The sequence below is a fragment of the Thalassoglobus sp. genome (genome assembly GCF_048270125.1).
In the GTDB taxonomy this organism is placed as follows: Bacteria; Planctomycetota; Planctomycetia; order Planctomycetales; family Planctomycetaceae; genus Thalassoglobus.
Genome location: NZ_JBLWTN010000001.1, coordinates 576,715 through 634,385, shown reverse-complemented (window position 1 = coordinate 634,385; position 57,671 = coordinate 576,715). Strand labels below are relative to the sequence as shown.

Annotated in this window: 33 protein-coding genes and 4 pseudogenes (2 of these 37 only partly in view); 20 read left to right on the top strand and 17 right to left on the bottom strand. The window is 50.2% G+C overall.

Annotation, left to right across the window (positions count from 1 at the left end; genetic code table 11):
* The 3 genes and pseudogenes from ACN0YR_RS02285 to ACN0YR_RS02275 form a co-directional block, all read right to left on the bottom strand.
* Window positions 1–644: the 5' portion of a zinc-binding metallopeptidase family protein gene (locus ACN0YR_RS02285; protein WP_417847584.1), read on the bottom strand. 523 nt of this gene lie to the left of the window's left edge; 644 of the gene's 1,167 nt are visible here — the first part of the coding sequence; the start codon lies at window positions 642–644; its stop codon lies beyond the left edge, outside the window.
* Between the two features lie 267 nt (window positions 645–911).
* Window positions 912–1,623: pseudogene (locus tag ACN0YR_RS02280) on the bottom strand (polyphosphate kinase 2).
* Between the two features lie 56 nt (window positions 1,624–1,679).
* Window positions 1,680–1,979, bottom strand: a pseudogene (locus tag ACN0YR_RS02275) (glycogen/starch/alpha-glucan phosphorylase); the annotation flags it as partial.
* 368 nt (window positions 1,980–2,347) lie between these two features.
* Here ACN0YR_RS02275 and ACN0YR_RS02270 point away from each other — a divergent pair.
* From ACN0YR_RS02270 to ACN0YR_RS02225, 10 genes are all read left to right on the top strand, one after another.
* Window positions 2,348–3,355 carry an AAA family ATPase gene (locus ACN0YR_RS02270; RefSeq protein ID WP_417847583.1) on the top strand — a complete coding sequence of 336 codons (1,008 nt, stop codon included), beginning with the start codon at window positions 2,348–2,350 and terminating at the stop codon, window positions 3,353–3,355.
* 101 nt (window positions 3,356–3,456) lie between these two features.
* Window positions 3,457–4,332, top strand: coding sequence for a DUF58 domain-containing protein (locus tag ACN0YR_RS02265; protein WP_417847582.1), 876 nt, complete (start codon window positions 3,457–3,459; stop codon window positions 4,330–4,332).
* On the top strand, window positions 4,329–5,285 hold the full coding sequence (locus ACN0YR_RS02260) for a BatD family protein (RefSeq protein WP_417847581.1): 957 nt from the start codon (window positions 4,329–4,331) through the stop codon (window positions 5,283–5,285). Before ACN0YR_RS02265 ends, ACN0YR_RS02260 begins: the two co-directional genes overlap by 4 nt.
* 20 nt (window positions 5,286–5,305) lie before the next feature.
* On the top strand, window positions 5,306–6,379 hold the full coding sequence (locus ACN0YR_RS02255; RefSeq protein WP_417847580.1) for a vWA domain-containing protein: 1,074 nt from the start codon (window positions 5,306–5,308) through the stop codon (window positions 6,377–6,379).
* 47 nt (window positions 6,380–6,426) lie between these two features.
* Window positions 6,427–7,521: a vWA domain-containing protein gene (locus tag ACN0YR_RS02250; protein WP_417847579.1), complete on the top strand. Its 1,095-nt coding sequence runs from the start codon at window positions 6,427–6,429 to the stop codon at window positions 7,519–7,521.
* 67 nt (window positions 7,522–7,588) lie between these two features.
* On the top strand, window positions 7,589–8,791 hold the full coding sequence (locus tag ACN0YR_RS02245) for a hypothetical protein (protein ID WP_417847578.1): 1,203 nt from the start codon (window positions 7,589–7,591) through the stop codon (window positions 8,789–8,791).
* Between the two features lie 49 nt (window positions 8,792–8,840).
* Window positions 8,841–11,609 (top strand): BatD family protein, encoded by a 2,769-nt coding sequence (locus ACN0YR_RS02240; protein ID WP_417847577.1) that lies wholly within the window; start codon window positions 8,841–8,843, stop codon window positions 11,607–11,609.
* A gap of 450 nt (window positions 11,610–12,059) precedes the next feature.
* Window positions 12,060–14,438 carry a glycoside hydrolase family 15 protein gene (locus ACN0YR_RS02235; RefSeq protein WP_417847576.1) on the top strand — a complete coding sequence of 793 codons (2,379 nt, stop codon included), beginning with the start codon at window positions 12,060–12,062 and terminating at the stop codon, window positions 14,436–14,438.
* 677 nt (window positions 14,439–15,115) lie between these two features.
* Window positions 15,116–16,480: a sensor histidine kinase gene (locus ACN0YR_RS02230; protein WP_417847575.1), complete on the top strand. Its 1,365-nt coding sequence runs from the start codon at window positions 15,116–15,118 to the stop codon at window positions 16,478–16,480.
* Complete coding sequence (locus tag ACN0YR_RS02225; RefSeq protein ID WP_417847574.1) at window positions 16,477–17,853, top strand: sigma-54-dependent transcriptional regulator; 1,377 nt, start codon at window positions 16,477–16,479, stop codon at window positions 17,851–17,853. Before ACN0YR_RS02230 ends, ACN0YR_RS02225 begins: the two co-directional genes overlap by 4 nt.
* Window positions 17,854–18,094: 241 nt before the next feature.
* On the opposite strand, the gene ACN0YR_RS02220 is transcribed toward ACN0YR_RS02225, so the two are convergent.
* Together ACN0YR_RS02220 and ACN0YR_RS02215 are read right to left on the bottom strand one after the other, a co-directional pair.
* Complete coding sequence (locus ACN0YR_RS02220) at window positions 18,095–18,310, bottom strand: 2TM domain-containing protein (RefSeq protein ID WP_417847573.1); 216 nt, start codon at window positions 18,308–18,310, stop codon at window positions 18,095–18,097.
* A gap of 787 nt (window positions 18,311–19,097) precedes the next feature.
* On the bottom strand, window positions 19,098–19,562 hold the full coding sequence (locus ACN0YR_RS02215) for a cupin domain-containing protein (RefSeq protein ID WP_417847572.1): 465 nt from the start codon (window positions 19,560–19,562) through the stop codon (window positions 19,098–19,100).
* Window positions 19,563–19,789: 227 nt separating this feature from the next.
* On the opposite strand from ACN0YR_RS02215, the gene ACN0YR_RS02210 reads away from it, so the two are divergent.
* From ACN0YR_RS02210 to ACN0YR_RS02190, 5 genes and pseudogenes are all read left to right on the top strand, one after another.
* A complete protein-coding gene (locus tag ACN0YR_RS02210; RefSeq protein WP_417847571.1) occupies window positions 19,790–20,170 on the top strand; it encodes a winged helix-turn-helix transcriptional regulator in 381 nt (126 codons plus the stop codon).
* Window positions 20,167–20,866: pseudogene (locus tag ACN0YR_RS02205) on the top strand (pirin family protein). The gene ACN0YR_RS02210 and the pseudogene ACN0YR_RS02205 overlap by 4 nt, the downstream one beginning before the upstream one ends.
* A gap of 83 nt (window positions 20,867–20,949) precedes the next feature.
* Window positions 20,950–21,690 carry a DsbA family protein gene (locus ACN0YR_RS02200; RefSeq protein WP_417847570.1) on the top strand — a complete coding sequence of 247 codons (741 nt, stop codon included), beginning with the start codon at window positions 20,950–20,952 and terminating at the stop codon, window positions 21,688–21,690.
* A gap of 125 nt (window positions 21,691–21,815) precedes the next feature.
* Complete coding sequence (locus tag ACN0YR_RS02195; protein ID WP_417847569.1) at window positions 21,816–23,357, top strand: glutamate synthase-related protein; 1,542 nt, start codon at window positions 21,816–21,818, stop codon at window positions 23,355–23,357.
* A 32-nt stretch (window positions 23,358–23,389) separates the two neighbouring features.
* Window positions 23,390–24,715 (top strand): MFS transporter permease, encoded by a 1,326-nt coding sequence (locus ACN0YR_RS02190; RefSeq protein ID WP_417847568.1) that lies wholly within the window; start codon window positions 23,390–23,392, stop codon window positions 24,713–24,715.
* A gap of 15 nt (window positions 24,716–24,730) precedes the next feature.
* On the opposite strand, the gene ACN0YR_RS02185 is transcribed toward ACN0YR_RS02190, so the two are convergent.
* The 4 genes from ACN0YR_RS02185 to acnA all read right to left on the bottom strand — a co-directional run bounded on the left by ACN0YR_RS02185 (window position 24,731) and on the right by acnA (window position 30,348).
* The gene (locus ACN0YR_RS02185; protein WP_417847567.1) at window positions 24,731–25,729 is read right to left on the bottom strand and encodes an LLM class flavin-dependent oxidoreductase; all 999 of its coding nucleotides are present in this window, start codon (window positions 25,727–25,729) and stop codon (window positions 24,731–24,733) included.
* Between the two features lie 192 nt (window positions 25,730–25,921).
* The gene (locus tag ACN0YR_RS02180; protein ID WP_417847566.1) at window positions 25,922–27,001 is read right to left on the bottom strand and encodes an NADH:flavin oxidoreductase/NADH oxidase; all 1,080 of its coding nucleotides are present in this window, start codon (window positions 26,999–27,001) and stop codon (window positions 25,922–25,924) included.
* A 64-nt stretch (window positions 27,002–27,065) separates the two neighbouring features.
* Window positions 27,066–27,443, bottom strand: a complete 378-nt coding sequence (locus ACN0YR_RS02175) for an iron chaperone (RefSeq protein WP_417847565.1) — start codon at window positions 27,441–27,443, stop codon at window positions 27,066–27,068.
* Between the two features lie 184 nt (window positions 27,444–27,627).
* Complete coding sequence (gene acnA / locus ACN0YR_RS02170; RefSeq protein ID WP_417847564.1) at window positions 27,628–30,348, bottom strand: aconitate hydratase AcnA; 2,721 nt, start codon at window positions 30,346–30,348, stop codon at window positions 27,628–27,630.
* Window positions 30,349–31,779: 1,431 nt separating this feature from the next.
* On the opposite strand from acnA, the gene ACN0YR_RS02165 reads away from it, so the two are divergent.
* Window positions 31,780–33,534, top strand: coding sequence for an arylsulfatase (locus ACN0YR_RS02165; protein WP_417847596.1), 1,755 nt, complete (start codon window positions 31,780–31,782; stop codon window positions 33,532–33,534).
* A gap of 69 nt (window positions 33,535–33,603) precedes the next feature.
* Here ACN0YR_RS02165 and ACN0YR_RS02160 read toward each other — a convergent pair whose 3' ends face one another.
* From ACN0YR_RS02160 to ACN0YR_RS02140, 5 genes are all read right to left on the bottom strand, one after another.
* Window positions 33,604–34,092, bottom strand: a complete 489-nt coding sequence (locus tag ACN0YR_RS02160; RefSeq protein WP_417847563.1) for a hypothetical protein — start codon at window positions 34,090–34,092, stop codon at window positions 33,604–33,606.
* Between the two features lie 334 nt (window positions 34,093–34,426).
* Window positions 34,427–37,699 (bottom strand): carbamoyl-phosphate synthase large subunit, encoded by a 3,273-nt coding sequence (gene carB, locus ACN0YR_RS02155; RefSeq protein ID WP_417847562.1) that lies wholly within the window; start codon window positions 37,697–37,699, stop codon window positions 34,427–34,429.
* A 581-nt stretch (window positions 37,700–38,280) separates the two neighbouring features.
* Window positions 38,281–39,054: an undecaprenyl-diphosphate phosphatase gene (locus tag ACN0YR_RS02150; protein ID WP_417847561.1), complete on the bottom strand. Its 774-nt coding sequence runs from the start codon at window positions 39,052–39,054 to the stop codon at window positions 38,281–38,283.
* Between the two features lie 322 nt (window positions 39,055–39,376).
* A complete protein-coding gene (locus ACN0YR_RS02145; protein WP_417847560.1) occupies window positions 39,377–40,804 on the bottom strand; it encodes a sigma 54-interacting transcriptional regulator in 1,428 nt (475 codons plus the stop codon).
* Between the two features lie 396 nt (window positions 40,805–41,200).
* Window positions 41,201–42,889, bottom strand: coding sequence for a GGDEF domain-containing protein (locus ACN0YR_RS02140; RefSeq protein ID WP_417847559.1), 1,689 nt, complete (start codon window positions 42,887–42,889; stop codon window positions 41,201–41,203).
* 353 nt (window positions 42,890–43,242) lie between these two features.
* Between ACN0YR_RS02140 and ACN0YR_RS02135 the strand changes: the two genes are divergently transcribed.
* Window positions 43,243–46,482, top strand: coding sequence for a response regulator (locus tag ACN0YR_RS02135; RefSeq protein ID WP_417847558.1), 3,240 nt, complete (start codon window positions 43,243–43,245; stop codon window positions 46,480–46,482).
* 253 nt (window positions 46,483–46,735) lie between these two features.
* A pseudogene (locus ACN0YR_RS02130) lies at window positions 46,736–48,943 on the top strand (arylsulfatase).
* A 172-nt stretch (window positions 48,944–49,115) separates the two neighbouring features.
* On the opposite strand, the gene ACN0YR_RS02125 reads toward ACN0YR_RS02130, so the two are convergent.
* On the bottom strand, window positions 49,116–50,612 hold the full coding sequence (locus ACN0YR_RS02125) for a pyridoxal phosphate-dependent decarboxylase family protein (RefSeq protein ID WP_417847557.1): 1,497 nt from the start codon (window positions 50,610–50,612) through the stop codon (window positions 49,116–49,118).
* Between the two features lie 238 nt (window positions 50,613–50,850).
* Window positions 50,851–52,392 carry a glucose-6-phosphate dehydrogenase gene (gene zwf / locus ACN0YR_RS02120; protein WP_417847556.1) on the bottom strand — a complete coding sequence of 514 codons (1,542 nt, stop codon included), beginning with the start codon at window positions 52,390–52,392 and terminating at the stop codon, window positions 50,851–50,853.
* Between the two features lie 100 nt (window positions 52,393–52,492).
* On the opposite strand from zwf, the gene ACN0YR_RS02115 reads away from it, so the two are divergent.
* Together ACN0YR_RS02115 and ACN0YR_RS02110 are read left to right on the top strand one after the other, a co-directional pair.
* Window positions 52,493–53,392, top strand: coding sequence for a hypothetical protein (locus tag ACN0YR_RS02115; protein WP_417847555.1), 900 nt, complete (start codon window positions 52,493–52,495; stop codon window positions 53,390–53,392).
* Between the two features lie 114 nt (window positions 53,393–53,506).
* Window positions 53,507–54,955 (top strand): sulfatase, encoded by a 1,449-nt coding sequence (locus ACN0YR_RS02110; RefSeq protein ID WP_417847554.1) that lies wholly within the window; start codon window positions 53,507–53,509, stop codon window positions 54,953–54,955.
* 164 nt (window positions 54,956–55,119) lie between these two features.
* On the opposite strand, the gene ACN0YR_RS02105 is transcribed toward ACN0YR_RS02110, so the two are convergent.
* Window positions 55,120–57,671, bottom strand: partial view of a UvrD-helicase domain-containing protein gene (locus ACN0YR_RS02105; protein WP_417847553.1) — the 3' portion only. 736 nt of this gene lie beyond the right edge of the window; 2,552 of the gene's 3,288 nt are visible here — the last part of the coding sequence; its start codon lies off the right edge, out of view; its stop codon occupies window positions 55,120–55,122.

Genomic DNA, 57,671 nt, shown 5'->3' with positions numbered 1-57,671 from the left:
AGGTGCCCCAGGAGCGTACGGTACGGTTCATGCATTTGATGCCTGGTTTTTTCCCGAATCGAGTCGTCCGCTTCTTCGATGTTCAGGGTAATCAAGCCATCGGCATGCCCGGTAAGAACGTGGGAGCCGACCTCTGAGGAACGTAAAAAATCGAACATCACGCCATGTTCAGGATCTTCGCACTCCTTTGAGACGACCGGAAGTCCGAGGTTTAGCAATTGCGCGACAAGACGCCGCTTGGCGTTCTCGATTTTACGCCACCACGTGCAGTTGTCGGGATCGCTGAGGTCTGGGATCGTTTGGTTTAACCGGCACGATCGGCAGAGCGATTGGTCTTCTTCGACTTCTATCAGCCAGTTGCATCCTGCTGCGGATTGGAAATTTCCGCAACGCTTCCAGATTTTTGCTGCATCAGGTTCCTCATCGATAATCCACGTCTCCGGTTGCGGTGCTGGAGTCAATGAACAGAGCAACTGCAGGTCCGGGATGTAGCCCAAAGGTGCCTGGCATCCAAGGCACAAACTATTTTGAAAATAGATGGGCCTTTCACAGCGACAGCGAAACGCGGATCTGCCTTTTGATGGTTCTTCCGAATTCCACGCTTCAAGTAAGCGTTTCGTAATCGTCTCGAAAATACTCATCATGTTTGCCTTTTCACCACGATTTGCGAGTCGTGCGTAATGCCGTTTGTTTAGAGCTCATTCTGAAACTTGAATTCTCTCTCACTAGAGCAGTTTGCTCTACCGTTTGCCCGTGAAGAACGCATTTCTCCAGTAAAAATGCTGTTCGCCACGAGGCAGAACCTGCAAACCATTTCGAAAGATGCTCTAACATGGAGAAGAGTAACGATTTCAGAGGATTTCGGACTGCTTCTAATATTTTTCTGTTACGAATCATCTTCCTGCAAGCGATTATGAATCGTCATATTCTCCCTTCTTGGATCGTCTGGAGAGTCGAATTTCGTCAAGAGGAACTTCCTGATACGGAATCAAACTGAGCAGATGATCGATGCAATTCAGTCTTGTACGACGTTTGTCGTTGGATGGCACAATATAACATGGTGCGTGATCGGTGTCGGTCGCTGCAAGCATTTTGTCTCGGGCCTTCGAGTACTCATACCATTTGGTCCGTGATAGTAAATCCATCGAGTTGAGTTTCCACAGGCGTAAAGGATCTTCAATGCGGGCCTCGAAGCGCCGCTTCTGCTCGTCATTGCTAACCTCGAGCCAATATCTAATGAGCAGGATGCCCGCATCAACGGAATACTGCTCGATCAAAGGGCAAAGCTCGGGAAACCGATCGCGTTGTTTGGACGTGCAAAAGCCCATGACATATTCAACACCCGCACGGTTGTACCAACTGCGATCAAAAATTGTAATTTCACCTCCCGCAGGGAAGTGCAACGACGCGAAATACTCGAGGGCCGACACGTTCTGTGATCGCGCGGATCGTGCCTCCATTTCAAGCGGCATCGCGACCTTCGAAAACGATGATTACCCGCAGTCCTTTATGCTTGACCCACTCTTGCAGTTTGAATAATTCCGATTGAAGATTTCGTACCTCCTTCTCATTCGCTTTACGCTTCATTTTTGTTTGTGGTTCATCACATTGCGATTTCGACATCGGCTTCTTTTGATGTTTTCACTGTTTCTTGATCACTGCAGTTCGATACATCAGGTTTAATCGCCGACTGGGCGTGGAACTGCGTTCCAGATGTCTGTTGCATATTCGGAAATTGTACGGTCGATGGAAAACTTTCCAGAGCAAACAACACTCATGATCGCTTTGCGTGTCCATGCGTCTGAGTCAGCGTATAGGTCGCCCAGTTGTTGTTGGGACTCGGCATAGGAAGTCAGATCGACAAGATGCATGAAGTAGTCACCACCCTCCAAGAGCGTCTCACGAATCGGTGCAGAGATTCCTGCTTCGTTGCTGCTGAAGTGATCGGTGAATATTAAATCAAGTGCTGCGCGCGTCTCCGGTTCGTTCTCGCAATGTCAGAGGGGGATAATTCCTTGGTGTAACTTCACAGCAGGCAAGTCTCTTTGGGCTCCTGAATGTTGGGAGCCTGCATCTTTACATCGCCGCAGGATGCTGTGAGATTCCGCATGTTTAAGCTGGAAAATGAACTGGGGCAAATTTCCCCAGTCTGGTATTTTGCCCCGCTCGATAAGTCCTGATTTTGCAGAGACCCAGTGAATTCCCTTGTCGATCAGGTGGAATGCAGCATTGGCATGAGTCGTGCATATTGAGGACTTTCAATTAAGACCGACGCTCTTCTGGAGCTTCAGTCTCTTTTGTAACTTCACTCTGTGTCATTCAATCACTCGATCAATAAGGCGCTGCCATGCTCAAGCAAGACAATACTCGTGAACGAATCAAGGAACTGACTCGTGAAATCAAGGAAAGAAGCGTTCCCTTTCAGAACATTGTGGAACAAGTCAATCATGTACTTGTGGGACAAGAGAAGCTTGTACAGCGAATGTTGATCGGGTTACTCGCTAACGGTCACTTGCTCATTGAAGGTGTTCCCGGATTGGCGAAGACAACGGCGGTCGCCAGCCTTGCTAAAGCGATCGATACCGGCTTTCAGCGTTTGCAATTCACACCGGATTTATTACCTGCTGACTTGATCGGAACACAAGTCTATCGTCCGCAGGATCAAACCTTTGTCGTTCAGAAAGGACCGATTTTCTCAAACCTGATTCTGGCGGACGAGATTAATCGTGCCCCTGCAAAAGTGCAAAGCGCGTTGCTGGAAGCGATGCAGGAACGGCAAGTCACTATCGGCGGCGAAACCTTTCCTCTCGACAATCCATTTCTCGTCATGGCAACGCAAAACCCGGTGGAGCAAGAAGGAACTTACCAGCTTCCCGAAGCTCAAACGGATCGCTTCATGTTGAAAGTGATCGTCGAGTATCCCAACAGAGATGAAGAACTTCGCATCCTCCAAAGGATGAGCAAGACCTCTGCCAAATTCGATATTCAACCTGTCACATCCCCTGCTGAGATTTTGGCTGCTCGTGAATTGATCGATGAAATCTATGTCGATTCGAAAGTGCAAAACTATATCGTCGATCTGGTGATGGCGACGCGTAATCCGGAAGCCTACGGGTTGCAACTAAAAGACTTGATTCAGTTCGGTGGCTCCCCACGTGCAACGATCAATTTGACCTTAGCTGCCAAGGCTCATGCGTTTCTGGAAGGTCGCGGATACGTCACACCGGCAGACGTGAAAGAGATCGCTCTGGATGTCCTTCGTCATCGCGTCATGGTGACTTATGAAGCGGAAGCCGAGGAACGGACCAGCGAGTCCATCGTGACAGAGATCCTCAATCATGTCGCCACTCCATGAGGTTCGAACGGTTTTGCCAGGCACTCAAGGTGTCTGGCAAAACAGACACTTTAAAATGTGTAAGTCACATGACACTACGCGCCGAATAGAGAGCTAGAATTATGATTCCACGAGAAATTCTTAAGAAAATCCGCCATATTCAAATTCGCACTTCTCATAAAGTCGACGAACTGCTGGCGGGGAACTGGCATTCGGCGTTCAAGGGGCGAGGGATCGAATTTGAAGAAGTTCGACCGTATCAAATCGGTGACGATGTTCGGGCGATTGATTGGAACGTCACCGCGCGGAGCAATCAGCCGTTCGTCAAACTGTTCCGGGAAGAACGTGAACTGGCAGTGCATCTGCTGGTCGACTTGAGTGGTTCTCAAAATCTGGGAACCACAACACAGACCAAACGTGAATTGATCGCTGAACTCGGTGCGCTACTTGCGATGTCTGCGATAAAGAATAATGACAAGGTTGGCTTGACGTTGTTCACTGATGGGATTGAAAAGAGTATTCCCGCTCGCAAAGGTTCGCGACACGTCCTGCGATTGATTCGCGAACTGTTGTACTGCGAACCGATCAGCACGGGCACCAATGTGAAACAAGCGTTGGAACATCTGAATCGGGTTTCCAAACGAAGGACCGTAGTCTTCTTGATTAGTGACTTTCAAGACAGCTCGTTCGAGCAGGTTCTCAAAGTGGCAAGTCGTAAGCACGACATCATTCCCGTCGTCGTCGCAGACCCGCGCGAATATGAAATGCCGAACGTCGGTCTTGTCAGATTACAAGACGAAGAGACCGGAGCGGTCATCACCCTGGATACGTCGAGTAAGAAGAATCGAGAGCAATTTGCGAATCTGTACAAACAGCAAGCTGAATCGCGGGACCACATGTTTCGACGACTACGCCTGCAGCCGATTCATCTCGAAACCGGAAGCGACATCGTCGATCCACTGCGGAAATATTTTCATCAACGCGAGAACCGATCATGAACCGGCAAATACATAACAGAATCGTTCAAGCTGTTGTCATGGCAGGCATCGTGACTGTCGTCTGTTGTCAGCAAACTTTGGCAGCCGATTCCACTGTGACCGAGAATGTCTCCAATAGATCCGTGCAGGTGGCAGAACCGTTCACAATCGAATGGAGTGTTACAACGGCGGAGGGTGCGAAGGTGACGTTCCCGGCAACTGGCAAGAAGCTTGGCGAATTCGATGTGCTCGCAATCACCGATCTGTTTGACATCCCCAGCGACAACGGGACCGAAACGCGAAGCTGGACTCGGCGGATGACATTGGAAACCATCCACACTGGCGAATTAAACATTCCTGAGTTGGAAATTCAAGTCAGTGACAGTAACGGTTCACACGTCGTGCAATCCAAACCAATCACGATCAATGTCGCCAGTGTCCTGGAAGATCGTTCTGATCCGACTCAATTTCGCGACATTCAATCGGTTGTCGATGTAGCTCTCCCGGTGACACATTCCAGTTCGTGGGTGTTCTGGACCATGGGGGGGATTAGTGGTTTGGCTCTGTTGGCAATCGCTGGGCTCCTTCTCACTCGTCGGGTGACGTATCTCACTCCAGAACTCTGGGCGATGGAACAACTCGATGAGTTGGAAAAATTGATTCAGGCGGGAACCACCACTAGCGAACTTGCTGCTCTGGAAGTGTCGCGCATCGCTCAAAAATTCTTGCAGTTCCAATTGGGACTCCCCGAATCAGAAGAAACGACTCAAGAACTTTTACACGAAGTGAAACTCAGCGAATGTGTGAGCGATGAAGTCATTGAGCGTCTCAACACTCTGTTCATGCTAACGGAGCAAGCGAAGTTCGCCGGTTTGAAACTCAATCCAGCAGACTATCAAAGTGTTGTTCGGGATACGCGAAAACTGATCCAGCGAATTTCGGTCGAAACCAAAACCGTCGCCACGATAGCGTAATAAAGAAAGCGGAGACCCCCATGTTTTATTCACCTTGGTACTTCCTGCTGCTGCTCGTCGTTCCTTTAATTGCGTGGCGATTATTTGCTCCGCGTCGGCGAAGTGCTGTACGTTTCAGCAGTTTGAAAATTGCTCAACAGATGAAGCCGACGTTGCGTCAGCGCTTGACCTGGTTACCGGGTGCACTCACGCTTGCAGCCATCATTGTGCTGATTATCGCGATTGCTCGTCCGCGTGAAGGTCGTGAACAAACAATCGCGGAGAGTGAAGGGATCGCGATTGAAATGGTTGTGGATCGCAGTGGCAGTATGCAGGCGATGGATTTTCAAATCGCTGGCGAACATGTCGATCGATTAACCGCAATCAAGAAAGTCGCGGGAGATTTCGTTACCGGAGATGATAGCAAAAATCTCGACGGTCGCTTCAGCGACCTTGTCGGGCTGATCACATTCGCAGGCTATGCAGATGGCGAAACGCCTCCAACTCTCGATCATGCGTTTCTGGTTTCACAACTCAATAATGCCCGGATTGTGACTCATCGAAGCGAAGATGGAACCGCTATTGGAGATGCTATTTCGCTCGCAGTTGAGAAACTTAACGCTCTCGATGCAAGGCAAAAACAGAAGGTGCAGAGCAAGGTCATCATCCTGCTCACGGATGGAGAAAATAATGCGGGAGAATTGGACCCGATTCAAGCTGCCGAACTTGCAGCGACGTTGGGCATCAAAATTTACACGATTGGCGTCGGCACAAAAGGCGAAGCCCCCGTCCCGGTGACGGATGCGTTTGGTCGTCAACACGTCCAGTGGATGCCGGTGAATATCGACGAAGAGACACTGACAAAAGTCGCTGAGATCACGCATGGCAAATACTTTCGAGCAACAGACACCGATTCGCTGGCGAAAATTTATGGCGAGATTGACTTACTCGAAAAGACAAAAGTCGAGGCCAAACACTTCGTCGATTATCGCGAACTTGCGGTGCAGTCCTATGTCGGGGCAGTCTCGTTTCCGCCGCTCCTCATGATTGCGTTCATCTTGCTGGCAGCTCGCTTCATCTTTCAACAAACCTGGTTAAGAGAACTGACCAATTGACCCGTAGCAGAGACTGATTCAACGCACACACTTCAAAGAGAAATCTCATGGACATGCAATTCGGAAACCCTGACAACTTCTATCTGCTCGGAGTCGTCGTGCTCTGTCTCTGTCTCACAGCGTGGGCGATCGCAGCTCGACGTCGCGCGGCAATGCGGTTCGCAACGCCGACACTAAGTCAGCGTATCCTGCCAGCTGGAAGCACCGTCAAGCATTGGGTTTCAGCGATTTTAGTCTGCTCCAGTCTCGCTTTGATGGCGATTGCATTGACGGACATTCGCTGGGGAAAGACCTGGCGTGATGTTCCGCAAAAAGGAATTGAGGTGATGTTTGTCCTCGACGTGTCAAGAAGCATGTTAGCGGAAGATGCCTCCCCCAACCGACTCGCACGTGCCAAGCAGCAGATCAAGGATATGGTCGATGAAATGGCCGGCGATCGGGTTGGACTCGTCGCCTTCGCTGGCGAATCACGTCAATCGGTCCCGCTCACGAGTCATTATGAAGACTTCAAACAGACCCTGGACTCCGTCGGTCCTCACACTGTTCGCAGTGGAGGTTCACGTCTAGGAGACGCGATTACGGCCGCTGCGAATGGGTTTCTCAGCAAGACGAACGAACACAAAGCAATGATCATTTTCACCGATGGAGAGGATCAGGAGAGTCAACCGGTTGAGGTCGCTGAGGATATCTATGCGGACAAAGGGATTCGCATCTTCACCGTCGGTTTAGGCGATATGGACCAGGGGGCACGAGTCCCCGACACGGACGGCGGTCGCGGTGGTTACGTGCAATACAACGGTCAACAAGTCTGGTCGAAGATGAATGGACAGGTCCTGCAGCAGATCGCGGAGAAAACAGATGGAGCATATATCCCCGCTGGGACAAGACGGGTCAATATGGCAGATGTCTATCACAATTACATAGCAAACGTCGAACAAGGTGAATTTGAGACCGCGAAGGTCAATTCCTACGTGGCGAGGTATCAATGGTTCGCAGTTCCTGCTTTGGTCCTGTTATTGCTAGAGGTTATGTGGTCAACGAGAGCCACCAAAGTGAACTCAGACCGAGATCACACCACGATGAAGCGAAAAGCTCAACGAACGAATCGAGAGAAACAACATGTGGTCAGAACCGCAGGTTAGGATTCCTGCCCTGTTGTCCAAGACACGACAGGTCGAAAGCCTCTCCCACGGATTAAGGAATCGAACCATGAAATGTAGAAATATTTATAGAGTTGTGTTTGCGTTGCTCATCGGTGCAATTGCATCACCTGTCATCGCAGAAACTTCAGTTGAAGTGACGGCCTCGAAACGCATTAACTTTGCAAATGAGTTAGTGCGGGAAGGGAAATATGATGAAGCAATCGCAAGCTATCAGGAAATTCAGCCGACAGCTGAGATTCAGGATGAGCTGAATTATAACGTCGCGGTCGCTCAGTATCGCAAGGGTGATCTTGAAGCCGCAAAAGCTTTGTTTACAGCGGCATCTGCGTCCCCGCAAAGTTCTCTTGCGTCCGCAGCCCGCTACAACCTTGGGAATTGTTTCTATGCACAGGCAGTTGCGAGTGCAGAGCAGGACAAGCCAGCCGCGATTGAAGCATTGCTGCAAGCCATCGAAAACTACCGTGGTGCTCTCACTGGAAATTCAAACCTGACTGAAGCCCGAGCGAATATTGAACTCGCTGTAGAACTTCTCAAGAAATTGGAACAGGAACAAGAGGAAGAAAAACAGCAACAGCAAGAGCAGCAGCAGAACCAAGATCAGCAACAAGAAAATCAAGAACAGCAAAATCAAGAACAACAAGAGAATCAAAAAAACCAGAAGAAGGAACAAAATTCAGATTCAGAACAGGAGCAACAGGATCAGGACGCTGGCCAGGAAAAGAAAGATCAAGAGCAACCAGGCAAAGAATCAAAAGACGAGCAGTCACAAAAAGATCAAGATTCTCAACAGCAAGAGGAGCAAGCTGATTCTGAACAGAAATCTAAGCAGGAATCCAAAGAGAAATCTGACCAGAACAAAGAGGGGCAACCAGACGAGTCTCAAAACGAAACTGGCAAACAAGAGAACCAACGACAGTCGGATCAGCAACCATCCACGAATCAGCAGCAGAAGCCGCAACAACAATCTGCAGAAGAACAAGCCATGGATGAACAAGCTGCAGAGGAGCCAGGAAATGAGGAAGAGCAAGCGGTTCCGACTGGTGAATTGAAAGCAGCTGGTGAACAAGATTCCAAAGAGAAGCCGAACGGGCAAAATGGGATTGCTGATCCGAATATGAAAGAGGGGCTGATGTCGAAAGAAGAAGCGCTCAAGATGCTGCAAGCGGTCCGTGATCGTGACATGCTGCGACGTCTTCGTAAGGAGCAAGTGGAACGACGTCAACGTATCCCGACCGCACGCGATTGGTAATTCACCCGCAAGTTAAAATGAATTCGAAACGTATAGTTAGGTCAGTCTGATGAAAACTTTAATATCCGCAATTGCATTGTCTGCACTTTTGACAACCGTCGCGTCGGCGGCGAGTGTCGATGCGCGGCTCTCATCACGCGAAGCATACGTCGGCAGTCCAGTCGTTCTGCAGCTTTCGATCTCGAACGCTGCAGATTACGAACAGCCGAAGATCCCGCAGATCGACGGTTGTGATATCCGTTCGGCTGGCTCTCCGTCACAGAGTTCACAGATCACGATCATCAATGGTCGTCGCAGCGAGAGTCGTAGCGTGACTATGCAGTACCTGATCACGCCACGGCGAGAAGGGAGTTTCACTGTTCCCGCGTTAACGGTGAAAGTCGATGGAAAGCAAGTCTCGACCGAGCCGCTACGTTTCGTAGCAACGAAAAGCGAAACAGTTGACTTACTGTTTGCGGAAATCGAAGGGGGCAAGCAAAAAGTGTTTGTTGGGGAACCGCTTGACATGAAATTGAAGGTCTGGATCAAACCGTATCGGGATGCAGAGTCCGGCTTGACGTTGAGCGAAGGAGATATGTGGAACATGATTTCGGACTCCACTGCTTGGGGCGGGTTTTCTGATCGAGTTCAGGAACTGGCTGAGAACAATCAACGTCCCGGTGGGCAAGAAGTGTTGCGAGATGACGGAACCGGAAATGAACGCAGCTACTACTTGTACGAAATTAACGCCACCGTGTATCCCAAACGAGCGGGAAAGATTGACGCGGATGATGTGCAGATTGTCGTGAATTATCCGACCGCCCTGGGCAGGTCGCGTTCACCGTTTGATGATTTCTTCAACGACAGTCCATTCGGCGGACGTTCACCGATTTCGCGGATGATGAATGATGATCTCTTTGGTTCTCCGTTCGGAAATCGTCTCTCGGTGACTCAATCACGTCCGATTGTCGGCGAGGTCAGCGTCGATTCCACAAACGTGTTGCCCGTTCCAACAGAGGGACGTCCCGACGATTACCGAGGTGCGGTGGGAAGTTATCAGATCGTCACACGGGCGACACCGATAACTGTTGATGCCGGTGATCCGATCACGCTGGACATTGGGATCAAAGGAACCGGACCAATGGAACTCGTGCAGGCCCCACCGCTGTTTGAACTTCCTGAATTAACAAAGGACTTCAAAGTGGCTGATGAATCGCTCGCTGGTTTTGTTCAGGACGATACAAAATTATTCTCGACAACGATCCGTCCTCGTCGCGAAGGGATCACTGAAATCCCTGGCATTCGGTTCAGCTTCTTTAATCCTGAAACCGAAAAATATCAAACAGTGACCAGCGAACCAATCACGATTACGGTCAATAAATCGGAAACATTGGCTCTCGATGCGATCGTCGGTCATACCCGTAAAACCGACAGGAATCTCAGTGAGGCCCCCATCGCGGAGAGCTTGCCGGACCTCAAAAATCACAACGATGCAAGTCTCCTTTTCTCGCAACCTCGACAAGATCAAGCATACTGGTGGTGGGCGTTTCTCGTAGCGCCACCGCTGGTCTGGATCGGAGCGATTTTGGCCACGTACCGCATGGCGATTTACAATCGATTACCAAGTTTTAAATCTGCGAAAACCAGATGTCTGCAAGGGATCGACAATGCCACAGATCGCAATGAGATCAGCAAGTCGCTCACCACTTTCATCTTTCGGCGTTGCCGCAGACGACCGAGTCAGGATATGGATTTCGCTGACGACCAAGGTCTTTCGTCAAATGCGACCGAAGCGGTCGGTGTCTTGCGAATCGCGGGGTTGTATCAAGTTGCAGGAGAAGTTGAGTCATTCCTGTCGAAGAGTCATGCGAATGATCATGAATCACATGAAACATCCGTGGCGAGAGCGAAAGTGCTTATCGAAGAGATCGACACTGCCCTTCAAGACAATCAGAAAACGCGGGTCAAACCGAGTAAGCCACGTTCAAAGAAACCTGCCCTTCAACGGTCGCTTGGAGCGATGTTGGTGATAGCGTTATTGACGTTTTCGGGGAGTGTCTCAGCCGCAGAAACAGTGGATTTGTCAGCGATGCAACAGCAGACGCTTCTAGCCGAAGCAGACGAAGCATACTCGCAAGGGTTGCTTAAGTCGGAAACCGATTCCGCTGATGCAAAGGAGTTGTTCACCACCGCAACTCAGAAATATCAATTGCTGGTAGAGAGTGGGATTCAGAATGCCGACTTGTATGTAAATCTTGGCAACGCCTACCTGCAAACCGGTCAACTGGGATACGCGATTGCCAATTATGAAAAAGCAATACAGCTTGATGCAGGAAATGCTCAAGCCATTCAGAACCTGAAATTCGCGTACTCAAAAGTTGAACAGCCACAAGCTAAGTCCTCAGTCAGTGTGGGATACCTCCGAGCGGCGAACGATGCGATGATCGATTTCATTGGTGGGCGAACTCTCTTTTTGGTGCTTGCAGTTTCGTCAGTCCTCTTTTGGGGAGTCCTCACCCTTCGCCTCTTGCTCCCCACGTTATCGACTTGGAAGTGGGCAACCGCACCGCTGTTGATCCTGCTACTATCAATGACTTCATTCGCACTCACACAGTCCAACCCGCAGCCGACCTGGAATGCTGTGATTGTCGCAGACACCGCCAGCCTGCACGCTGCGGATGGTGATCAGTTTGATGAAGTTGTCAGAGTCGCCGATGCCCAAGGCCATCGAGTCGAGTTAATCACCAGTCGTGGCGAATGGAGTCAAATTAAAACTGCTGACGATCACATCGGATGGGTTCGTTCAGATGCGATTGAATTCGTTAAAACGTCATCCTGAGCTAATAGAATCTGCGTCTTTAAGAAATCAGCATTAGACGCTTAGAAAAACTCGCCGATTGTCACTGTGCTGCACATTTGGGATTCATGAAGGTGGCTGTGAGCTTCATCACAGCCGCCTTCAGTTACATCGTTAGAACAGTTTGCCCTACCGTATGCCCGTGAAGAACGCATCTCTCTATTAAAAATGCTGTTCGCCACGAGACAGATTCTGCAAACCAATTCGAAAGATGCTCTGGTGAGATCCATGCGCTGAAGGTTAATAAACAACTGGCATGTGGTTCCTGTCTTCTTTTACGCTGTTCTCACTTTGCTGAATTTCTTCTCTCAATTACACATTTCAATCCTTGGAAGCTTACTATTGATCCTGAAGTCGAATGTGATATTCAACAGCATGAACAGGCGAAACATGACTTAAGTAATTCAGGTAAGTGTCTTAGGAGTTTTCGTTATGACGCCAGAACAAGCTCCAGGCGCACCGGGGATCGCTCCTCGCTGGACTTCGAGTGCAAAGGATGGAATTGGGACAGCTTACCACACGAGTTCACGCGTTTGGTTTACGTTGAGTCACGGGATCTTGAATGAGATTTACTATCCACATGTCGATTCACCGAACACGCGAGACTTGCAGTTCTTGCTAACAGACGGAGAAACATTCTTTCACGAAGAGAAGCGAGACTTGTTGCATCATTGTGAAAGACCTGATCCGGATGCCATGTTCTATCGGTTAACGAACAGTGATCCTGATGGAAGGTATCGTGTTATCAAGGAGATCATTTGCGAGCCTCATTCCTCGGTCGTGCTGCAATCGGTCAAGGTTGAAATTGTAGACGAATCCCTAAAAGACAAGTTGCAACTCTTTGTCTTACTTGCCCCGCACATTAAGAACACCGGGGGAAACAATACCGCCTTGTTGTGTGAATTTGCGGGCCAGCATTTCCTCCGCGCAGAACGCGAAGATGTCCATCTTGTCCTTGGTTGCGACACCGACTTTATTCGTCGCAGTGTCGGCTTCGTTGGTGTTAGCGATGGCTGGCGAGATATCAAAGACAATCTCCAGATGAACTGGCAGTTCACAGAGGCCAGTAATGGTAACGTGGCGATGACTGCACAAGTCGATTTGTCTCGTAGATTAGAATTTGTGATTGGCGTCAGTCTGGGAGATTCTCATCAAAGTGCTGCGACCGCTCTGCTGCAAGCATTTGCTGGTTCGTTTGCAGATCAGCGCGCAAAGTTCATTGCACAATGGAAGCGGACGCAACAGAGAAAACTGTCTGAAGATACTGAAACGAATTCGTTGGTCCGTCTGAGTCAACATGTCCTGATGGCACATGAGGACAAACAGTTTTCTGGAGCGACTGTCGCATCGATGAGCATCCCCTGGGGAGAAACGAAAGATGACAGCGATGCCGGCGGATATCATCTCGTTTGGGCGCGAGACATGGTGCAAACTACCACTGCGTTGCTGGCGTGTGGGGAGAAAGAATCTCCGTTGCGAGCACTCGTTTGGCTAGCAAGTATCCAAGGAAAAGATGGAGGCATGCCACAAAACAGTTCCATTGACGGAACGTCCTATTGGCACGGTGTACAGCTTGACGAAGTCGCTGCTCCGGTGATTCTTGCCTGGCGATTGAAGGCGGCTGATGCCTTGTGTGAATTTGATCCGACGACGCTGATTCGTCGAGCAGTGCACTACTTGATTCTCAACGGACCTGTCACGGGTCAGGAACGTTGGGAGGAGAACTCTGGATATTCGCCGTCAACACTGGCAACGATCATCTCTGCAATTGTGTGTGCTGCGGATTTCGCGAATGCAGCAGGTGAGACGAAAGAAGCGAGGTTTCTACTTGAACATGCCGATTGGATGGTCGCCTCTCTTGAAAAGTGGACCGTGACCAATTGTGGAGAATTGCTAGACGGAAAACCGCGCCACTTTATTCGCCTGACGCCACAAGCCTCGCATCCCGGTCCAGCCCATCTCAACCCAGACAGCGCCATGATTCAAATTGGGAATGGTGGTGGGGAACATCCCGCTCGAAACATTGTGGATGCAGGCTTCTTGCAACTCGTGCGTATGGGGATTATCGCCTGGGATCATCCTTTGGTGATTGACTCCCTCGCTGTGGTTGATGCAGTGCTCAAACGTGAACTCCCGCAGGGGCCATGTTGGCGACGCTACAATTTTGATGGTTATGGACAGCATCCCGATGGCAGCGCGTTCGACGGAACGGGGGAAGGTCGTGTCTGGCCTTTGTTAACTGGAGAACGTGGACATTACGAGGTTGCAGCGGGGCGCGATGTAACGCCCTACATCAAAGCCATGGAGGGTTTTGCCAGTGACGGAGGGCTACTTGCGGAGCAATTGTGGGATGCCGACGACATTCCAGGAAAATGCATGTTTTTCGGAAAACCTGCCGGTTCAGCCATGCCGCTCTGCTGGGCGCATGCGGAATACATTTCTCTGGTTCGAAGTCAGAAAGATGGTATTTGTTTTGATCGCGTCGAAACTGTCTATCAACGTTATGCCAACGGTGATCCATCAAGCCACATTGAAGTCTGGACATTCGCACATCAGCTCACCAAAATTCCTTCTGGCAAGCTGTTAAGGATTGTTTGCGATCTGGCAGCCGTGATTCGCTGGAGCTCCGATAACTGGAGCACTGAGGAGTTTTCTCCACTTCAAGCGAATGGACTGGGACTGTTTTACGTCGACTTACCTACGGATTCGCTAAGCGCGCATAGTGAAGTGAGTTTCACGTTTCACAGGCAATCAGAGGAACGCTGGGAAGAGACCACTTACACTGTCGAGATCACAGAAGCGTTGCCCTGATCAACCCATTGCTAAAATGCTTTGCGAGTTCTGCTAAAGCAAATCCATATCTGCCGACCGCTCAACTTGCTTTACGTGAAGGCTAGAGCAAAGGGAGCTAGATCGAAAAAACGCAGCATTTCATTTGTCTAACAGCAATTGTCCAGCCAGATCAAAATGTCGTCGCAACCACTCCTCGCGATAATTTCAGAGTGGTCACTTAACGGCCAAAGTCTGGGCCTCGTATGATTTGTTGGTAAAGCTTTGCCAGTTTTGCTTGAGCCTCCGCTCGACGCTGCTGATGTTCTTTTTCATCTCTGTTTGTAGGGGTGAGGTGTTGCATCGCAGCGATCTGCCTGGGCATCGAATGATAACATTTTGGGACGGGAGCGATCGTCACGTACTCCTGATTTTTAATCCTGAAAATTCAGCGCGACCTGACATTTGATGCACTATGCATGCCAACTCATTTTTCCCACGGATTTAATCTACCATTGATGGAGTTACACTGAAATCAGGTTGGGGCTTTCTGCCCCGCTGAGGGATTTTGCCCCTGACCTGACAGCACGGATCTCTCACTTTCCGCATGATTGACTCACTGCGGTCAACTCGATTCCTTATGGCATGACCTATGCAGTAAACTCAATCCAATGGTCCAACCACTTAAAGATCTGTTCCGCGCCAAGATATTTTAAATCATGAAACTAGCTGCCAAACTGATTTTGATCTTTCTGCTGGGAGTGTTCGCGATTGTGTCACTGTTCGCTTGGCAGACGATTCGTCGACAGCATGCCTGGGAAGCACAACGGCGAAGTGCTCATGCGGGAGACATTGCTGCAACATTAGCCCCGACCATTCAGCAGGCTTATGAAACGGGTGGTACGATTACAATTCAGCAAGCGGTCGAAGTCTCAACGCGACAACTGAACGGTCCGGAAGTTCACTGGATGAATGATCAGGAGAATATTCCACATCAAACAGAAACGACTTCACGGCAATCCGCCAGCATCTCGATCACGGACGCTAAAGGGAATCGAAAAGCATACTCATATGTCCCGATCAACTTGGACGATGAGACTTCTGGAACGGTCGTCGTCTCGGAAGCACTGAATGAGCAAGACGACTTCATGCGAGGCTCGGTATTGACCTCCATGTTTTCATTGCTGGTCGTTGCAGTCTTCTCGGGAGTTGTGATCTTCTTCGGAGGGGTTCAACTGGTAGGAAAACCACTGAATCGTTTGATCGCACAAGTCAATCAGATTGGCGATGGGCAACTTGATCAACCGCCGGTACTGGAAAGTCGCGACGAATTTGGTCGACTCGCGAGTGCAATCAGTGAGATGAGCCATCGAATTAGTCAACAGCGAGATACGATTAGACATACTGATCGGCTCGGTACGATTGGAACACTTGCTGCAGGAATGGCACATGAACTCGGGACGCCGCTGAACGTGGTTTCAGGTCGGGCAGGTTTGATTAAGAGCGGAAAGTTGTCCGCTGAGGAAGTTGTTGCAAGTGCGGAAACGATTCAGTCGGAAGCGGAACGGATGACGAAAATTATCCGACAACTCCTCGATTTCGCCAGACAGAAACCATCAACTCACGCTTTGATCGGTCTCAATGATGTCGTCGAGCGAACCTGTGAATTGATGCGCCCCCTCGCTGCGAAGTCAAACGTTGATATCATCGCAGATTTGCCGAACGAAACGATTCAAATTGCCGGAGATGCTTCCCAAATTCAGCAAGTGCTTACGAATTTGATCACCAACGCCATCGCAGCCATCTCCGATTCTGGAAGTGTCACTGTCTCATTGGCGGACTTGCCTGATCAGCGGTGTCAAATCGAAGTTTCAGACACAGGAACTGGAATCGATACCGCTGACATTAATCATGTCTTTGAGCCTTTCTATACGACGAAAGATGTCGGTGAAGGAACCGGCCTCGGATTGTCCATCGCCTACGGTATCGTGCGCGAACACGGAGGCAATCTGCGAGTCCAAAGCAGTCCCAGTGATGGCACGACTTTCACGATAAGTTTCCCAAGCCAAACATGTCAGTCATGAATAACACTTCACCAAATCCTCAAGTGATGATCGTCGATGATGAACGCAATATGTGCGAACTTATCGAAACCGATCTGCGATTGCGCGGGATCAGCAGTTGCTGGTATACCTCGGTGCCAGAGGCGCTCGAAGCGATTCATCAATACAACTTCGACGCCATACTCACAGACGTGCGGATGCCCGGCACGACCGGTTTGCAATTCTGTCAACAGCTCTCGCAAACTCGACCCGATATCCCGGTCGTTGTGATGACTGCCTTCGGAACATTGGAAACTGCCGTCAGTGCGATGCGATCAGGAGCTTATGATTTCATCACGAAGCCGATCGAGATGGATCTGCTTTCGATAACACTTCAGCGAGCAATACAACATCGCCAATTGACGGAACAGGTTCAACTCCTGGAATCTCATCACACAAGTGCCTCCGCGTTTGGTGAGATACTCGGCCAAAGTCCACCCATGCGTAAGCTGTACGATCAACTGACACAAGTCGCAGCTTCAGACGCCGCGGTCTTAATCACCGGTGAAAGCGGAACAGGCAAGGAGCTTGTCGCCCGATCGATCCACTCAAAAAGTCGTCGTGCAGAGCAACCATTTATCGCAATCAACTGTGCGGCATTGAATGAGACGCTCTTAGAAAGCGAGCTGTTTGGTCATGTCAAAGGGGCATTTACCGATGCGAAAGGTGAACGCAAAGGTCTGTTCGTAGAAGCGAATGGCGGCACATTGCTGCTGGATGAAATGGGCGAAATGCCGGTTTCTATGCAAGTCAAACTGCTTAGAGCCTTGGAAGAACGAAAAGTTCGCCCCGTTGGCAGCGACAAAGAAACAGCATTCGACGTTCGAGTTTTGACTGCCACAAATCGTGATTTAGAGACAGCTGTTTCGGAAGGACGTTTTCGTGAAGACTTGTACTATCGCATCAATGTGATCGGAATCGAACTTCCAGCATTGCGATCCCGAGGAACCGACGTACTTTACCTGGCAGATCATTTTCTGAAACAATTTGCCGCCAACGAAAGCAAGCCGATTTCAGGCATGGCGGATGGAGTCGCTGAGAAGTTGCTGAGTTATTCATGGCCAGGGAATGTGCGTGAACTGCGAAACGTCATGGAGAGGGCTGTCGCACTGACACGCTATGACAAAATTACCGTTGAAGATCTCCCTGAAAAGATTCGTAACTTCAAAAGTGGTACCATTTTCATCGGCGGTCTCGACCCGACCGAACTCGTGTCGATGGAAGAGATTGAACGCCGCTACATCTCTCACGTTTTAGAAGCGGTCAACAACAACCAAACTCAAGCAGCCCGCATCCTCGGCCTCGACCGAAAAACGATCTATCGCAAATTGAAGCTCGCAGAGGCTTCATCCTGAGATCCTGTTAAGTTGACACTGGTTCAGAGTTTGTTTCCTGCTTTAAGATATCAATCAACTCACCAGGGAAATTCTTTAACATGGTTTCCGACTGGTACGCAGGGCGTGAATCAGATCGTAAGCGATCTTTGCAGGGTTAACTAGCGCGTCTTTCGGATTGGTGTCAGATTCTGCCTCGTGGCGAACAGCTTTTTTACTAGAGAAATGCGTTCTTCACGGGCACACGGTAGAGCAAACTGCTCTAAGCAATTCTCTCGTGGTCTTTTCGATTGTTCTTCCAGACCAGTCCAGCATGTAGTAACAGACCGGCACCCCAGCCAGCGAGTGGCCAGTAGAACCAGAGATGATCAGGGTTACGGATCAGATTCAGTGCGGTGAGACCTGAATTGACTGCAATGTAAACGATGCAATGCGTACGCAGTTTCTGAATCCGTACTTGTGGGGTGCGGTTATTCATTGAATCAAACTCAATAAATCGTGCGATGGAAGAGGTTGCCTGACTGGAATTAAAATTGAACGCGCCGGTGAAACAAAATAACGACCGACGTACTCAACGATACTGACCAGCACCTCAAGGACGTGATCCCTTCGTGTGGATCAGTCTCGATGTCTTGAATTGTGCAGATGACGTGCCAAAGAAACATGAAGAAGTCTTGGAAACCCAATAGCTCATGTCATTTTCATTCTGTTTTATTCTTTCACACTTTCAGCGATTAATTCCACCATTGCCGCTGGTCGACAACTGGTCGATAACAATCCAGTGCGTCTTCAAAACTTCCGCTATGCAATGCCTCTTCTGAAGAGCAAGATTCAAATTAGAACCAGTCCGAAAACCTCTGAAATAGGTGCTTTCCTCAACGTTTGAGAGAGCAATTTCACGTTTCAGGACCAGTTCTAAGTAATGCCTTATGCATGTGGGCATCGGTCAGACTGAGGTGATACCGCGTTGGCGAGCAAGTGCCAGTTGAGCGGCTTCCTTGTTCTTCTTCCCACGACTCCGCTTGCCATCTTGATGGTGCGGATGCACCCGTAGGCGGGTTGGTTGAGGTGTTCAGTCCCCAGGAGTATTTGAATTACGTTCACTCCTGCAGATACACTGAAGCCCAAACCTGAAGATGCTCTAAATCGCTCACGTCCACTTGACCGGTTTCTTATTTCAAGCCAGCGTTCCACTTTTCAACTGTCGAGTGCCACGTTTTCTGACCGATGTCTACAACTCGATCTTCAACAGTTTCAACTTGTCGTTATGCCTCCTGCGGGGCTCTAATGTCGATGCCGTACTTCGGTGAAATGTCAATCAGACGCTGTTTGTCTTCTGGTGTGACAATTGCAGCATCAAGCGATGTGTCGGTGGCGACCCGGCCTGCTTCGAGAAAAAAATCGTCAAGCCCGGCGGGTGTGGCCAGGATTAACATTCGACCAACACCCTCTCCAATGTTTCTAAAGGAGTGCAACGACTCTTTGGCGAGAGTCACCCAGTCACCGGGTTTTGCGGTTAGAACATTGTCATCGACGTGCACTTCGAACTCTCCTTCGATGACGTAAAAAGCTTCATCTTCACGATGATGCACATGAGGTGGCGGACCCGAACCGGGTGGAACCGAAACCTCGATCAGAGTGAAGGCGCCTCCTGTCCCCGCGCCACTTGCCTTAATTGTGTACAAATCGCCGACGACCCAAACTGATGGTCCTTCGCCGGAACGTTTCATTGCACTTTCCATGATTACATCTCCGGTAACTTGTAAGAGGTTCATGATGTTGTTGAGTCGCCTGATTTCACGTCGGGTTGCTCGTCGACGCTTCGGTCATTCCTTAAACGGTGGAAGAGCGGAATGAACTGAGTCTTATACGTGACAAACTGAACCAGCTTGCTTAGGATACGGAGTGTACATTCGTAATTGCAAGTAGGAGCAAAATTGTTCCTATAGGGAGAAAGATGGTAAAACGCACGAAATATTCAGGACCCTGTGCGCTAGAAGCGACGTTAGCTGTCTTTGGCAGCAAGTGGAAACCTGCGTTGCTGTTTCATTTATATGAGAATGGAGCGTGCCGTCACGGTGAGCTTCGGCGGTTGATTCCGGAAGTGTCTCAGCGAATTATGACGCAGCAACTTCGCGAACTTGAACGCGACGGTCTGGTGTTACGAAAGGATTTTCGCGAGGTGCCTCCGCGAGTGGAGTATTCGGCAACTGAATTAGCTCAAACGCTCAAACCACTTTTTGTTTCCATCGAGAAATGGGGCAAAGAGCAAATCAAAAATGTCGAAGCGGCTCGAAAACGTTATGATAAAATGAACAATAAGGAGCAGAGCGAATGATTGAAATACGCAAAGCAAACGATCGAGGTCACGGCGACCACGGATGGCTCAACAGTTATCACACGTTTTCGTTCGCTTCCTATCACGATCCGAAGCAGATGGGGTTTCGTTCGCTGCGAGTGATGAACGAAGACCGCGTCGCGGCGGGGCGAGGGTTTTGGGGAACACGCCCACGACAACATGGAGATCGTCTCGTACGTTCTTGATGGTGCTCTTGAACACAAGGATTCGCTCGGCAATGGCGAAGTACTAAAACCGGGAGAGTTCCAGCGAATCAGTGCCGGGACGGGAATCACGCATAGCGAATTCAATCCTTCCGAGAGCGAGCCAACCCACTTCTACCAAATCTGGTTGTATCCAAAGTCTCAGAACATCGAGCCAAGCTACGAACAAAAAAAGTTCGCTGACACTGATCTGAACAATGTTCTTCGCGCGGTCGCCACACCAGATGGACGCGACGGCTCACTCACCATCCATCAAGACGCCAGCATTTATTTGTCCAAACTCCAAAACGGAAACTCAATCAGCCACAACATTCCATTAGGTCGTTACGCATGGCTGCAAGTGCTTCGTGGCTCCGTCACATTGAATGGCGAGGCATTAAAAACAAGTGACGGAGCAGCGATCAGCGACGAAACAGAGTTGAACATTACGGCCAACGCCGATGCCGAAATCATGTTGTTCGATTTGGCGTAGCTTCATAGTGATCACTGTGATCCGCAACGGACGTGAATCGAAACGAATCAGTTCTCAAAAACTCTCCGAAGGAGTCCCCGAGCATGACGAAGTGCGATCCCGTCACAGGCGCCTGCCTGGTCCCCGACCTGAACAATCCTCTCGCTCCCGCTGCATCGAGCAAGCCCCTTGAACGGTCGTCCCGTAGTTGGGGCGTCCGTTATATCGGCGATCCGATGTGCTCCTGGTGTTGGGGTATCTCGCCCACCGTCGGAGAAGTTGAGGCTTTCTGTGAAGCAGAAGGCATCGAGTTCTCGATCACGATGGGTGGTTTGCGGGCGGGCGGTGGCGACAAGTGGAACGAAGAGTTTAAGGACTTTCTACGCAACGAATGGCGTAACATCGCTCGGGTGACCGGGCAGCCCTTCGGTTTCACCCTGCTGGAGTCGCCGCATTTCGACTACGACACGGAACCCGCCTGCCGCGCCGTGGCGACCGTTAAGCTGCTCCAGACCCGGAACCATCTTCCAAGCTCGATTGCGTTGATCTTCTTCTCCGCAGTTCAACATAAATTTTATGTGGAGGGGCAAGACCCCAAGGTGGCTGATTTCTATGCCAGCATCTGCGCCACGCTGGCATTGGATTTTGAAGAATTCCGCACCCTGTTCGATTCACCAGAAGCCCTGCAGGCTGTTCAGCAGGAATTCGCTCGCTGTCGGCAGTGGGGCGTCCGCTCCTTTCCTACACTGCTGTTGGAGCATGATGGCAAAATACAACCGCTTGCCGAGGGCTATGCCACAACTGAACAAGTACTCTCTCGACTGCGACAAGAGATTGCCGCTTGAGTCTGCGGGTAGGACTGATCAATCGTCATGAACACCGAAACAGACTTGCGACAAACCTTTCAAGGTGACCAAGCCGTTACATTTATAAATCGCACCACCTGCACAAATCGATAAGGAGACCCGCTATGTCAGAGCCTACCATCGCCGCCAAAGAGCCAGTCAAAGTCGAACTCGAAAAAGGCAAGGAGTACTACTGGTGTACCTGCGGGAAGTCCGCGAGCCAGCCGTTTTGTGATGGCTCTCATCGGGGCACTTCATTCACGCCCAAGGCATTTGTGGCTGAGGAAGAGGGTGAGGCGTATCTATGTCAGTGCAAACACACAAACAATGCTCCGTTTTGCGATGGAACGCACTCGAAACTTGACGCCCCAGCAAGTTCAGATGATACGTCCGAAGACAATGATGACAGCGACGGCATGCCTGATCCGTCACCGACCCCGGAAGAACCGAAGGTTGTTGAAATCCACAACCTGGCAAAATACGGTCTGAGTAAGACTGGTCATCACGGGCCTCTGGATGCCATGGGAGTACCTCGGGACCAACTTCCACATTGGGACGATATCCAAATCCTGACCGCTCAGTTTGCTAAACGACCTCAGGCTGATGACGCCGATGTGGAGACCGAGTTGGTCATCGGTCCAAATGCCAAAAAACCGCTGAAGTTAAAGATCCCGCTTATTGTTTCCGACATGAGCTTCGGAGCACTTTCCGAGGAAGCCAAGACAGCCATGGCTCGAGGAGCCGAATTGGCAGGCACGGGGATCTGCTCGGGAGAAGGAGGCATGCTGCCTGAAGAGCAGCAAGAAAATACTCGTTACTTCTACGAACTTGCATCAGCCAAATTCGGCTTCGAAGAATCGCTGTTAACTCGAGTTCAAGCCTTTCACTTCAAAGGGGGACAAGGTGCCAAGACCGGGACCGGTGGGCACCTTCCCGGCAACAAGGTCGTGGGTAAGATTGCAAAAGTCCGTAATTTGGAAGAGGGGACTCCGGCCGTTTCTCCTTCGCGCTTTGAAGATCTCGTGACCGTTGGGGACTTTCGGGCATTTGCCGAAAACGTTCGGTCCATGACTGGTGGAATTCCGATCGGCATGAAATTGTCGGCCAATCATATTGAGAAGGACATCGGGTTCGCTCTGGATGTCGGAGTTGACTATATCATTCTGGATGGCCGTGGAGGCGGAACCGGAGCTGCTCCGTTGCTTTTCCGGAACCACATCTCGGTGCCCACGCTCCCCGCTCTTGCCAGAGCCCGCCACTTTCTGGATCGTCAGGGAGCCAATCATGTCACTCTCATCATCACTGGTGGATTGCGAGTTGCCCCAGATTTCGTGAAGGCACTCTGTTTGGGGGCCGATGGCATCGCTTTGGCAAACTCAGCGATGCAGTCGATCGGTTGCGTTGGCGCCCGCATGTGTCACACAAATAACTGTCCTGCTGGAGTGGCGACTCAGAAACCGGAACTGAGGGCCCGCCTCAAGGTTCAGGAAGGTGCTGAACGTCTTCAACGTTACTTTGATTCGTCAGTCGAACTGATGAAGGTGCATGCTCGAGGGTGTGGTTACAATCAGCTGAGCCAGTTCAATAAAGACGACATCACAAGCTGGAAGAAGGAGATTGCTGAATTGGCTGGAATCCAGTATGCCGGCTTCGACTCCAACCGCTGAGCGTCTCAAAACATCCAAAAATGAATCACACCATGGAAAAGACGAACGGATTCACCCGCCTTCACGCTCTACTCGTCGATGATGACGAACTTGCGCAGGTGTGCCGCGATTTGCCAGAATCTGCGTGCCGTGCACAGCCGCACAACTATGGTGTACACATTGTGTCGCTGAGTCTCACGAAAATTGGAGAAGGACTGGCCGATCCCAAGCTCGTGCTCGCCTGGTTGCTCGACGCGATCGGTACACCAACCTGGGCACTTGGGCTGCTGGTGCCGGTGCGTGAATCTCTGGCGATGCTGCCGCAGCTGGCGATCTCGGCACGCATTCGGAGCCTCCCCATTCGCAAGACCGTCTACGTGTCTGGTTGTGTTGTCCAGGGCGCCGCGATTATCAGCTTCGGTCTGATGGGATGGTTTGCGCAGATGTTTTCCGGCGATTTTTCCGGCATCATCGCCGTCGTACTGATCGCGATCTTCGCACTTGGCCGCAGCCTCTGCTCGATCAGCCACAAGGACTTGCTCGGGAAAACCGTGGACATGGGCCGGCGAGGCTCGGTCAGTGGAACGACGGGCACCATCGCCGCTGTGGCAACGCTGCTGTTGGCAGTCAGCTATTCCATCGGCTGGATTCCGCTCACAGTGCCAGTCGTCGCCGGCATGGTCGCACTCGGCGGTGCCTGTTGGCTACTGGCTGCGTTTGTTTTCAGTTTGCTTCGAGAAGAACCCGGCGCGACCGAAGGTGGCATTGATGGTTTGGCAGCGGTCATCGCGCAGCTCGGCCTGCTGCGCAGCGACGCACAACTTCGCCGACTCATCATCACACGTACATTATTATTGTCGACGGCATTGGCGCCGCCGTTCTATATTGCACTCAGCGGTGATCGTGCAGTCAGCGGTCTCGGTACGCTGGGCTCCTTCATGATCGCGTCGGCGGCAGCGAGTCTATCCAGCGCCTACATCTGGGGGCGGGTCTCCGACAGGTCCAGCCGCCTCGTGCTGATGCTTGCGGCGACGCTCGCTGTGCTGGCAAACGGATCTGCCGCGTTCGTTGCTCTGGCAATGCCGACCGTACTGCAAGAGGCGTCATTGCTGCCTGGGCTGTTATTCGTACTCATGATCGCGCATCAGGGTGTGCGGCTCGGACGTTCTGTACACGTCGTCGATATGGCGGACCGCGACAACCGTGCAACGTACACCGCGCTCAGCAATTCAGTGGTCGGCCTGATCCTGCTCGCCGGTGGCGTCTTTGGCGTTATTGCGCAGTGGCTCGGCATCGGCGCTGTATTGTTAATCTTCACTTCAATGGCAGCCATGGCGATCTTCGCGGCAGCCGGATTAGACGACGTTCAGGCCACGTAGAGCAAACTGCTCTAGTCACTGCAATCCGGCAAGAATTTCAAACGAACGCAAACGATCTTTGTGCTCATACAGATCGCACGTGAAAATCAGCTCATCCGCTTGGGTCTGTTGCGACAACTCCTGTAATTTTTGCTTAATGGTTTCTGCGCTGCCTATCATAGCCATGCGTAAAAATTCTTTGACCATCTTCTCTTCTTGCGGTTGCCAGAGATCCTGCATACTTTGAACGGGTGGACGCAGCAGCAGGCTTTTCCCTCGAAGCAAAGCAAGAATGCGCTGGAATGTGGTGGTGGCTAAAAACTCTGCTTGCGAGTCAGTCTCTGCTGCAACTAAAGGAATCCCAAGCATCACATAAGGGGCCTCCAAAACCGCAGATGGTTTGAAGTGGCGGCGATACAGTTCGATGGCTTGCATCATCATTCGCGGCGCAAAGTGCGAAGCAAAGGCGTAAGGCAAACCTTTTTCCGCAGCTAATTGCGCACTAAACAGACTGGAACCTAAAATCCAAATGGGGACGTTACTGTCAACACCTGGCATCGCAATGACTTGCTGTCCTGCGCGACGTGGTCCTAAAAATCTTTGCAATTCGATGATGTCTTCAGGAAAGTCAGCTGAACTTCCAGTGCGATGGTTGCGCAAAGCCCGCGCGGTCACCTGATCAGTCCCCGGTGCTCGACCGAGACCCAAATCAATTCGTCCAGGATACAGTGCCTCTAACGTACCAAACTGTTCAGCAATCACTAAAGGAGCATGATTCGGTAGCATCACCCCACCGGCACCGACCCGTATTTGCCTGGTCCCCGCTGCAAGATAACCAATCAACACCGCAGTTGCTGAGCTGACAATCGCATCCATATTGTGATGCTCAGCCACCCAAAAACGGGTGAATCCTAAACGTTCAACATGTTGAGCTAAGGCGAGCGACCGGTGTAATGCTGGAGCAGGACCTTGATCGGTGTCTTTACGTGAAGCTAAGTCCAATACAGAGAAAGCCATTTTATGCTGATGACTCATATCATCTCTTTGATGTTGTTGATGACTCGCTGCCTGCGGTTCGAGTATCGCACATACACATTGGGAGTGCCACCAAGGTCAACTGCTTCCTGCGCTGATGGAGAGGTGTTGACATGGATGCACTCAGGGCGTTGCCATCACTGGAACCACATTGATTGTCCGGCCTGCCTGAGAAATGTCTGAGCACTCACTTTAAACGGCGCGTGCGTATTGAATGGGTAAGAGATCGCTGGCCTTCGCAGTTCCCAGCTTTTCTGCGGCATGACAGGGCCAATATGGGTCGCGAAGCATAGCGCGACCTAATGTCACGATGTCCAATTGCTCGTTTTGAATTGCTGTCTCGGCTTGTTCTGGAGAGTCGATCAACCAGCTTGTCGTTGTCGCGATGTCGGCATCGCGACGAATTCGGGCGGCATCAGGGATCATGAATCCCGGTTCTGTCGGGACATTTGTGTGATCGGGGACGATCATGCCGTGGCTGACGTCAATCATGTCGAGTCCAGCAGATTTCAACCGTCGAATCAGTTCGATCGACTCCTCGAGAGTGACTCCACCATCCACCCAGTCTGTGACTGACAAGCGAACAGTCAACGGCAGACGTTGAGGCCAGACTTCGCGAACCGCCTCAAAAGTTTCCATCATGAAACGGATACGATTCTCAAAGCTGCCGCCGTACTGATCAGTCCGGTTGTTTGATAGCGGCGAGTAAAATTCGTGTGCCAAGTAACCGTGTGCAAAGTGAACCTGCAGCCATTGGAATCCTGCAGCGAGTGAACGCTCAGCAGCAGCAACAAAGTCCTTCTTCACTCGGGCGATATCGTCGAGAGTCATCGCTGTGGGCACTTTGTCGAGTTTGCCGCCGAATGCAATTGCCGACGGAGCGATTGTCTCCCATCCGCCATCGCTGGTGTCGATGTGTGCGCCACCTTCCCAAGATTTCTTCGAACTTGCTTTGCGACCGGCGTGCGCAATCTGGATTCCGGATACTGCCCCATGTTTTTGCATGAATCGTGCAATTCTCGCAAAAGGCTCTATATGGTCATCAGTGTAAATCCCACTGTCAGCGGGGCTGATGCGACCGTCCCTTGAGACTGCTGTCGCCTCCACAATCACCAAGCCGGCACCGCCAACCGCCCGAGAACCCAAGTGAACTAAATGCCAATCTGTCGGGTAGCCATCCTCTGATGAATACATGCACATCGGCGATACGGCGATGCGGTTTCGCATTGTGACATCTTTAAGTTGAAAATCATCAAACAAAGAGAGCGACATGATCTGTTCCAGACTGTGTGTGAAGAAAGGTGTCAACAAAATGATCGATGGCAATTTGACGATCTTACCAAAATGATGCGTCGTCACGTTCGCGAACCATTTGCATACGATGCTCGGCAATTTTGCGAATCAATTTTTCCGGCAGCGGCTTTGTGTAAGGAATTTTCAAGATACCCATTTTGGTGATCTCGTATTCCGACAGCTCATCGCGAAAAGGCTCAATTGACTCTGCCATCGCATTGAAACCAAGGTGCGATTTATGAGCGGAGAACGCGAACAGGAATCGTGGCTCAACGAAAAAAGGCGTGTTCCACTTGATCACCTGCTCGGCTTCGGGAGCGATGCTTTGCAACAAGGCATGGAGTTGACGAAGTTGTGGTTGGCCTTCAGGGGGAGCCGCTTCAATGTATTCCGGAATCGTCTTGTAAGACTTCTTTGCCATGTTATCTCGGAGTGTCGATGAAAGAGAGAACTTGCCTTTGCGATGGCTGAACCCACCGCTCATTCGAAATTGGCAATCGCGACTAGAGCAGTTTGCTCTACCGTTTGCCCGTGAAGAACGCATTTCTCCAGTAAAAATGCTGTTCGCCACGAGGCAGAACCTGCAAACCAATTCGAAAGATGCTCTAACGTGGCAGCAATTGTCTTAAGACCATTTCAAGGATACCCCCATTCACAAAGTATTCTACCTCCGCAGCCGCGTCGATTCTCAATATGGTATCGAACGTTGTGCGAGATCCGTCTTGCCGGACGACGGAGACGTTGACAGTTTGGCGTGGCTCAATCCCGTCACCAATTCCGGTGATGGAAAACGTTTCGTCTCCATTTAAGCCCAGCGACTGCGCCGACTCTCCATCCTTGAACTGCAAAGGCAGAACCCCCATGCAAACAAGGTTGCTGCGGTGAATGCGTTCATAGCTCTCCGCAAGAATTGCTTTGACGCCTAATAACGCAGCACCTTTGGCCGCCCAGTCGCGCGAGCTGCCCGAGCCGTACTCCTTGCCTGCGATGACCACCAACGGTGTCTCTTCCTGCAAATATCGCATCGCGGCGTCGTAAATCGTCATTTTGTCGCCGCTGGGAGTGTGGACGGTCCAGGGACCCTCCATCCCGGGAACCATCGCGTTACGTAAGCGAAGATTGCCGAATGTCCCTCGCATCATGACTTCGTGGTTCCCACGACGTGAACCGAAGCTGTTGAATTCATCTGCCGGAATTTGATGGCTGGCGAGATACTCTCCCGCCGGTGAATTCACAGCAATAGCACCAGCTGGAGAAATGTGATCCGTGGTGATTGTATCTCCAAGCACCGCCAGCGCGCGTGCCCCCTCGATATCAGAAAGTGCTGCAGGAGTGTCGGCAAAATCAAGAAAGAAAGGAGGTTCGCGTACGTAAGTCGAATCCTCAGCCCAGTCGAACACAGTCCCCGTCGGTGCGGGCATACTCTTCCACTTGTCATCACCTTCGAAAATCCGACCGTATTCCAGATCAAATTGATCGGAACTGACCGTTGCAGCGACCAGATTTTCTATCTCTTCGGCGGTCGGCCATATGTCTTTCAAATAGACAGGATTGCCCTGTTGATCTCTCCCTAACTCATCAACGCTTATGTCACACAAAACCGTGCCGATTAGTGCATAGGCGACACACAGCGGAGGCGAAGCCAGATAACTGGCTTGCACTTGACCATGAATACGGCCCTCATAGTTCCGATTTCCCGATAGCACGGCGGCGACTGCCAGATTTTTCGAGGTTACCGCCTCAGCGATTTCCTCGGGCAAGGGGCCAGAGTTTCCGATGCACGTGGTGCAACCATATCCGACCAGATTGAATCCCAACTCTTCGAGGTAAGGCGTGAGACCCGCTTTATCCAGATATTGTGTCACCACCCGCGAGCCTGGTGCCAGCGATGTCTTCACCCAGGGCCTGCTTTGTAAACCAGCTTCGACTGCTTTGCGAGCCAGTAACCCAGCAGCGATCATCACCGATGGATTCGAGGTATTGGTACAACTGGTAATGGCTGCGATGACAACCGATCCATCAGTCACCGATGCTGCGGCAGTAGGTTGTTCCAGACTCTCCGGTTCCGCGGCAAGAAATCCGCCTTCCTCCGGGCAGCCTTCAGCTTTGAGCCGAGCGAGTTCAATCGAACTGACATCAGCAACTGCGCCATCCAGAACGGACTGAAACGACTGCCTGACGCCAGACAGCGAGACGCGATCCTGTGGTCGCTTCGGCCCGGCAACGCTGGGCTGGACTTTGCTCAAGTCGAGGTCGAGAACTTCGCTGAAGTTCGGCTCGACACTGTCGTCCGTCCGGAATAGTCCCTGTTCGCGCGTGTAGCGTTCAACCAGATCAACATTGTCTCCTCGCCCGGTGAGACGCAGATATTCCAGAGTGTTCGCATCAACCGGGAACAGCGTCGCTGTTGCACCGAACTCCGGCGACATATTCGACAGGGTAGCACGATCCGCAATGCTCAGTGAGCTCAACCCAGCCCCAAAAAACTCGACAAACTTACCAACCACGCCATGCGCCCGGAGAATTTGAGCGAGCGTCAGCACCAGGTCGGTCGCAGTTGTTCCAGGCGGAAGAGTGCCAAGCGTCCTGACTCCGAGTACGACAGGTTTGGGTAGAAACATCGGTTGCCCAAGCATCGCTGCTTCGGCCTCGATCCCGCCGACTCCCCAGCCCAACACTCCGAGTCCATTGATCATCGGTGTGTGTGAATCGGTCCCTACCAGAGTATCGGGAAAGACCCAACCGTCACGGTCGATCACAACTCGCCCGAGATGTTCGAGATTGACCTGATGACAGATCCCCATTCCTGGAGGCACGACACGGAAACCGTCAAAGGCTTGTTGCGCCCAGTTGAGTAATGAATAGCGTTCGCGATTGCGGCGGTATTCCCACTTTAGATTAGTGGAGTAGGCATCGTCGCTGCCGAAGCGGTCAACCTGGACGGAATGGTCAATGACGAGATCGACAGGAACAAACGGATTGACGCTCTGAGGATCACCACCAGCCCTGGCGACCGCACTTCTCATGGCTGCAAGGTCAACGACAGCGGGAACGCCGGTGAAATCCTGCATCAGGACGCGAGCCGGCATGAACGCAATCGACGCATCCGCGCCATGAGGCCAATTCGCGAGTGACTCCACGTCAGCTTGCGACACATCCCTGCCATCAGCACGCCGGGCGATGTTCTCCAGTAGAATTTTGACGGTGTGAGGAAGGCGCGCCACATCGGCGCCGGTCTTCTCCGCCAGCTTTGTGAGGCTCACGTAACGTGACTTTGTCGTTGCAGTTTCTAAAGTCGCAGAAATGCCTAGCGGATCAGTTGTCATCTGGTTACTCCCTGTCGCTCTACTGGTGAAACGTGAGTGTGCAGTGCGTGGTCATTTTCCCCGCAGACTGGAATGAATATCAAACGGATGCGAGCAATCTATTTAGAACTAGTCCTGAAACCTGATATTGCTCACTCAAACGTTGAGAAAAGCGGCTATTCCAGAGGTTTTCGGACTGGTTCTAGAACTAATGTGGAAGCTTGTGGAATGGTCACTTTCTTCGGTGTTTGAGAGAGCAAATTCAGATTTCAGAATCAGTTCTTCTCATTCTGCAAACAAGTAAAAATCAGTTCATCAACTTGAGTTTATTGTCATACGATTGATGCTTCAGACACCCACTGGCGAGTGAATCTTAAGCGGTCAAAATATCGAGCAAAGTCTGACGGCCCCGATCATACTGGCTCAGGACTTTGGTCTGTCTCAATACCCGATGTGGAACCCAGTACAGGAAAAGCCATTTTCTCTGATCACTCAGCTCATGGCTTCTCATTGACGTTGTTGAATGTCTACAGTCTCAGCATCGCATAAACAGCTTGGGAGTGCTACCAGGTACTACGAACAGCAACCTCTTCGAACGCTGATTGAGCCTTTTCGACAAGTTGACCACAGAACGCAGCCCCTACCAGAATCACCTCAGCAACAGTCCTCAAAGTGTCAGCCTCGGTTACCCAAGTGATATCTCAACCGTCACCCCGGTGGTAAAGTCATGCGCACCGGCCTCGCGTGCGGCATTGGAGATTGGACTCCCCGGATCCCCGATCCCCGCTGAATACTCTGTAGACATCGACCTGAGTTTCGCCATATTTGGTTCGGAACAGTAGTGGGATTCCCGAGCCTTTCGGAGCGTTGAGCATTAATTCGCGAGTGATCGCTTTCATTTCTTCACAAAGCATGATCCGTCGATCTTTAACGGTCTTCTTGGCAGTCTTGTGACGGAGTTTAAGCAACGGGTGTCAATTCGTCAGGTACCTTGATGCGAGCAAGTGCCAGTTGAGCGGCTTCCTTGTTCTTATTCCTACGACTCCGCTTGCCATCTTCATTGAAGAGAGCCTGTCGTTTCTTTGTGCCAAGCGGTTCCATACTGGATTGAGCCCTTGGCTTTTTTGTCCTTGCAAGCCAGACTGCATTCTTTCATAACACTTAGAGCATCTTTCGAATTGGTTTGCAGGTTCTGCCTCGTGGCGAACAGTATTTTTATAGAGAAATGCGTTCTTCACGGGCACACGGAAGAGCAAACTGCTCTAGGAAACCGTACCGCGATATCAATAGGAATGTTTTGGTTCACTGATCCAGGCATTCTTCGTCCAACGAAGGGGATTCAGCATGTTCAAGTTCCTTGCCAAGACACAGCCTGCTGGATCAGGAGAGCTCAGTTGCCGCGCAACTTTCCCGCATCCGTTGCGACACCGGTTCCTGACACTTTCCGGTTCCATGTTTGCAGTCATCTTTGCACAACTTTTTTTTGTTATAATTCTTCACGCTGAGGCAATACCCCGTCCAAACATCGTTTTGATCCTGACGGATGATCAGGGCTGGGGGGATTTGAGCCTGAATGGAAACACGAATCTACAGACTCCGAATATTGATTCTCTCGCTCGAGATGGGGCGCAGTTTGAACGGTTTTTTGTATGTCCAGTTTGCTCGCCGACCCGGGCTGAGTTGCTCACCGGTCGCTATCACCCGCGTTGTGGCGTTTACAGCACCTCTGCTGGTGGAGAGAGAATCAACCTGGATGAGATAACGATCGGTCAAACGTTTCAAGCTTCCGGGTACAAAACGGCAGCATACGGGAAATGGCACAACGGGATGCAGGCTCCCTATCATCCCAACAGTCGCGGATTTGATGATTACTTTGGGTTTTGCTCGGGGCACTGGGGGCAATACTTCGACTGGATGATGGAACACAACGGCGAACTGGTGCAGGGAAATGGATTTTGCATCGACGACTTTACGAACCACGCCTTGCGGTTCATGGAAGAACATCAGAAGGAACCGTTCTTTGTTTACCTCCCCTACAATACTCCTCATTCTCCGATGCAGGTTCCCGGGGATTACTGGAATCGTTTCAAGGATAAAGAGCTTTTGTTGAGGGATGTTGACCCTGAAAAAGAAGATCTTGGACACACGCGGGCGGCGCTGGCAATGTGTGAAAATATCGATTGGAACGTCGGGCGAATCTTAAAGAAGCTTGATTCTCTGGAACTCGCTGAGAATACGATCGTTGTCTACTTCTGCGATAACGGACCGAATGGACGCCGTTGGAATGGAGAAATGAAAGGGCGTAAAGGGTCGACTGACGAAGGAGGAGTCCGCTCTCCGTTGCTGGTTCGCTGGCCGAATCACATTCCAGCCGGGAAAACAGTGACGGAAATCGCCGGGGTGATTGACTTGCTACCAACACTTGCAGACCTCTCAGGTATTCAAGTTGCCAGCCAAAAACCGCTCGATGGGATGAGTCTGAAAGCACCACTCACTCAAGAAAATTATTCATGGCCGGACCGGACGATATTTTCACAATGGCGCGGACGCGTCTCTGCGAGAACTCAGCAGTACCGACTCGATCATCAAGGAAAACTCTACGATATGCTCAGTGATCCCAGCCAAACGCGGGACGTCTCAAGTGAACATCCTGAACAGACCAGAGTCCTGCGCGAGGCTGTCACGCGATGGAAGTCAGAAGTTTTAGCTGGCTACGACGATGACACTCGCCCATTCATCATTGGGCACCCCGATAGCTCAAACACACAACTCCCAGCCCGCGACGGTCTTGCACATGGAAACATCAAACGGTCCAACAGGTATCCAAACGCATCCTATTTTACGAACTGGATCAGCATGGGCGACAAAATCACCTGGGAGGTGGAACTCCCTGAGGATGGGACCTTTGATGTCGAGCTTTATTATACTTGCAAGAAGGACGATGTCGGTTGCACGATCCGACTCAGTGATGGTCATGCCCAGCTTGAAACAACGATTCAAGATCCGCACGATCCTCCCATCATTGGAGCCGAGGAGGACCGCGTTCGACGCGCTGAGTCTTATGTGAAAAAGTTTCAGCCGCACAACATGGGGCAAATCAAAATGAAGAAAGGCCGCAAGACTCTTTCGCTCAGAGCGACAAAGATTCCAGGTGATCAGGCCATCGAGTTCCGCTTGTTGATGCTCAAGCGGATCAGTTCGAACTGATTGTTAAACCTGAGTTTGCTTTCTCATGCACTGAGAAATGCGAATCTTCCACAAATTTTACTCTGGGAATTATGGAGATTGCGGATCACTCATTCGTTTCCAGACTAAGACCGAAACAGGAACTCTGTCAGTGAGGAGCATCCCATGGACCTCAAAAAACTTATCGCCATCCACGCGGTAGATGTACGACTTTTCTCCGGAATCCATGGCACCCAGGTTTTTTCCTGCCACAATTCTGCTGTCAAAGAAAGTGAAAATACGGACTGACCCAGATGTTTCTGTGTCGTAGCGAGATGTCTTTTCCTGGACGAGTTTTCCGGAACTGTCAAATACTCGCAGCCGCGTTCTGTGCTGGTTATGTTCTTTGACGATGCGAAACTTTCCCTCTTCAGTTTTGATTGTCCGCTCCCAGACCCCTTCGATGTCCTGGTCTGCTTGCGGTGTGGGACTTGCGTCTCGCGCGGGCGGTGTGGGAACGGACTCGTCTTGTGCGATTGAAACTCCAGAGAATGCCAATGTGATCAAAAGTACCAAACGGAACTGGTGGAATTGGGGCATCGAAGTTTACTTTCTATTCGTGCCAACAAAACGGTCAGAGCACTTTCGCGAATTGTGTGCACATGAAGAAACGGTTCTCTCTGAAATACGTTCATCTTCACGAGCCGGGGCGCGAAAAGATTTCTAAAAATGCATGACAGAAGTCTGCGCGACCGCCTTCCCGCGATGGGCTCTTTAATCGTATTTAAGAGCCCACTCCGCGGGAAACGGACAAGATGTTCTGAAGTTCACTCCAGAGCATCTTTCGAATCGGTGTACAGGTTCTGCCTCGTGGCGAACTGCAATGTTATTGATAAAAAGCGTTCTTCACGAGATCACGGTAGAGCAAACTTCTCTAGCTTGACGCTGCTTGCTCTTCGTGCCATTCGTGAATCGACCGGACTTGTGGGGTTGGGTGATCGAACAAGTATTCGATCGCTTTCACCATCGCTTCACAACCAGGAAGCGTTGTTGCACAAGGAACTCCGTAGGTAACAGCAGCTGCACGAATTCGTCCTTCCTCCGTGCGACTTCCCTTCCCGCTTGGTGTGTTGAAGATGAATTGCACATCCCCGTTGACCATCATGTCGAGCAGGTTCGGACGTCCTTCCTGGACCTTCTTGACTGTTTCAACTTTAATTCCGGCAGCGTTGAAAACTTGTGCTGTTCCAGCAGTGGAAATGATGTGAAACCCAAGTTTTTCCAACCGCCGAACCGGTTCGATCATCGCCTCTTTGTGTCCACCAGACATACTGATGAAGACGGTTCCTTCGCGAGGAAGCTCGACACCGGCAGCCTGTTGGCTTTTCGCAAAAGCGGCTGGGAATGTGTTGTCGATTCCCATGACTTCGCCTGTCGACCGCATTTCTGGGCCAAGGATAATATCGACCCCGGGGAATCGAGAAAACGGGAACACGCTTTCCTTGACCGAAGTGTGCTTCGGCCAGACTTCTTCTGTGATCCCCTGCTCTTTCAGAGAGACGCCTGCCATCACTTTGGCTGCCATTTTCGCCAGAGAAAGCCCTGTTGCTTTCGAGACAAATGGTGATGTTCGCGAGGCTCGCGGGTTCACTTCGAGAATGTAAACTTCGTGATCCGATTCGGAATCAGACTTTTTGACTGCGAACTGAATATTCATCAGTCCACGAACTTGCAGCTCTTCGGCGAGTGCATAAGTGGATTGTTTAATCTCGTCAATCACACTTTGCGGAAGCGAGTATGGAGGGAGTGCACAGGCAGAGTCTCCGCTGTGGACGCCTGCTTCTTCGATATGCTCCATGACACCACCGACTAAAGTGGTCACTCCATCGGAGATGGCATCGACGTCGACTTCGATTGCATCTTGCAGGAATTTGTCGATCAGGACTGGATGGTCCGGGCTTGCGTCAACAGCTTCCGTCATGTAACGGACGAGCTCACCTTCTTCATAGCAAATTTCCATGGCTCGCCCACCAAGAACGTAGCTGGGTCGAACGAGGACTGGAAAGCCAATTCGATTTGCGACTGCACGTGCACCTTCGACATCTGTGGCGAGGCCATTGGGCGGTTGGCGAATCTTCAATTTATTGAGGATCGCCTGGAACCGTTCGCGGTCTTCCGCAGCGTCGATCATATCTGGGCTGGTTCCGATGATCGGTACTCCAGCAGCTTCCAACCCACGTGCGAGGTTGAGCGGTGTCTGTCCGCCGAACTGAACGATGACGCCGTCAGGTTGCAGGCGGTCACAAACATTCAGCACATCTTCCGTCGTTAGCGGCTCAAAGAAGAGTAAATCAGATGTGTCGTAGTCGGTCGAAACCGTTTCCGGATTCGAGTTGATCATCACACTTTCGATGCCCAAGTCGGCCATTGCGAAGGCTGCGTGACAGCAGCAATAGTCAAACTCAATCCCCTGCCCGATTCGATTTGGTCCTCCACCGAGAATGATAATACGTTTCTTCTCGCTGTTCGGCCCTGGGGCTTCGTCTTCAGTTTCGTAAGTGCTGTAATAGTAGGGGGTGTGAGCTTCGAACTCGGCCGCACAGGTGTCGACCTGCTTGAAAGTGGCGACGATTCCTTGCTCTTTGCGGTGCAGGCGGACATCCATTTCTGATGTGTGCCACCAGTCAGCAAGTTGACGATCAGAGAATCCGAGTTGTTTAGCTTTCCGCATCAGGTCTGCGGAGACATCGCTGAGCGAGTTGACTTCGCGAATTTTTTCTTCGAAGTCCACAATCCCTTTCAGCTGATTCAGGAACCAGGGGTCGATGGCTGTGAGTTGGAAAATTTCATCGAGTGAGAACCCAGCTTTCATGGCATAGCGGAGGTAGAAAACCCGCTCTGCGTTGGGAGTCGCAAGCATGCTGCGAATCTCTTCGACAGGCGGTTGCTTTTCCGTGCCCCAAAGATCTTTCTTCCCGCCTCCGAAGCCGAAATGTCCGATTTCCAGACCACGCAGCGCTTTTTGGAAGGACTCTTTAAATGTCCTTCCAATCGCCATTGTTTCACCGACGGACTTCATCTGGATGGTGAGCGTCGCGTCTGCGTCGGGGAATTTTTCGAAAGTCCAACGAGGAAATTTAGTGACTACATAATCAATCGTCGGTTCGAAGCAAGCCATCGTTTCACGAGTGATATCGTTAGGGATTTCGTCGAGACGATAACCGACTGCGAGTTTGGCAGCGATTTTTGCGATCGGGAAACCTGTCGCTTTTGAAGCCAACGCACTTGAGCGACTGACGCGCGGATTCATTTCGATCACGCACATGCGGCCATTTTTTGGATTGACCGAGAATTGCACATTCGAGCCACCCGTTTCGACACCAATTTCACGCATGCAGGCCAAAGTGGCATCCCGCATCCGTTGGTATTCTTTATCGGTGAGAGTTTGTGAAGGTGCGACAGTGATGGAGTCCCCTGTGTGAACTCCCATTGGGTCGAAGTTTTCGATAGCACAAATGATAACGCAATTGTCAGCATGATCGCGCATCACTTCCATCTCGTACTCTTTCCAGCCCAACACCGATTCTTCGAGGAGAACCTCGGTCGTTGGAGAGAGTTTCAAACCGTTGCGAACTTTCTCTGCAAATTCTTCTTTGTTGTAAGCAATTCCGCCACCGCTTCCACCCAGAGTGTAACTGGGGCGAATGATAATAGGTAAACCAATCTCTTTGAGAGCAGCCTGAGCTTCGTCCATATTGTGGACAACAAACGACGATGGAACGTCCAGGCCGATTTTGACCATTGCTTCTTTAAAGGACTCACGCCCTTCTGCTTTTGCAATGACATCAGCTCGAGCTCCGATCATTTCGACACCGAGTTGATCCAGAATACCACGACGATGCAGATCCATCGCAGTATTCAAACCTGTTTGACCACCGAGTGTGGGCAAAAGTGCATCCGGGCGTTCCTTCTCGAGGATTTTCGCCACATATTGCCAGGTGATTGGCTCAATGTACGTCCGATCCGCGGTTTCGGGATCGGTCATAATGGTTGCAGGATTGGAATTGACCAGGATCACCTCATAGCCCTCGTCGCGGAGGGCTTTGCAAGCTTGCGTTCCAGAATAGTCGAACTCGCAGGCTTGGCCGATCACAATCGGTCCTGATCCAATAATCAAAATCTTCTTGATATCGTCACGGCGTGGCACGTTATGTCACTTCCAGCTGAGGGCATCCCAAAAGTTCCGGGACGAGGAACGCGCATCGACATCATTTCCTGAATAGGGAAAAATTCGAATAGATGATCCCCAATTCACGAGAAATGTGCACAGTCGTACAGCTTTTGTCTCGAACCGTCTCTCAAAAACCATATTTGCGCAAATTTCTAAAAAGCTAACAAGCTGACAGCGTGATTCAAGCGTACAGCGATTCTGCTTGTGAGAATTCACTCAATTGGAAAATTGAGAATGGGACTGAACAGAGATTTCGAATATGAAAAGAGGGTGAATCGGTAGACATAATCATTCTCACCGATTCGAGAATCATATTGTTGATGATCGAGAGAGAATTTTTATTGTCGTCAAAGTTGTCGATTGACAGAATGCGATCGAGCATTCGTACTCTCTGCTGAGCATTGCTCGTCGACGCGGTACAGGAAATATCGGCGTCTGGATTGCCGAGTTAGATGTGATGTTGAACGGAGATGAACTGATCCGACTTATCCATGCTTTGTCTGTCTTTCATGATTGGTCTTCATGAGACAGATTGCAGATTCGAATTCCGAAAAATTCTAGATCCAGCCGAGCATCGAGCTGGCGATAACGATGCTTCCGAGAGCGAGGCAGTAGAATCCGAACAGAGCCAATCTTCCGGCGGCGACCAGTTTAAGGAGTAGCTTCAACGAAGCGATTCCGACAACGAATGCAAAGAAGGTCCCGATGGCGATTGTTGTGAGTGGTGTTCCTGCTGATCCTTCTTCGAGCAGGTCTTTAAGAGTCAAAATGGTGGCCCCCAGAAGGGCTGGGACCGCAATGTAAAAGCTGAAGTTGGCAGCTGCCTCTCGTTTGACTCCCATCAAAAGTGCCCCCACGATGGTGCTACCGGATCGAGAAATTCCGGGCATGGGGGCGATCGCCTGGAAGAGGCCGATCACAAGTGCGTCTCGATAGCGGATATCAGGAAGTTGCCTCTCACCCGAATCGATACGGGGAGTCACAAAGAGAAGCACTGAAGTGATCAATAAACCGAAGCCAGCGTAAATTGCATGAGAAGACGCCGCTTCAAATTGTGACTTCAGCAGTAGACCTGTTACGACCACTGGCAGTGTGGCGATCACGATTGAGGTCATTAACTTAAAGTTGGATATGACCGGCAGCAGGTCTTTGCGATAGACAACCAAAATAGACAAGAGAGTTCCGAAATGCAGAGTGACGTTCAGCTCAAGGTTCTCTAAGTCTCCGCCGAGAAGGGATTCCAGAATGACCAAGTGGCCCGAGGAACTGATAGGGAGGAATTCTGCAATTCCCTGCACAATTCCCAGGATAATCACTTCCCAAGTTTGCATGATCGGAGCATCCGGTTCGGTCTTACAGAGAAAAGTTACAGGCTGAAAAGCAACGGGCTTATCTGAAGTCGATTGCGTAGCAGAATACCAAATAATTCATCAACGACGATGCGTCCAGTGGCAATTTGGCAGTTCTTCAGAATGTTTGTAAACCGAACAGATGATGGCTCCCGATCCGGAAACCGCTGCAAAGAGAGTCGCCTTTGTTTCTTGAGAGGCGGTTCTGGTTTCCGGATCAGGTTCTACTGCGACTTGCGGAGAGGTGCAAATAACTCAGGTGAACGAGCAGTTTGAGGCTCACGCATGTTCGGTCTTTTTGCTTTTACGAAGCCTTGCGAAGATCGCTTGAGTCTTTTTCGATCAAACCATGACGTCGCAATTTCTTATAAAGTCCGACTCTGCTGATCCCCAGAGATTTCGCGGTTTGTGTTCGGTTATTTCCATTCACTTGTAAAGCTTGAATGAGTAATTCCCGTTCGTTTTTCGCGACCTGTGTAGCGAGAGACTTTTTCTCGTCCAAGTCTGTGAAAGGCTCCATGTTGCTGAACTGAAACTGAGTAATTTTTGATGAGAGATCGTTGGCTTGAAGGCGACCATCTTCAGCAAACAAAACTGCCCGCCGGACATGGTTTTTCAACTCGCGAATATTTCCTGGCCATTTGTAGCGGCAGAGAGCATCGAAAAAGTCTCGCTCGACGAGATTGATTTCAATGTCATGCTCCTGACAGCATTCTGAGACAAACTGCATCGCAAGGGGGACAACGTCGACGACGCGGTCACGCAGCGGGAACAATCTGAACTCAAGCACACTGAGGCGGTAGTAAAGATCCGACCGGAAACCGGAGGATTCTGTCAGGTCTTCCAGGTTGATGTTCGAAGCGGTAATGAGTCTGGCTTCGGAGATCATTTGCTCTGTTGAGCCCACCATTTCATATTCACCAGTCTCAATCACTTTGAGAAGCTTCGCCTGTTGCTTGACGTCGAGAACGTCAATTTCGTCAAGTAGCAACGTTCCTTTTCCTGCTGCCTGAAATCGACCAATCTTATTTCTGTCCGCACCGGTGAAAGAACCTTTAACGTGGCCGAAGAGTTCGCTTTCAATGAGGTCTCCGGGGAGAGCTCCGCATGCCAGGTGTTGAAATGGCTGACCACGGCGTGTTGAGCGTTCGTGAATGATTCGGGCCAGAGTCGTTTTTCCGGTTCCCGTCTCACCGATAATCAGAATCGTAACATTGCGGTGAGCGATCCGCTTCAAGTCCTGTAGTACTTCATAGAAAGATGGCTCGCGAGTTTTGAGCGCAGTCTCTCCACCTTCGAGTGTGTGCAGCTTGGGGATCGGCTGAACCTTCTGGCTTTTGAGAAGTTCCCGCAAGGAATTCTCGTCAGCAATTCCGTTCAGGTACTTCCCGCAGGGTTGCAGCGAGCGGTCGCCTCCATACTTAAGATGGCAGGCCGAGATCAAGAAGAGTTCAGATGCGCAGACAACCGGAAACGCCGTACTGCCGACGGTAATCACATTGAGTTTGGATACTGCTCGATTCGCGATTGCTTTGACGAGAGAAACAGTTTCTGCGTCGACTTCATTCTCCCGGACGTCAATGAAGATTGTGCTGACACCACCCGATTGAAGAGCAACGAGGGCCTCTTCGGCCTGATCAAAAAACTTCAAAGAGATGTCTGTCTCGCAAACCTCTTTTTGCAAGTCGTTGTAGAGTTGGCAATCCTTGGTAAATGCAATTCCGCTACGCATTGAATGACTCCGCAAATGTGACATCAACAATCCTTAATAGCCCGAAATGAATGGCGGATGGCAATCTCGAACTCTGCAGGCGGTTCGGAATTGACCGAAAAGTTTTTGCCACTCAAAATGTGGTGCTCCATTGAAGATTCGACATGATCAACAAAGAGTGTTGAGCATCGTTGACGTGTTTACACTCAGAAGTGAATTGTTGTTGCCCACTGTCCGCACAATGTAACCAACCGTATACGGACGGGGTGACGGCTATTCTGTCTGGTATTTTTATGCGGCTTCAGCGACTCGTGACGGTCGGGAGAGCAAGTTGGCGCGAATGCCAAATAAAAGATGCGAATTTCAGAGAACGCCTCATGTTCGGCCCAATAGGGTGAAGCGGAGAGGTTTGAATCTCTATGACTTTGAGAAAGGCTCGAGGCCGATTTCAGGCCTCTGATTTAAAAGTTCTCGGGCTGAACAAACTCGATTGCGACCAGAATTTTTTGCCTGATAGAGTGCGACGTCAGCGAGCTGAATCAACTCGGAAGTTTGCAGTTCGATTCCCCGATAAGCTGCGACGCCGAAGGAAGCTGTGACCGCGAGGGTGGTCCCGGCTGCTTGAATCGAGTGGTCTGCGATGGCTTCACGAATTTGATTGGCAATACGAACTGCTCCCTGTTCACCAATGTTCGGCAAAATCAGCGCAAACTCCTCCCCACCGTACCTGGCTGCGATGGCATGATCAGTTACTCGAAGCTCACTGGCTGTTTGTGTCAGGGTGTTTGCAACTTGTTGCAGGACGACATCCCCGGCTGGATGCCCGAATTCATCGTTGACGGCTTTGAAGTGATCAATATCGATCAGGAGCAGGCTGAGTGGTTCATTCGCTTGGTTTGCGTGTTTCATAAGACGGTCCAATTCAAGATCGAATGTCCGTCGATTAGCGAGGTGAGTCAGAGGGTCTCGCCGTGCCTGGTCCATGATTTCGGTGCGGGTGAGTTCTTTGTTCAGGGTTTGAATCAAGAACGTCGACGCCCATTCGATAAGTCGAGCATCTTCATCTGAAGGAATCGTCGAGTCAGAGTGCGTCAGGAAAAGAAGGCCGATCGCTTCCTGCTCGTGACGGACAGGGATAAGTAACCCGCATCGGAATGGAATTTCTTTATCGAATTCCAAGATCGATTCCGGCGTGATGATTAAGGGGTGATCAAATACAAGGTCCGTCGATTGAAGATACTTCTGTTCAGATTCATTCCAAAGTTCGGGAGATGTTGAACCTTGTAAGATTCCGCCGCTAGCGAAATGAGAGAGTTCCGTGACTTTCAGCGTATCAGTTTCACTCAAGTACAGACTTGCAAATTCATAGCCGGACAAAGAGGCAAGTTTATTCAGAAACCCTTCCATCATTTCCGTTGGTGATTGAAATTCGACATCGAGCAGAGACCGAATTTCAAGCATCTCGCGAGCGATGAGATCTTCCAGATTTTCATTCAGGGAAGCATCAGCAGTGGTGATGGTGCGAGCTGTGTTCTTGACGAAACCGGTGAGCTCCGACAAGCGTTCAAGGTCAATCCGTTCTGTCGCGAAGCTGGGTAACTCGGAAACAATCAGGATGAGTGTCTCCGGCGAATCGTGGGCGCAGCGAAAGAGGTGGAGTTTTTCGACCTGTTCAGGTAGGTCACGAAACCGTTCCTGCTGTGAACTTCTTTCGATGCAGAAATAATTCATACGCTCGGGGAAACAGGCGACAACAGCCGGAGACTGTTTCGAAGGATCAGTCGTTTCCAGAGTGTTGCCGTTTAACACCAGCCAAGCCAAACAGGATTCTGGCTTCTCGCACGAACGCTTCCAGAGGTTCAGGAAATGAATCTCTGAGCGGTGCTGGAGCTGAGCTAGTTTCAGCCAGTCCACCTCGAACGCAAACTTCTCACACTCTTTTTTTGACTTCTTTGACGTCTGCTGAACTTCGGCCAATTCTTTAAGAAGTTGGTTGGACTGGTCTTGCAGGTAGCGAAATCTTGACCACAGAAGAAGTCCCGAGACGAAACTTCCTGCGACCATCAGCCCGATCAGATTTAGCGCGTCTGTCTGTAATGTCACCACCGCGTCAGTCCTGTTTGCGAGTGAGTTTGATCTTACGAAGCTTGCCCACGTCAATTTCTTTTCGTTCTCAGGCAAATCGACGAAACAGATTCCTGTGTTCCGTCTCCGTGAAGTCTGCTGTTCTTTGCTGAATTGATCATCTCAACGAGGCAGAATTTTCAGCTCTGTGACACAATGCTCGAGAGGTCAAATTAAGAAATCGAACTCAGGTGATGCTAAAGAATCCGCAGGACGAAATGCGAGGTGATAATGCCGAAACTCTCTTTTTTTTATGTTGCACGCGGACAACAGACCGAGAACATTGTTACAATCATCCCACATCAATAGCGAACAATTTGGGTGAGTCAGTCAAGATGACGGAACAACAGTCGCAAAACACTTTTCCAACTGTTCTAGTGAGTACAATTCTGCTCTCAGTCGGGATTGCAGTTCTTGAGTCACTGATCCATCGGTGGGGGACATTCGAAGAGGCTGGGATCTCCTTCGGGTTGCTCTATGTTGCCGTTCTTGTCTTGGCATTTTCTTCTCCCCAGAAACGCATCATTCTTCAGGTGGCGGCCATCGTCACCCTGCTCTGTCTGCTTGGGTATGCCATTCGACCTCACGACTGGGGAACGAAAGAACTCGGACAGATTGCGAATACTGTGCTGACGATTTTCGTAATTTGGACAACTGCAATACTTGGCTACCAGAGAAAGGTTTGCGAAGAACAATTGCGGACTGCAAATGTCAAACTTGACCATCGCATTCAAGAACGGACTAACGAATTGCAGGTCGCATTTGACGATTTGCAGCGTGAAGTCGAATGTCGCAAGAAAACTCAGGCAGCTTTCGAAAACGAAAAGATGCTTGTTGATGAATTGATGTCGGTCATCCCGGACAACATCTACTTCAAGGATGAGAAGGGAATCTACATTCGCATCAATCAGGCAAAAGCATCTCGTTCCGGGCTCAGTTCTCCCGACGAAGCGATTGGGAAATCGGACTTCGACTATTTCCCCAGAGAGCACGCACTCAAAGCCCAACAGGCTGAGAAGAAAATCCTCGAGTCCGGAAATGGTCTCATCGATGTCGAAGAACGATTGGTTTGGCCTGACGGGAGAGTGACATGGGTTTCGGCGACGAAGATGCCACTCAGAAAACCTGACGGGACGATCATCGGAACGATGGGGATTTCTCGTGACATCACACATCATCACGAGATTGCCACGCAACTGGAACACGAGCGAGATCGGTTGAGAACTCTGATCGATCACCTCCCCGATTTTGTCTTCATCAAAGATAAAGAAGGGAACTTCGTGACTGTCAACCGGGCGTTGACCAGCATGTACGGAAAAAAGAGCGAACAAGAACTCGTTGGGAAAAATGACTTTGAGTTTTCACCGCATGAACTTGCTCAAGCTTATCGCAATGACGATTTGCAAGTGATGAAAACTCGCAAGCCATTGATTAACCGCGAAGAAGAAAATCTCCTGGCAGATGGGTCGCGAAGATGGTTGCTGACGACCAAGGTTGCTTTGACGAATCATCGAAATGAAGTGGTCGGACTCGTCGGAATTGCACGGGACATCACAAAGAGAAAGAAGGCTGAGCAAGAATTGCAATCAGCCAAAGAGGCTGCGGAAGTGGCGAATCGTGCAAAGAGTGAATTCCTGGCAAATATGAGTCATGAAATTCGTACGCCAATGAATGCAATCATTGGAATGTCAGAATTAGTCTTAGACACCGAACTGACTGCTCAGCAGCGAGACTATCTGGAAACCGTCCTGAACTCAGCCGAGTCCTTACTTGGGATCATTAACGACATTCTCGATTTCTCAAAGATTGAGTCAGGACGATTTGAGCTGGAATCATACCCGATTGACTTACGCGAATGGCTGGGAGATTCCGTTAAGCCTTTAGCTTTGCGTGCTCATTCAAAAAAACTCGAACTCGCCTATCACATCTCTCCTGAAGTCCCTCCATACGTCCGTGGTGATGCCCTGCGATTACGACAGGTGATCGTCAACCTGCTGGGCAATGCCATTAAATTTACTCACAAGGGGGAAGTCATTCTTGACGTTTCTGTTGAAGAGGATTCCGAAAACCAGATTCGTCTACATTTCCGAGTTTCAGACACTGGTGTCGGGATGACGCCAGAAACTCAAGAACGTGTTTTCAATGCCTTTGAACAAGCTGACATGTCGACAACGAGGGAGTTCGGAGGAACTGGTTTAGGGCTGACCATTTCTTCTCGGCTGGTGAACTTGATGGGGGGGAAAGTTTGGATCGAAAGCAAACTCGGAAAAGGTTCGACATTCCACTTTTCTGCACTCTTTGAGCACGCGACCAGAGATGAAGTTCCAAAGTCCCTTCGCGAATCGGCCTCGCTGGATGGGCTCCATGTTTTGATTGTTGACGACAATAAAACAAATCGCCAGATCTTGAACGAAATGTGTACGAACTGGCGCATGGACCCCGTTGCGGTTGAAAACGTCTCGCAGGCGATACAGCAGTTGACGGAAGCGTTCAAAAACGGAACACCGTTTGATCTGGTGATTACCGATGCGAGTATGCCTGACGTTGATGGGTTTACTTTGGCGGAAAAAATTAAAGACGATGAACATCTCGGCAGCACGATTGTGATGATGCTGACCTCGCTCGACCGAACCGAGGACATCCGGCGATGTGAAGAGTTGTCGATCAAATCATACTTAACGAAGCCGATCAAGCAGTCGGACCTGTTTGATGCCATCATGGCAGCTGTCGACATCGACGTCTCCTCAATCATAGATGCGGATGCAAACACGGCGGAGGCGATTCCGAGGACGCGGCCTTTGAAAATTCTACTCGCGGAGGACAGTCTGGCAAATCAAAAACTTGCAGTCGGACTTCTTTCAAAATGGAACCATTCAGTCACGGTCGCAAACAATGGTCGTGAAGCTGTTGATGCCATTCAAAGTGACACGTTCGACATCGTTCTGATGGACGTCCAAATGCCAGAACTCGACGGGCTCGGAGCAACAAAAGAAATTCGCACACTTCAAGCACAAAATAAATTACCGGAGTTCCCGATTGTTGCGATGACCGCTCATGCCATGAAAGGGGATCGTGAGCGTTGCCTCGAATCGGGGATGGACGAGTACGTCTCGAAGCCGGTTCGCCCCTTTGAACTCGCGACTGTGATTGCAAAATTCTTTAATCCCCTCCCGGTGGATGAGGCATCCACTTCTGAAAAGCCTGCATCTTTGCAAATTAAAAGTTCCGCAGAGCAAAACGTTCTGGATTGGGACGTCCTGCTTAAGAATACGTACCAGGACGAAGAACTGGCATTCGATGTCGCCGATGCCTTTCTAATTGAGTCGCCGGGAATCTTTCAGAAACTGGAGTCTGCGATTGCCGAAAAAGAACAATCATTTGCGAATCGATACGCACATACCCTGAAAGGAAGCTTGAAAACTCTTGGAGCCCCAAGCAGTGAACTGGCGGCTCAACTTGAGACGCTCACACATGAAGAAAAATGGGATGAGGCCGAGGCGATCTATCAGGAGTTCGCGAAGATCTTCCCGAAGGTCATCGAGGAAGTGAAACGCCGTCTACAGCAGAAGACGTAACGCAACATGGAAACACGAATCATGGCAAACACCACCTGAAGTCAGTACTGTTTGTGGTCAATACAAAAATAATACTTCGAGACAAAATCGCCATCTGGAGATCACAGTGAAGTTCATTCTTTTACTACTCGTTGTCATTTTCAGCCTCGATGGTATTGTCGCCAATGCAGAACCAAAAATCGATGGTTCTGTGCTCCCTTTCCCTTCGTTGAAGTCAGAGAGCGTCACAAAGCCGCGACTTCAAGACTCGAAAATGAAGTGGCCCGAGGAGCCGCAACGGCTTCCCAAAGACGCTCCAAACATTGTCGTTATTCTGATCGATGATGTCGGTTTTGGAATAGCAGACACCTTCGGTGGCGAAGTTCACACGCCAGCATTAACAAAGCTCGCCAGTGAAGGAATCCCGTTCAATGCGTTCCACACAACTTCCATTTGCTCACCGACTCGGGCGGCCCTGCTGACGGGAAGGAATCACACACGCGTCGGTTCTGGGACGATTGCCGAACGTGCAGTTGCTTTTGATGGCTACACCGGAGTGATTCCAAAGGAAGCTGCAACGATCGCGGAAGTGCTCAAAGAATATGGCTACCACACCTCTGCATTTGGGAAATGGCACAATACACCGGCAACAGAAACGACCTCCATGGGGCCCAAAAACCGCTGGCCGAATGGATATGGTTTTGAGTATTTCTACGGTTTCCTCGCTGGGGAAACTTCACAATGGGAACCTCGCCTCGTAGAGAACTATAATTTCGTCGAGCCACCTCACGATGATCCGACATATCATCTCACAGAAGATATGACTCGTAAGGCTTTGAAATGGGTTGATGATCACCAAGCGTTCTCTCCTGACAAACCATTTTTTATGTACTGGGCCCCCGGAGCTGTTCACGGTCCTCATCATGTCGCCAAAGAATGGGCTGATAAGTACAAGGGGAAGTTCGATGATGGCTGGGACGAATATCGAAAACGGGTTTTCAAACGTCAACTTGAAATGGGCATTATTCCGAATGGGACGAAGCTCACACCTCGCGATGAGACGATGCCTGCCTGGGACAGCCTGGCCGAAGGCCAACTTGCATTTCAGCGGAGATTAATGGAAGTCTTCGCCGGGTTCGTGGAACATACGGATCATCAAGTCGGCGAGCTACTTACTGGTTTGGAGCAACGTGAATTGAAAGAAAACACGCTCGTTTTCTTCATCTTTGGTGATAACGGATCGAGCGCAGAGGGCCAAAACGGTTCAATCAGTGAACTTTTGGCGCAAAATCAAATCCCGAACACAATTGAACAACAAATTGCCGCTCTTGAAAAGCTGGGCGGTCTTGACGCTCTCGGTTCACCGAAAACGGACAATATGTATCACGCGGGCTGGGCGTGGGCTGGCTCGACACCGTTTCGAAGTACAAAGCTCGTTGCAGCTCACTTCGGAGGAACACGAAACCCGATGGTTGTTTCCTGGCCTAAACGGATTAAGCCGGACAAGACGATGCGCTCTCAATTCCATCACGTGGTCGATATCGCTCCAACAATCTACGAACTTCTCGATATCCAACCCCCGCAAACTGTCCATGGGCACAAACAAATGCCAATCGATGGGGTCAGTCTGGCATACACCTTTGACGATGCAAAGGCAGCCGCGCGAAAGGAAACGCAGTTTTTCGACAACAACGGAAGCCGGGGGCTTTATGTCGATGGCTGGTTTGCCAGCACCTTCGGACCGTTTATCCCCTGGGTGAATGCTCAAGAAGGGTTGGCGAAATGGGATTCTGCTGAAGATGTGTGGCAACTCTACGATCTGAGCAACGATTTCTCTCAGGCGAAAGATGTCTCGAAAGAGCACCCCGAAAAACTCAATGCGATCAAGCAGCGGTTTCTGGAAGTTGCACAAGACAATAATGACTTCCCGATTGGAGCAGGAATTTGGTTGAGACTCCATCCGGAAGACCTTCACAAAACTGCTTATACGAGTTGGACATTCAACCAAAACACTCGTCGTATGCCAGAGTTCACAGCCCCCGGGATTGGAAAGTTGAGCAACACAATTGTGATCGACCTGGAAGTTCAGGAAAAAGCCAGCGGTGTCTTGTATGCACTCGGAGGATCTGGCGGAGGCGTCACACTCTAAATGGACGAAGGGATCATCAATTACGAGTACAACATGATGATCATCGAGAATTACTCGATCAAAAGCGCAACTCCTCTGAAAGCGGGAAAGCATCAACTGGTCGTTGAAACGACAATTCCAAAAGTGGGAGAACCAGGAACCGTCAAGATTAGCGTTGATGGGAAAAGCATCCGTACGACGGAGTTGAAAAAGACTGTCCCGTTGGCGTTTACTGCCAGCGAAACCTTCGATGTCGGAGCTGATCTCGGTTCAACGGTCTCATTGAAATACTACGACCGGAGACCATTTGAGTTTTCGGGAAAAATCCTAAAAGTTTCGGTCAAACTGGATTAAAGCAACATTCGAAAACGGATCCGCGATCTACCTCGTGCATAGACGCTCTTTCAGCGACGAAACCCGCTGTTCTCGGGCAAATGGTAGAGCAAGTTGTTCGAGTTTCATGCCGCATAATGAGAAATCTACGGAGTCGTGAAAGTAATTCGTGCGGGCCGGGGGGAATTCAACCTTACTGACTCAGGATTTCTTTAGCAGTTCTACGAATCGATGAGAACAACTGGTCTAAATCCTCTTCATTCGTAAGTGGATTCATGATCGTCGTTCGCAGGGCGCCGATCCCTTCCAGGTTTGTCTGGACAAGATAAAACTCTCCGGACTCCATTAAGGTTCGGCGAATCTGGCGATTCAATTCGCCAATCGATTTGAGATCGAGACCATGTTTTTCATCGGGGAGATATCGGAAGACCTGAATGTTGCATTCCGGTTCATGCAGTGGTTCAAAATCATTTTCAGCGCTCAACTTCTCGTAGAGCAACCGAGTTGTTGCAAATGTTTCGTCGATCATGTCTTCGAAAATTTGTTGCCCCAGCATGGACCAGACTCCCCAAAGCCCATAGGTCGCTGCCCGTTTTGTGCATTCAATCGTCATCATTCCACCGTCGACATTGGCCATGCCAGGAGCGGAAGGATCGAACAAGTATGGCGCGTCTTGATGAAATGTTTCGAAGCGGTGTTGCTTGTCCCGGTAGAACACAAACGCACAGAGAGCAGGAACAAACAGAGTTTTGTGTGCATCACAAATAAAACTGTCCGCCCGGGTGATTCCATCAATCAGATGAGCATGCTTTCTGCTCATGGAGACAGCACCACCATGTGCGGCATCAACATGCATCCAGACGTCGTGCCTTTCGCAGACATCTGCAATCTCCTGCAGAGGATCAAAGGCACCGATGAGTGTTGCACAGGCACTCGCAGAGACAGCTACGATTGGAGTGTTTCTTTTCCGCAGTTGAGTCAAGGTTTCATCGAGCGCCGTTGCATCCATACGGCGTCGGTCATCGAGTCGAATTTTAATGACCTGTTCCGTTCCCAGTCCTAAGATTCCAGCGGAACGTGTCACGCAGTAGTGTGAGTCTGCGTTTGCAACCAGAACTGGCAAGTTTGCGTTCTGAACTCCTTGTGTCCACGAATTTTTCAGAGAAATATTTCTGGCAGTCAATAACGCTGTCAGATTCGCCAGCGATCCTCCATGCGTCACCAATCCTGTGAACGTTCCAGGAGTGAGCCCGATCACTTCTCCCCAACGTTCAATAAGTGCCCGCTCAACGGAAGTCGCCCACGGTCCCATTTCGTAGATTGCCATCACCTGATTCGTGATGGAGCCGAGTGCATCAAAAAGACCTGCCAAGGGAACTGAAGCGGGAACTTGATGTCCAATGTAGCGTGGGTGATGAAGGTTGTGACCGCGCGCAATTGCCGTCTCAATCAAGCTTTGAAACCGACTCAGCAGATCGTCCGAGATATTGGAGCGATTCAAGCACTCACGCGCAACCGATAAATTCTCTTCGGGGAGATTCCAGTTCAGTACGGACTGTTCGCGCTGCTGCAGTTCACCAAGGTGAGTTCCCAATCGCGCTATCAAAGACTCTCCCAAAGACTGAAAGACCTCAGGAGAATAGGCAGCTTGAATGCGTTGCCGTGCGGTTTTAAGCGAGTCTGTAGGCATTGGTCATGTGCGTTAGAGAGGCTTTCGAATTGGTTTGCAGGTTCTGCCTCGTGGCAAATAGCATTTTTCCTAGAGAAATGCGTTCCTCACGGGGACACGGTAGAGCAAACGGCTCTAGAGCAGCTTACGAAATCGAATCCGGGATCTGCCTCATGGAGAGGGATTTTTATTGTTGATGACCGTTGTTCACGGGAAAACAGTCGGGTAATCTGATCTAAAACGATGAGTGAGTATCGATTTACTTCCCTGTCGGGGCTCTCCAGTAATGTCCGTTTCTCGAGAGAAGTTGATTCGCTCCCTTCGGTCCCCAGGTTCCAGCTGGGTAGAGTTCGGGGCGATGATTCTTGCCGGACCAAAGTTGCAAGATCGGGTCGACGAATTTCCACGCGGCTTCGAGCTCATCGCTGCGAGTGAACAAAGTGGAATCTTCCCTCATGACATCGAGAAGTAAACGCTCATAAGCTTCGGGGAGCTCAATTCCGAATGATTCTCCAAACTCGAAGTCCATATCAACCGGCTGCACCTGATACTGCATTCCCGGACGTTTTGTGGAGAAAGAAATTGAGATCGCTTCATGAGGCTGAATTCGAAAGATGAGTGAATTGTGTTGTGCGTTCGCTGACTCGCACAGACTTCCTTCACATTCCACTGTCGTGAACAGATGCAGCGGAGGAAGCTTGAATTGAATTGCAATTTCCGTCACACGCGCAGGCATTCGTTTTCCCGTTCGCAGATAAAACGGAACTCCAGCCCAGCGCCAGTTATCAATGTGTGCTTCGATGCCGACAAACGTTTCAGTTCGAGAGTCGGCATCGATCCGATCCTCATCCAGATACCCTTTGACCTTTTCGCCTCGGATGGAACTCGCTGCGTATTGTCCAGCAACAGCCCATTCGTCCACGCTGCCCTGTCGGCCTGGTTTTAGGGTTTGCAGAACTTTCAGTTTCTCATCTCGAATATGCTCTGCTTCGAAAAGTGAAGGAGGCTCCATTGCGACGAGACAGAGAAGTTGGAGTGCATGGTTTTGCAAAACATCACGCAGTGCTCCAGATTCGTCATAGTATCCTCCACGCCCCCCTTCGATCCCTTGAGATTCTGCAACCGTAATTTGTACGTGATCAATGTGATTGCGGTTGAAGAGCGGTTCGAAGATTGCATTTCCAAATCGAAAGAGCAATATGTTTTGAACAGTCTCTTTGCCAAGGTAATGATCGATTCGGTAAATCTGATCTTCATTAAGAATCTGGCTGAGATTGGTACTCAATTCCTTGGAAGATTCCAGGTCGTGACCGAACGGTTTTTCAACCACACAGCGGAGTTTTTTGGCTTCACGCGGAACCATCCCGGCATCTGAGAGATTCTGAATCGATGGCAAAAACAGGTTCGAAGAAGTCGCCAGGTAGACCACCCGATGCCCAGGAAGGCCCCGTTGTTCTTCCAGCGTCTCGACCTGATTCTTCAATGTGGAGTAATCCTCCACATTCATCAGATCGGTCTGTGAGTAATGGAGCATCGAAGCGAATTGATTCCAGTGCTCTTCAATTGTTTCTTCTGAAATCACTTCGCTGAGTTCCGCTTTCATTTCCTCACGGAATGACTCATCAGTCTTCTCGCGCCGAGCAACTCCAACAATGAGGCATTTATCACTGAGGAAGCCATTTTTGAAGAGTTTGAAGAGTGCGGGGATCAATTTCCGTCCGGTTAAATCACCAGAGGCCCCGAAGATCATGACGGTCACATCATCAATTTGAAGATCAGCAGCGTTGGATTGAGCGTTCATGTAAAATCTATTTACAGCGGTGTAGTGGAAATCTAAGTGCGTGAGAACGTATCTTTACCAATTCCGTGAACAATGTCAGCAGACTTTCCTTGTTGAAACGATGAACATGAACAGAGCGATGCAAGAATCGGCCCCTACTCCATATTCCAACAGGAAGCTTGTGAAGAAAAGCACGTTTCTACAATTTGCCCTGATCGTGTTGTCTGCGATGGTCTGGCTTGGATGTGGTCAGGCGAAATACGAAGAACGTCTTCAGGCATCGACCGAGTTTTATGAGTACATGGAGACAATTGAACGGAATCTTGCCTCCCCGATCTGGGAACGCTCTGATCTGGGGCTGAAGCTAAGACTCCCAATTCCGTTTAAAGTCCCGATGGCGAAGCCTGAAACTTTGCAAGACGAGGATGGCAACACGGTTCCTGGACCGGATTCACGTCAGCCGCAAGAGTTACTTGGAATCGAGTTACCGGGAATCGTTGAGGCTTGGCAGGCTTTTCTTCCGGGAGAATCGGGAGAGCAGATCGACTCTCGAATCTATGTGTTGACCAATCATAGTCGGTTTAAACTGACCGATGGAGCACTGACACAAGAACCGATGGAATTCATGGATGACCTCGAAGCTGAACTGGCAACCGCCTTCGATGTCATCATTCCTGACGGTGAGGCAAACCAGGTGGGAGACAACATTCGATATGGACTGACTGTCCCGCCATCAGGCAGCCCAAACTCGAAGTTCATCAATCCCAAACGTTATTCGGTCATTCGATTTCTTTCGGCAGATGCAGAAAGTGGCCCACCTGTTCAAGCTGTTTTGTACGAACACTTCGCTGGTGATATTCAGGCAGCTGTTTTGATCATCGGCCCGAAATCCTTTACGTCGCAATTCCGTCAACGTATTGATCTCGCTCTGCAAACGTTTTCTGTTAGTCGTCAAGCTTCCAGTCAAATGAATCAATCAACAGGGACTGCGACTCCTTCAGGGGGGGCAAGCGGATTTTGATTGCTGTCTCGTGTTTGTTCCTTTCATCATTTCTCTTCGCTTGAGGAATATTGCTTTCAGGCTGACTTTGTGACGTCACGTTGTATTTCCTTCAGGTTTCATTCGGAGTTCGGTGTGCTCAATTCTTTTCTCCCCCAAAACAGAACTGCATTTTTCGCACTGTTGATCGTAGCCAACTTCACTCTCGTTTCTGCATTGCAATCTGCGAGTGCAAAACAGCCACCGAATGTTGTGATTATCTTCACCGATGACCAAGGCTATGCAGATGTTGGTTGTTTCGGAGCAGAAGATTTTGAAACGCCGAATCTCGACAAAATGGCAGCTGAAGGAAGAAAATTTACGAGCTTTTATGTCTCTCAAGCGGTTTGTGGCGCATCGCGTGCCTCATTGCTGACTGGCTGTTATTCAAACCGTATTGGCATGCTTGGAGCCCCGAGCCATCGTTCAACGCATGGAATCAATCAGGATGAAGTTTTGATTTCAGAGTTGTGCAAGCAAAAAGATTATGCAACTGCGATGTACGGGAAATGGCACCTCGGTCACCATGAACCATTTCTTCCTCTGCAAAACGGCTTCGATGATTACTACGGCTTGCCGTATTCAAATGACATGTGGCCGTATCACCCAACGAGTAAGGCGTTTCCTGATTTGCCGATGTTCGAAGGCAATAAAATTGTCAATCCGAAAGTGACGCCGGAGGATCAAGTTCATCTCACCACTTCATACACTGAACGAGCGCTAAAATTTATCGATGAAAACCACGAAGATCCGTTCTTCTTATATGTTGCTCATTCCATGCCGCATGTTCCGTTGTTCGTCTCGGAAAAATTTCAAGATAAAAGCGAACAAGGGCTGTATGGCGATGTGATCATGGAGATCGATTGGAGTGTCGGGGAAATCCTCGGACGTTTAAAACACCACGGTATCGATGAGAACACGCTCGTCATTTTCACTTCTGATAATGGACCCTGGTTGAGCTACGGAAATCATGCTGGTTCAGCGAAGCCTCTCCGTGAAGGGAAAGGGACTGCCTGGGAAGGAGGAGTTCGCGTACCTTGCATTATGAGGTGGCCCGGAAAAATTCCTGCAGGGACAACCTGCAATGAACTCGCCGCAACGATCGACCTGTTTCCGACGATCGCCAAGCTGATTGATAGTGAATTGCCATCACACGCAATCGACGGGAAAAATATTTGGCCGCTGATGTCCGGCGAGGTCGGTGCCAAAACTCCCCACGAATATTACTGTTACTATTGGGGTAATGAATTGCAGTGCATTCGTTCTGGAGACTGGAAGCTGCATTTTCCTCACAATTATCGTTCTCTGACAGGAGAGCCCGGCAACGATGGGCTTCCCAACGGTTACTCGCAAGGAAAAACCGGTTTAGCTCTGTACAACTTAAGTGACGACATCGGCGAGAAAAATGATGTCAAAGAGCAGCACCCCGAAGTGGTTGCGAAGCTTAAAGAGTACGCAAATGCCGCTCGCAAAGAATTGGGAGATTCGCGGCTGAAGATTAAAGGGACCGGGTACCGCGCACCAGGCCGACTCAACAATCAGTAGAACATCTCCGGAAACGATCTCCCAGTTCTGGCTCGTGGCGAGCTGTCTGTAAAGTCATGAAAGCGACCTTCACGGGCACATGGTAGAGCAAACTGCTCTAAAGGTCATAAAATAAGAGACTTCATAACGCTGGTTGAATCGGGCAGCGTTAATAGCGAGGCTGGTCAACTCTCTACATCAACGTTGATCACACGACCAAGTTTCAGTAACACCAACTTCGATGAAATTCGTTGGGGTGAGATCTTATAGAAATTCGAGACCGCCTGAACGTACGCCTGGATCTGCCCCCGGTAGTATTCCACTCGATCATTGATTGCGATCAGATCATTGGGGAGGGCGTCGGTTTTGAAATCGATAATTTCAGCTGCGAGAACTGTTGAATCGCGAGAAATCGTGACGAGTCGGTCAATGCTGCCTGTCAAAAGCGATCCATTTTCTCGGACAGCAAAAGCCCGTTCGTTTCGAAATGTGACATCGACCGGAGCTTGCAGGATCTCCTGTTTTGCGTCTTCCGAGATATTCATGCTTTCGGCGGTAAGATAAGGACGTTTTGACAGTAATGATTTCAATGCTTGTCGACTCACTGACTGGTGGAATTCTGCAAGAGACTGATCGAGATCAATTCCCTGGATTCCAAGTTGTGTGGCAAGCCCAAGGAGAAGTTTGTCCTCGGGAATTCCATCATCAAGCCAGCCGATTTGCTCCATCCAGGCATGAAAGAGTGTTCCCCTGTCGACAGCTCTTGAATCTCCAGTTGGCAAAATATTTTCCAACTGAACGAGTTTCGTTCCCTCTTTGCTTGAAGGAGCAACGCGGGGCAAGCGTCGTGACTGATCCGACTGTTTGAAATGAATGTTGAGTTCTCTGGGAGGAGGAGGCGATTCCGATTTTGAATCGAGTTGTGGTAACGACTGATACCATGCCGGGTCGCCAGCCTCAGCGAGGACAACGTTTGATTCCAGCTGTGCAGTCGGGGCAAGAGCGGCACGAATGAGCCCAGCATGAGTTTTGGGGAGTGTTTTCTCCGAGCTTTTTGCCGTTCGCGGTCGAACGATGATTTGGAGGTTGTGAACGGCTCGCGTCAACGCGACATACAACAGGCAGAGCGATTCGACAATCGCCTTGTCTGTCGTTTGAGCGAGTGCGAGTTTCAGTTTTTTGGGAAAGAGATCTTGAAACTCCTGGCTTTGGTACAGTGCGACCGCTTCTGGAGGCTCGCCCGGTTTGGGAGTGTATGAGACATACTTCGGCGGCTTTGTCATGAGCCCATCGCATTCTGCGAAAATGACGGTATCGAACTGAAGCCCTTTCGACTGGTGAATCGTCATCACACGGACGCGCGAGTCGGTTGGCTCTTGCACTTTTTGCTTTTCGACAAACTCGACGAACTCAGAAGTCCGCAACGATTGTGAGATGGTATCGAACTCGTTCGCGAGGGCGGATAATTGGATGAGCCGTCGGAGTTCTCGTCGATTGCAGTGTGGCGCGAGTTGCCCAGTTAATTCGTGGACAGTCTCTCCATAGCCTGATTGAGAAATCCGCTTTCGGAATCGCTCAGAGAAGTGGTGAGCGGCTCGGTCGTTTTCATGATTGACTAGATTAACAATCGTAGCCAATGGAGAGTTCGCAATATGGAAGTGAGCGATTGTTTCGCCCGGATGATCGGCGAGATGGAACAATGCCATCACTAGCTGGACAGCTGCGGAGTCAACGAGTGGATTACCACCCTCTTCGCTCGCGTCGATTCCGAGTTGATTCAGTTCATAAATCAACTCTCCGATTTTGGCGTTTCCTCGAGTCAGAACACCGATTGTTCCCGTAGGGGCGACTTTGAGTTGATCAGCGATCATGTTGGCGACGAACTGATTGAGTTCAGCGTCAACCCGCGATTGATCACGGTCACCTTGCTCCATATCCTTAGGAATTGGCGAGGTCAATAATTGGAAGTATCCGGGGAGTTCCGTTCTCGCGGTTTCATGAATAGGAAATTCATGGCTCCATCTTTTTAAGACCGCCTGATTCTCTCCGAAACCGTCGTGATTCCCGATTCCCTGAAAGATTCGATTGACAGTTTCAATGACAACTGGTGAAGATCGAAAACTCTTATTGAGCGGACGCTCTTGGACATCTTCCAGTTGCTGGCTAATGGCATCGAAGATGGCTGCTTCTCCACCTCGCCAACCGTAGATCGCCTGTTTTCCATCTCCAACACAAAAGAAAGACTTATTGGTGTCGGTGGTTGTGTCCTGAGCAAACGGACGAATCACACTCCACTGTGGAACCGAGGTGTCTTGAAATTCGTCGAGCAGCACATGGTCAATCGTTCCATCAAGCCGATGTGCGAGGTCGGAAGTGGATCGGTTTGAAAGCGAATGTGCCAGTCGTCGCGTGAGGTCGTCAAAACGAAGACCGCCGGTTTCCCGTTTGAGTTGTTCGTAGACACGATCGTATTTTTCAATCAGTTCGTAGGTGGCTGCCGTTTGTACTGCCCATGGAGCAAGCCATTTGGCCCGCGCAATTTTTTCCAATTCCAGGTAAAGCGACTTCAAGTTTTCTGGGATCTCTTTGCGATAATATTTGCCATCTCCCAAAACCTTGGAAAGTAGTCCGGTTTTGTAAAGGGCTGGCCATTCTTCATCTTTAATACGCTGAATGTCGCCATTGCGAGCGGTTTCCATGCGGGAATTTTCAATCGGTTCTGCAGCTAATCGGGCGA

Excerpts from the sequence above, each read along its gene's own strand:
- ACN0YR_RS02270 (WP_417847583.1), top strand. The coding sequence starts at position 2,348 with ATGCTCAAGCAAGACAATACTCGTGAACGAATCAAGGAACTGACTCGT.
- ACN0YR_RS02265 (WP_417847582.1), top strand. The coding sequence starts at position 3,457 with ATGATTCCACGAGAAATTCTTAAGAAAATCCGCCATATTCAAATTCGC.
- ACN0YR_RS02260 (WP_417847581.1), top strand. The coding sequence starts at position 4,329 with ATGAACCGGCAAATACATAACAGAATCGTTCAAGCTGTTGTCATGGCA.
- ACN0YR_RS02255 (WP_417847580.1), top strand. The coding sequence starts at position 5,306 with ATGTTTTATTCACCTTGGTACTTCCTGCTGCTGCTCGTCGTTCCTTTA.
- ACN0YR_RS02250 (WP_417847579.1), top strand. The coding sequence starts at position 6,427 with ATGGACATGCAATTCGGAAACCCTGACAACTTCTATCTGCTCGGAGTC.
- ACN0YR_RS02245 (WP_417847578.1), top strand. The coding sequence starts at position 7,589 with ATGAAATGTAGAAATATTTATAGAGTTGTGTTTGCGTTGCTCATCGGT.
- ACN0YR_RS02240 (WP_417847577.1), top strand. The coding sequence starts at position 8,841 with ATGAAAACTTTAATATCCGCAATTGCATTGTCTGCACTTTTGACAACC.
- ACN0YR_RS02235 (WP_417847576.1), top strand. The coding sequence starts at position 12,060 with ATGACGCCAGAACAAGCTCCAGGCGCACCGGGGATCGCTCCTCGCTGG.
- ACN0YR_RS02230 (WP_417847575.1), top strand. The coding sequence starts at position 15,116 with ATGAAACTAGCTGCCAAACTGATTTTGATCTTTCTGCTGGGAGTGTTC.
- ACN0YR_RS02225 (WP_417847574.1), top strand. The coding sequence starts at position 16,477 with ATGAATAACACTTCACCAAATCCTCAAGTGATGATCGTCGATGATGAA.
- ACN0YR_RS02220 (WP_417847573.1), bottom strand. The coding sequence starts at position 18,310 with ATGAATAACCGCACCCCACAAGTACGGATTCAGAAACTGCGTACGCAT.
- ACN0YR_RS02215 (WP_417847572.1), bottom strand. The coding sequence starts at position 19,562 with ATGAAACGTTCCGGCGAAGGACCATCAGTTTGGGTCGTCGGCGATTTG.
- ACN0YR_RS02210 (WP_417847571.1), top strand. The coding sequence starts at position 19,790 with ATGGTAAAACGCACGAAATATTCAGGACCCTGTGCGCTAGAAGCGACG.
- ACN0YR_RS02200 (WP_417847570.1), top strand. The coding sequence starts at position 20,950 with ATGACGAAGTGCGATCCCGTCACAGGCGCCTGCCTGGTCCCCGACCTG.
- ACN0YR_RS02195 (WP_417847569.1), top strand. The coding sequence starts at position 21,816 with ATGTCAGAGCCTACCATCGCCGCCAAAGAGCCAGTCAAAGTCGAACTC.
- ACN0YR_RS02190 (WP_417847568.1), top strand. The coding sequence starts at position 23,390 with ATGGAAAAGACGAACGGATTCACCCGCCTTCACGCTCTACTCGTCGAT.
- ACN0YR_RS02185 (WP_417847567.1), bottom strand. The coding sequence starts at position 25,729 with ATGAGTCATCAGCATAAAATGGCTTTCTCTGTATTGGACTTAGCTTCA.
- ACN0YR_RS02180 (WP_417847566.1), bottom strand. The coding sequence starts at position 27,001 with ATGTCGCTCTCTTTGTTTGATGATTTTCAACTTAAAGATGTCACAATG.
- ACN0YR_RS02175 (WP_417847565.1), bottom strand. The coding sequence starts at position 27,443 with ATGGCAAAGAAGTCTTACAAGACGATTCCGGAATACATTGAAGCGGCT.
- acnA (WP_417847564.1), bottom strand. The coding sequence starts at position 30,348 with ATGACAACTGATCCGCTAGGCATTTCTGCGACTTTAGAAACTGCAACG.
- ACN0YR_RS02165 (WP_417847596.1), top strand. The coding sequence starts at position 31,780 with ATGTTTGCAGTCATCTTTGCACAACTTTTTTTTGTTATAATTCTTCAC.
- ACN0YR_RS02160 (WP_417847563.1), bottom strand. The coding sequence starts at position 34,092 with ATGCCCCAATTCCACCAGTTCCGTTTGGTACTTTTGATCACATTGGCA.
- ACN0YR_RS02150 (WP_417847561.1), bottom strand. The coding sequence starts at position 39,054 with ATGCAAACTTGGGAAGTGATTATCCTGGGAATTGTGCAGGGAATTGCA.
- ACN0YR_RS02145 (WP_417847560.1), bottom strand. The coding sequence starts at position 40,804 with ATGCGTAGCGGAATTGCATTTACCAAGGATTGCCAACTCTACAACGAC.
- ACN0YR_RS02135 (WP_417847558.1), top strand. The coding sequence starts at position 43,243 with ATGACGGAACAACAGTCGCAAAACACTTTTCCAACTGTTCTAGTGAGT.
- ACN0YR_RS02125 (WP_417847557.1), bottom strand. The coding sequence starts at position 50,612 with ATGCCTACAGACTCGCTTAAAACCGCACGGCAACGCATTCAAGCTGCC.
- zwf (WP_417847556.1), bottom strand. The coding sequence starts at position 52,392 with ATGAACGCTCAATCCAACGCTGCTGATCTTCAAATTGATGATGTGACC.
- ACN0YR_RS02115 (WP_417847555.1), top strand. The coding sequence starts at position 52,493 with ATGAACATGAACAGAGCGATGCAAGAATCGGCCCCTACTCCATATTCC.